The following is a 57,671-nucleotide window of genomic DNA, read 5'->3' as shown; positions in this document are numbered from 1 at the left end:
CTGATCGTTTCAGCACGGCAATATCAAAGGCAGGCATATCGGCATAACATTGATCATTGATTGTTTGATACTTATGAGTGCCATGCTCAGTTAGTTCTCGTGCATCGACCACGTTAAAATCTTTTTTTTCTTTTAAACGAGTTACCGCTTGTGGGAAGTTTTCTAAAGAAAAATATTCTGAATATTTTTTATAAATTAAAAAATCGACTTGTGGCCGTCAATGTATATTGGAATTTAATATAGCGGTATTTTTTAAGGATAAAACAAAATCATGAAAAGAAAGATTATCTAAATCGACTTTACGACTTAGTACATCGCGATATTGCCAAGCGTCGGGCTCTTTTGCAACAAATTTATCTAAAAACACCGAAGCTAAGCGCCGAAAGGGGCAACGTAATACAACGAAGGTATAATCAGCCTTAATTGCCTCACCTAAAGTCGCCTGGGTCCCTCAGGGTCAGAGTCTGAGGGATCCCCACGAATATTCAATCATTAGAATTGCCTGCAATCATAGTTCTGAGATTTAATACCGCTGTTTCAAATTGCTCGCAGAGCAATTTGAAACGCTTATCTACGAAGCCCCGCAATCCTAAATAGTGAAACGATAATACTCGTCTAACCTTAACTGTGTTTGCTTGATAACGACGGTGCAAACCGCCCATGAACATGGCCAAACCTATAATGTTAGCTAGAATACTGGCAAGTGTGGCGATGAGGATAAGTACTGCAATGCGGTGTACACATCGGCTTTTATGATGTTCAAACCCCAACCCAAATAAGCTACTTTTGATATCTCTAAACTCTTCTTCAATTTGCATGCGCAGCCGATAAATAGCGACTATCTTTTTACCTAAACTCTTGGTTCGAGGAAGTGAAGTAGCAATCAACCAAGGGTCTGTAGCGCCTCTTGCATGGACCTTTGAACACTTAGATTGTCGGGTAAGGTTGTGTCGCGTTAAACTATGTCGCCCTTTGTTTTTGCCTTTAAATAATACCAAGGTGCATGCTAAAGGTTGGCTGCGGCAAATATGGCTAGTAAACCCTATAGGTTGACTGGTAGCTCGTTTATATAGCTCAGAGGTATGCTCCCAGTCTTCTTTCTGATTAACATACATCATTGGCTTTCGGACTCTTCCTGCAAAGTCCCACCCCAGAGCAATGACGTCTCTAAACCAGGTCGTTTTATAGCCTGCATCTGTCACAATTATCGGTTTAACATCGTCATCGATAATCGTCTTTAATTTTGCTAAGAACGCCTTATGTGTACACCGTTTCTCTTTCGTGTTCATACCATGAACTTCTTGATAAATAGCTACTCCTCGACCATTAAAAGCCACTGAAGCCCTTAGCAAAAAGCAGCCTTTATGCGTATCTAAATCCGACCAGTCAATCAGAATAATAGGACGTAACGAAGCATTCGCATATTGCGTGTAGATTGCTTGATAGATAGGTAATTGTTCGTTAATAATATGTTTATTAGACAACAATCGGTCGGCTTGTTTGATGCGATGCTTTTCATATGCTGAAGATGATATGCCGCGTCCTATACCAGTTACAGTGGCTTTGGCTCCATTTAGCAAACTGCTCACACAGCTGGTTAATGACGCACGTCTAACTTTATGCATTTTAGGCGTGACAGTTGTAAGGAACTTCTTCAAAATAACAATTGCATTCATGGTATTTACCGGTTAGAGATGTTTGGCGATTGATCTGATCACCAAATACCGTGAATGTTCCAAACTCTTTTAAAATTACTTACCGTTTATTTCGTGGGGATACCTCAGGGTCAGAGTCAACTTAAAACTTATACGTCAGCTAACTAAAGCTTTTACACGAATTGCGCAGACATTCATTGTAAAAATCTTTTAGCTGAATAGGCTAGCTGATAACCTTAACAATGCCAGGGACCACTTTTTAGGTCTTTCCCCCACCTGAATTAATTCTACAATGAAGATCTATAATTGGCACGAACCACTTTTTACCTGATCCATGAGTCTATGAAAGCTTTGGGCGGCTGAGTTTCTTCTATTTCTTAGGCTATATTCAAGCTAATGTTTTGACTGGGAAAACCGAACGAGACAGTGATATATTAGCTTTAGGAGCTGCTTTAGAGCCAAATTATTGCAGGATTAATTGCTAATAGTAGTCACAGGCTCACGACTAACGTCTTTCCCACCTTGTTCCAACATTATCCCCATTTACAGACGGTACATTTTTAGAGGTCATAACAAGATAATGTCGGCGGCTAGTATTATCCCTCATTGATTTTACTGTATGGCCGGCACCTAAAATAGTAAATAACAACGCATATTTTGATTGCTTTTCATTCGATACCTCATTTGAAAAATATATCTCAAGTTAGGGAAAACACCAGCTCAAAAAACAATTTAAATTGCCTTTGAGCACTGTCCCTCATATTAATCGACTATGTTAACAAGTTATGAGTGAGAACTACCTAACGTAAAATCATTCCAGACTTTGTTGAACATAGGCATTTGTAGCTTAGCGCTTTGAGTTATGAACTTCCTGGTTAATCCAGCGATAAGTTTGCTCTAGGCCAGCTCGTAATGGTTGCGATACAGCCCAGCCTATTTTTTCTTTATACAGCCTATTGTCAGAGTTTCGCCCTCTGACTCCCTCGGGACAACTGAATCCATATTTATCAACGAATGTTTGACCTTGAACATTCTGAACACTTATGTTCTTTCCAGAGATATCAATCACCATTTGGGCTAGCTCATTAATGGATATCATTTCTTGGGATCCAATATTAACCGGCCCCATAAAATCGGATTCCATTAATCGAATAACAGCTTCAACACATTCGTCAATGTATAAGAACGAGCGCGTTTGTAACCCATCGCCCCATACTTCTACAGTATTGCTAGATTCTGCGGTTTTTCTACATATTGCAGCAGGTACCTTTTCTTTACCTCCCGACCATGTGCCCATAGGTCCAAAAATGTTATGGAACCGGCCAATCCTCACATCTATGTCATAATTCTTGTTAAAAGCCAAGAATAACCTTTCAGAATATAATTTTTCCCAACCATACTCGGAGTCAGGACTTGCAGGGTAGACAGTTGATTCTTCACAGATGGGGTTATTTGGATCTAATTGATTATGTTCCGGATAAACGCAGGCTGAGGATGCGTAAAATACCTTCTTCACCTGTTTTTTTGTGCATTCATGTATAACATTTAAGTTGATCAACGAAGAATTGTGCATGACGTTGGCGTCATTGTCACCAGTGAAGAGATAACCCGCTCCCCCCATATCTGCAGCCAGTTGATATACTTCATCTGTGTCTGCGCTGATTACGCTAGATACTATGTTGGGATCTCTTAAGTCGCCAACAATAAATTTGTCGCAAATTGTGCTTGATTCCGAATACTCATGGTTCTTGATATCACAGACTGTCACTTGATTTCCATCATCTTTTAGTCTTTTGGCCAGATGGCCACCGATGAATCCACCGCCACCTAACACCACTACTTTTTTCATAAGATTTCGTTATCCTTTGTTTAAAATGCTACCAACACATTTACCTCTAACTGTCGTAGAGCAATCTAACTGTTATTTAAAATTCCATCATTCATTGAATATAAGAAGTTGAAAACCCAGACTTCTCGTATATCACTCAACGGTTTTCTCATCATTCAGAACAAGCGCTTCCCACTGTTGTGCAAGCCAGCTCTGAATATTGCTTTTGTTTATGGTAATGAACAGAATTCATATTAACAGACTTACCTGAGGTTGAATGTCTTAAATTTTCTAAAATCCGAAATAACGAGTGTAAAATTAAACGTCGGTTAGCGCCTGAAAATGCTGGTAAATGCCCCAAAAACCAGACCTCCATGTTTATGTTTTATCCCTATAAAAGTTCTCAAAGATACGCTGGGGCAAGTCCTACAATTAGGTTTTAACAAAGGCTCTAATATCAAAATCAACGGTAAATTATTACAAGTTACCCATCAACTTCTGCTTTTTCTCTGCGGTAGCCTCCCAATAATAAGGTGTCATCATCAACAGTTTTTTCCCTTTACTCGGGTTCGATTAGCCTCAGGTGCAAGGTTGTTCAATTAAAGTTACATTTTTGGCCCTATTGGCCCTGAAATTGATAATGGGCGTAAATCTAGCGGTTATTTAATTGGGTATAAGAATAAGTCCTAAGCCCTGAGCACTTATAAATTCTGGCGTAAGTTCGAGTCTTGAATATGATAAAAGCGGGGGCAAAATCTGAAGACCACAATGTATTTTGCTTACCCACTTACCTCATTTACATCTGCCTTTCATTGAAATTCCTATTGATTATTATAATTATTTTACTGCAACGCAACATGTGACAAATTTTCTATACTTATTTCAACTATTGACATGACCCTTCGTTCATTGTGTGACGTCAAGTGCATTGGCCGTTTGTCAAAATAGATGTTGCCTAATAGTTTTTGATTACCCTTGAATTCCCGAAAATTTAGGCAGTCGTTTTAGAAAGGTTTTTCCTATAAAAGTCTGATAATATTTAAGCCAAGTGGTTACCTATCTCGTTAAAATCGAGATATCCCATTAACCACACAATTACTGCATCTGGTTATCTTCGCCTATAGGGATACGAATATAAATCAATTGTTTTTATGTCAAATCGACATTATTTTTTTTTACCCTAGTTAAGCGTAGATATCCATGGCATATGAACACCTATTGGTGTCAGGTATTCATTGTTTAGCACGCATTTCATGCATCAATGACATCATCCCTATTTATATTTTTTAGAGCATGCCAAATACATTAAACCTTGACATGACATAAAGAGTTGATAATTAATCAACTCTTTAAATAGAATTTTGTTAATAATATAGTGATTTAAATGAAAACAAATTTTGATACAAGCTGGAAAAACTGGATCTCAACCAACATAAATGCTGGTCGCGATAAAGACGGTATTTTTAAAATTCTACTGGATGAAGGCTACCAGTACTCATCTATTGTAGAAGAAATGAAATATACCCCTGACGTTGATTTAAATTTAATTGTAAATCCATTGAAAAACAAAAATAAGTCAATCAATGAGCATGCAAATATTCATTGTAAAAAAATTAAAGTGAGTCAATTATTTTTGCCTAATGCAAAGAAACATATTAATGGTAATTTTGAATTTTATAGCATAGAAAATTTTTTAAGCACTTCAGAGTGCAAAGAAATGCTTGCATATAGCCAGCTCAGTAACACTCAAAATTTAAGTCTAAATCATAAATCAAATAAAAATATGACTCCAAGTGGAATCGATAATTTCAGTCTTATACATACCGATATTATAGAAAATATTGATAGCAGAATTTGTAAGATCATGGGAATAGATGTTTCTTATTCAGAACAGATCCAATGGGATGATTTTGAAGAATCGGAAAAAGAGACGCCTGAATCATTACAAAAGCAGAGTGTGTATATTTTCATGATTTACTTGAATGATAGTGAAGAAAAAAAATTCAAATCAACAAAAGGTACCGCCGTTATTTGGAACAGTTTGCAATCAGATAAAGCGTATCATTTACATTATATAAATAATGAGAAGCGCTTAACTAGTCGTAAACATGTTGTAATTAGTAAACGTTTTTATTCAAAAAGTGAGCTTACCCCTGCGCCTCCAATGTATTCTAAAAGCATAAACGAATTTATCCCAAACTATACTATTGATGGTTACTTTAAAGGCCGTTTTCCAGAAGATGCATTTAAGCAAATCGATAATTATTTTCATGAAAACAAAAAACAAAACCATGACGAATACGTGCCTGGAGGATATATTTTTAATGAAGATAAGGGTGCACAATCGAGTACAATGGTTCACCTACCATCGGAATTAAAAAATCAGATACAAGCAATCATGAAACCACATTTGGAGGCTTGGAGTGGAACAGAACTTGAGCCAACATCAGTTTATGGTGTCCGAGTATATAACAATCGAACAGCCCTAAAAATGCATAGGGACCGTCCACATACACATATAATAAGCGTCATAATTAATGTGGATCAAGAAGTAAATCAACCATGGCCGTTAGTCTTAGAAGATAATTTTTATCGGCAACATCACGTACTATTAAAACCAGGCGATATGTTATTTTATGAAGGGGCAAGGCTTATTCATGGCAGACCAATCCCGCTGGATGGCAAAAGTTACGCTAATATATTTTGTCATTTTAAACCTAAAATTTATATTCCAGTGGAATTTGATAATTGATATGAGTAATAGGCTCGCTATCAATTGCCTTCAAGACTATCTCATAGACATCAGCGTAATTAAGTCAAACTGACCGAAAGTGGGAAAAATAATAATCAAATATTAGTTCAATCTAACATTCCGCACCTTTTTCGGGATTCAAATTATTTTCTCCTAGAACCAGTCCGAGCAATTAGCTAAAAAGATAGTGTGTAGGTAACATGCTCAAGTTGTGATTGAGTCAGTGAGCCAATACTTTATTTACAAGTTATTCGAAAATATCCCTAATGGCTTCTTTAACTGCTTATGAAACTGCCCTAATGGCTTCTTTAACTGCTTATGAAACTGCTTGTATGCAATGTCCATTAGGGTATTGCTGCAAAATGCCCACAGTATATCAGCCGAGATTACTTAACCATAACACCTAACAATATCCTACCTATAGTTTAAAGCAGGCGAATGATAATACGATAGACTCAAGGATAAATCCTGTTGTGTGCTTAATTCAAATGTTAGAAAATATACAACATTATGAGGAATTTGGGATACAATCCAATACAAGTTCTGGGCTTTTTGGTTTTAAATTACCCTAAGTCAGGTAATGCTTATTAATAGTCTTTATTTACTCGAATAACATAAATTATAATAAATGTTGATAACTCATGAAATTTGATTCTCCCCCACTATTTGCCTTGGCTGATAACGTAATCAGTCCTTCGCAGAAAAGTAAATTACTCTCTGAGCTTGAAATCCTTGAATCCGAACCAGCCGGGCTCGCTAATTGGGACGGCACTAGAAGCACTGATAGTCATATTCGTCGTTCCCAAAACACTTCCCTTGAATCAGGTCATTGGTTGCAAGAGCATATGTTTGAGCAGGTTAAGCAACTAAACGAACAGCTGTGGGAAATGCGATTGCTCAAGCCTGAGCGGGTGCAGATATTAAACTACTCTCCGGGAGGTCATTACATATGGCATTTTGATGTGCTATCAAAAGAACATGCGGATACATTTGATAAAGGGAGCAATCGAATACTGTCAGCAGTTCTCAATCTGAGTGATGAATCTGAATATACTATGGGAGATTTAATGTTCCATGATCCTTTATCTGGAACACGATCGCCAGGACTGCATGGCTGCGGTAATATGGTAGTAGCACCTTCCAATCATTGGCACCGGGCCACCACAATAACCTCAGGCTCACGTCGTGTTGCGGTGATGTGGGTTAGGGGCCGGCTAGATCAAAAAGAAAATAATTATATTGCAGATTTTACTAAAACAATGTCGACAGCCACGCCAACGGTAAAAGATATCCCAAATTCACCTAAGAGTGTCGTCGGGGTTTCCAGCAATCAAGGGTTAATTGTTTATCGTCCCTATTCGAATAGTGTTTATGTGTTAAGTGGCATAGCGGGTTGGATTTGGGAGGCCCAAGCAAGCAAAAAAATACCTTCAGCGGACTTAGTAGAAGAACTATCCTCTCATTTTGGTATAGACAGTCAACAAATTCAATCTGATGTTGAGCAGATTAGGCAGAGCTGGAATAACGCTGAAATCCTACCTGATGAGAACTCTGCACTATACAAACTTAGTGATGAAAAAATTGGCACCTCAGTGCAATATTACAATATTACCAGTACTCTTATACAAATAGATTATGACGATAGTGAAGTAGAAAAGATGTTGCGCCCCTTGCTGCAGCCACTTGAAATCAATACTAAGGCAATCCCCAAAAGAAAAATTTCAGTAAACAAAGTTGACCAAGGACATGCCGTTCGCATTGACCTTGGTCAAGCTGGAGTGACCACTAATGCTCCACTGGCTGTTAAAAATATACTGAGCGAACTTCATTCGATGATACCAGTATCAAGTGGGGTGTCTTTATGCCTAGGTGCTGGAGGGCTTGGGCAGGGGAATCAAGCAATCATTATGCCTGGGCTCTTGAATCCTGGGCGGGTTGGTTTGCTATACGCAATGAGTAAGCATTATGGCTATGATTTTTTAGCCAGCTGTAACCTTCCTTTTCATGCAGGTAATAGTACGGTGGAGGCAATGCCAATGCCGCTAAAGCTTCGTAAGCATGACCTAGACTTAATCAGTGAGCAATTAACTGAAGACGAACCTAATGTCCAATCTGGAACTGTTTCAGATGTTATTAAGTTAGTCCCCGCTCCCCGTATAACAAAAGATGGCAGGCGTTACCGGCCGGCTATCATGATCTTTGCTCACGTTGATACTTCTCAACAAACAGTCTTAACAGAAATAGACTCAATAACAGGTTTATCAAAATTAATGAACTCTGGTAGCTATTTTGTTGAAAACTCTAGTTATGAAGGTGTCATGCAGATTTTCGCAGTAGTAGAAAAAATGCCTGTATATGAACTGAGATTTAAAGACCTAAATTCCGCATTCGAAATTTTGGACCCCGTTCTCAAGGCTACTTTTTCGTAGACTGAAAGTTTGACTTTTATAAGCTTATAGACCCCAAGGTATTATTAGACCTGCTACCCACGAAAAGAATCTCGTAATTGACGAAAGGTCGCCTTAATCGTGCCAGGTTTCAATAACCTGAAAGGTAGAGTTGTAATCGCCATTAAATAAGCTATTACAAATGAAATTGGTCCATACTTTTCTTTAACTCTGATGGGAGAAAGTTCTCGGCAAATACTAAAAACGAACAACATAGTTGGCCCATGAATAATTCTAAGCACCTTATATTTCTCAAGTAGCTGTTGCCGCTTTATTATTCTTCTCGAACGTCTGGAAATTGAAATATTCTCTGGTATTGGACAGTAAAAATAATCCTCGACATATAATAGATAAACTTGAAAGTGAATCTCTAAACCACATTCTTTGACTCTTCTTTGTAACTGATCCCATTGAACAGCTCCTTGATGCCGATAGACTAATTGTACAAATTCATAAGCCTGCATCAGATCAATTTTACCCAGTAAACCGTTTCTATCTTGAATTTGAGCGTGGAAAAAATTATGCAACAACCTGTGCTCTATACTGAGCATCTTTAAATTCTTGCATTGCACTGCGTTAGAAAAAGCTTCGCCGCTAGATAATAATTCTCTTTCACCTAATTGCAACAGTGGCTGTCTATGTAATTCAACACTGGCATTATGCTTAGGGTGTACAAGGGGGTATATATGGTGCATATACCCTAATCCCCTGGCATTAAGCGCTTCAATCGGATCTTCCTGTTCATCTAATGGGGGCGCGGGTAAAGAGTCTAGTTCACAGTAGCGGTAGCCAATTGAGAAAAGCTGTTTCACAGTGGAATGCATAGATTCAATCTTTACGAGGATATCCAAGTCCCGCATTACGCGCTCACCCACTTGAGAATAAAGCTCAGAAGTTAAACTGGCCCCCCCTTTTAGAAGGATTGCACCAGGAGGTAAATAGTGTAGAAGCTCTTCGATCTGTCCATTTAGGCCTACATTACGCTGAGTATTATAAGAATACATGGTATGGAAGTAGTGTTGTAGTTCTTCAGACAATAATTTCAGAAAGTCTTTTCGTAACAACGATGCGTAAAGTGCAGGAGCGACCAAATGGCCAGTGGCTATGGAGATTATTCGTTCCCAGTCAAGTTCTCTATGCATAATCTGTTGCGCACAAACAATGTTACTATCCATATTGCTGTATGGACTTAGGGTACGGCCAATAAATTGATAAACTTCTAACTGATTCATTATTCAACTTGTATTTCAGTAACGATCTTTTTGAGCAGGTAAACTATGCTTTTATTGTTAACGCTTAATGGTCTGTGGGTTAGGAGGCACACCAGCTATAGCATCTGGATGCGCTTCAAAATTTTCACAATCCAATCCTGAAAAATTGTAAAAGTCTTCTAAGTTTCTGGTTGTCCCTAAACCAAAACGACCTAGCTCTCCTGCAGGGTCGCCCTTCATAAGCAAGTTCAAACGCTTCATCGCCTTATTATGGTGCTTTTGACTGATTTCGTTCTCAAAATCAGAAAAATGTTTACGATTTGCTTCTGGATGACAACGATGCCAGACAACAATTTCATCAGGAGTAAATAGATCGTACCCATGAGTATAAGAGCGCAGGGTAAGGGCAAACTCTTCGCCAGAGTAATAATGCTCCGGATCTTGCATTATAGTCTTATTCCATTCACCACTTGTAAAAACAAAAGCACCCGATAAAAATCGGGTATAGCGCGGCGATTTAAAATTTTCTTTAATATCATGTGTCGGATGATGGATCCAACCATCAGGTGACCACTGTTCCATCACTGTAGTATTTGTATAACCTCGCCAATCTAAACAAGTATAACTATCTACTTCATCATGGCGAAAATAAAGAGGTGGGAAACCAGTTATCAAAGGTTTCTCACTTGGAAAGCGTTGTACCATGTTGATTAAGGTTTGGTCCCAACCTTCAACAAATCGAGTGTGAGCGTCAACCTGAATAGTATAATCTTCTTCTGCATACATGGTTTGCACTAAATTTCTAGCCCAGCAGCCTCCCTTACTCTCTCTATGATCAAATTTGATTACTCTAATTCGCTTATCTGTTATAAGGTGATCGATACAGTCTGCTTGTATCTCTTTTTCACCACCGGCGTCATATTGCAAACAAATTCCAAACCTCAAATTATCTGGCTTACTAGATTTTGCGATGCAATCTTTAATGGTGAGCTCTAACTCAGGCTCACAATATGCCGCCAATGCGACAAATATAGTACATTCTTTCATCTAACCTATTAACTCTTAATTGACTTGCTACTTAGTTAGGTAGTGATTTAGCAAAGTTGAAATATCAATTTATAAAAATCTCTACACACTGTACTTTCACCATTTTATGCCCAAGGGGAGGGTTTTATAGTTTTATTTGACAGGTCAACCTCAATCTCATATTCAATGCGACTTGCGAATGTTTTTTCCTCTGTCATTGGCCAGATAAGGGCAGTTTTTAGTGTACTTGGATCAATAGCCCTATCAATGCTAATAAGCAAAGAGTCGGTACGTTTTTCAATTATCTCCTTGTCGTCAATATCTTTTCGATAAACCTCTTTACCTTCATGATCGAAAAAACACAAAATCCACAACGCATAAGAGTCGTCAATCGTCTTAGTATTTAAGGTTGCATCATACATTTGTAACGCAGAACGTAATCTTGCTATTGGCGCAACAATTACATGATTATCCTCTAATACATTTTGAACAGTAACTGCTTTATCAGACCTTACAATAGTTTTAGAAGCTCTATCAATCTTAACTGGATACTCATGACGACTTGCAAATTTATTATCTTCCATGACTGGCCAAATAAGCGCTTTTACAATAGGGTAAATCATGCTGTTTAAATCCAAACTCACCTTTACCCAATTTTCTTTTTTATTCAGAACTAGTTCGTCTATTATATCTTTTCGATATATCTCTGTTCCCTGAGAGTCGAACAAACAAAATATCCAAATTTTATACTTGCGAATAGAGATTTCGTCAGTTTCTAAATACACATCGTACTGATTATGATGCCGCCCTGGAGTGATCTCTTCCATAGCTAGCTCTTTTGGCAATCCTTCTTTCGCCCATGGCCGAACCTCTTTAGTTTCAAAATTTACGCCATGCCTTTCTTGAAAATCGACGATACTTCGAACCGTTCCCACACCCTTGCCCAAGTGTAATCCATGTAAAATATCAAAATTGTTTTTTATATTCTGATGGTCTTCCCAGTGCAGTGGCCTTACCTTTGTTTTACTTTGCATTCGATTATCATTGTAATCGTGAAATACAACATTCTTTGGAGGGACAAAGGTGTCCCAGCCATTTGTATAAGAGCGAATTAATAACGAATCTTCCTCACCATTAAAGTATTGCTGAGCATTATAAGGCACATCTTTTACCCAATTGCCAAATGTAAACACAAAGCCTGCTGCTAACCATATGCTAGGGGCGGGAACCGCACCTGAAACCGTCTGCTTACCCCTAACTTTCAAAAATCCCGCTTCATTAAAATGCTCAATAGCGATCAGACTTGATTTATTGTTCTTCAGGAAAGACCTATTTTTGTCATCGGCAGAAAACCCATTTGGATAGGTAGTCAATATTGGCCGCGGTGACTTACAACTTAATAAGTTTGCTTTAAGATAGGTATCCCAACCCTTTGCAAAACGAGAATGTGAATCAACCTGCAAATAATATTTCTCCCCGTCATACAATTTTTCTTGAATAAGACTTCTTGCATAACATGCTCCTCTAGCATCTTCGAAAGGTATGGATAGAACTTTTATTCGTTTATGATTTTTATACGAAAAACTTTCAATTTTTTTCGTATTATCCTGCAAGCAAACCCCAACTACTAACAAACTCTGATTATCCGCATTTTCCAAAAGATCGGTTATGGTATTTTCGATATCAGGATCCCGATAACTTGCGATAGAGATAAAAATAACTTCCTCTTTAAAATTCCATGCTTCAGGGAATTCTCGACCCCACGTCATTTGCCAAGCATCCGTCCATGTGGGAAATTTGGTAACAGGAGTTTGATGACAAGCAAGTTTGCATTCTAGTGTATTATCATAAAAATTTGTGTCATATATATCATCCATATACCCTCGCATGCGATATATATACGAAGAAAAAGTCGACAAGCGTGTGCCGATAAAAACTCTCGCTCTGGTACACACCAACTGTTCAATAGAGCCAATTAATTTACTATCAATATATTGGTTAATTCTATTCTGTACATCTGAGAAATAAACCACTTTATAAACGTCTTCAAGAGGCTTTAGAAAACTATGGTCTTGAGCGTCTGTTGCGATGTATAAAGTTTCCCCTGCTTTTAAAATAGGGGATATATTCCTGAGTATTTGTTCTCCATCAATGAACAGGTCTTTGTACTGGAAATCATTTCGTCTTATATGAATGGCCGCATAATTTTGGTCACCTAACACCTTAATAATATTATAAGCTTCTAGGAGAATATCGTCTTTGTAATGGATATGACTTGCTACAAATTGCGTCATTTCCTTGAGCCTGTTTTCGGCAAATATGGTTAGATAAAAATTCCCCAGCAAATTCTTAGGGAATAGAATGTGATCAGACGTCAAGGTTTCAGTGTCGAAGAAAAGTGATTCCCTACCCATCTTGTAATTTTCAAAATACTCACAAGCTTTAATATTCTCTGGAATTTTAACAAGATCTTTGATCACGTCCCAGTCAGCAACATACGAAATCGCAGCGACATCTTTCCATGCTTGATCTAAGCTATTTATCTCAATATTATTCCGCTCGCAGTAATCCTCAAATTCAATGACCTCTATCCCAAGTGCACTTATATCAAAAAAATCTTCGAATCCACATTCTCCTTCAAGCAAATAATAGTTTGTTCTCGGCGGAAGAACCAAAACTCTGTTTAGCAATAAAGCAAATACTGCAGCTAACTCCAAAGACATACGAATATTATTAAAACCGCCTGGGTACTGATCAAAAACAATATATTTAGTGTTATTGGGCTGGTATTTCAACAACGACTTCGGCATGTTTTGCCAATATAAGTAATCGCTACCTGAAGCTTCAATTTCTTGTTTATTGATTAAGTTTTGAATCAAAGCCAGTACAGAGTACTCTGCCCGACTTTTCGCCTCTGACGGTGCAGGAAGGTTAGTCCAAGGCTTTTTAATTGCCTGCTGAGTGAAATCTTGCTTAAACCAAATTTTTTGCCCTTCTGCATTTAGAAATGGCACTGGGAAATGAACAATAGGTGTGTCTAGATTATTATGTTCTTCCCAATTATTACATACACCCATATCGTCTACCGTCTCTACATCGAGGGCAAATTCTGCGGCAACTATTACTAGCGCGTACATGTCCGATTCCCATTTTTTCTCAACGTCTCGAATCTCATGACTTAACTCGTAATACCTCTCCATAGTTTTACGTATATCCGCCGTATGCATAAGATAGGGATACATAAAAATTGTTTCTTTGGTAATTCTATGACGATTTTTTCTACAATATTTATCAAAAATCGGATGACCGGCAATACCACTATCTACCCAACGTTGTGCAATGACTTTTCCTTCTTTGACATGCAAATCAATTGGCTTAATAAAAACCATATCTGGATCGAGAAATAAAACACTTCCTTCAACCTCCTGGTTGTCAATCCAGCTTTTAAGGGAACCTAACTTATTGGCTATACCCCAGAAATCACCTGTATGTTGATTTTTCATATAACTAGGTAAAGGAATCACCTTTGCTATATTAGACTCTCTAGGGGATAGGTCACCATTTTCACCTTCGGAACACAAGGCAATAAGTTCGCCCTTTTGATGGGCATTTACGTAACTGTACTCCAGCAAATCACACTGCCAACTTTGATAATAGGTATTACTGGTACTATATATGACAAAATCTGGCATTGGCTTTCCTAACTCAGGGTTTCGTAGTTCAAGTGGAACGTAAATTCATAACTAATTTATTGTTAAATAATAACTTAATGCCATTGCGTAGCAAAAATTTGATTATTTAAAAACATTTAATATCCCATAAATACAACATTTTTTCCATTGGTCACGACAGATTTTCTGTGCCAATCTACTTTAAAAATATTCATTATACCTTTGGCTCAATTCAGAAGCGCCTTGATTTTAAAACGACGTCACTAAAAACCATGTTTATAAACACTCTGGCTCTGCAACTCATGCGAGAAAGCTTATTATCACTTGCGCAGATTGTGGCTTATTCAATAATGACGTTCACTCGGGATGAATTATTAAGCTGTAGTAAAGCAAAAAAGTATGCATTCTATGACTGGCTAAGCCGAGAAGATGTCAACTTGCGAAAGCTACAATTATTGACAGCAAAGAAAGTCTTCAAAACCAACACCTGCGATAGTGTGTTTGTGGTTGATGATTTAAGTAAAATCATACGTGTGACCGAGATTGAAGGGTCTTACGAGCCAATTTGTCCAGTTAACCAGCCGCTGGGTTATAGAGCAACAAGTCGTTAGCTTGTGTGTCGCTTATGATGCCTAGTTCCTCCCAGTTGATAGTGATATTTTCGTCAATAAAGAGAGGGAGAAAACAGCCAATACCACCTTTAAGAATCTTCACAATATTAAGAGCCGTTCTCACAATCATGGATGGTGCACTTTATAGCTAATTCGTGATTTTCAGTGAACATATTTTAAAAACTACAAAGACCCACTCGCTAATAGCGATTATTCGAATCAAAAAAAAAAGACTATATGTCACGCCGACACCAACATTAATGTCCATTATTTGTGTGCCACGCAGCTATAACAACAGTAGATATTTGCCTAAGTGATCCCGATGAGTCAATTCAGATTATATTTCCCATATCGACTCCCCTTTTAAATTGCTCATGTGAGGGGTCTACATCAGCCAACATGTTACCGCCGACGGTTTGATATCATTGGCCTGTCAGTAATTGGCTAATGATCACCGTGGGTGAATTAACGATTCTGTCGCACATGATATTCATCAGTTCTTAGTTTATGCCGACTGAATTGGCTCCAAGTCTCAGTTATACATAATAAACATGTCGAGTCTGCAAATTGTTGCAGGGCTTAACTTTCGTGGCGACGACTTAAGTTGTATTATTTTCAACATCAGTCTGGATATTCTATATTATTTTGCACTAGCCAATGATGCAGGCACTTCACGCCCGTGAAAAGGCCTGATATTTTTTACCGCGCCACAAGTGCAGTAAGATGACTAGCTCTGATGCTTGGGTATATTGCAACAAGGAGACTTTCATCGATTGTTTTAACCCTCTGGACTGGGCGTTAAGCTGATTATTTACATAGTGAACGCTTCCGCTTAGAAGATCATTTCAGTCCTCAAAGTTAAGGCCTACTTTGTTTGCGAAACAAGTGCCGAAGCCATGCCGTTGAGAATAGTGCCGCAGCCATGCCGTTGAGAATAGTGCCGCAGCCATGCCGTTGAGAATAAAGTGTCTAAATTGGATGATGAGTTATTTATCATGTCTTTAATCTGTTAGTTGAATCTTCTGGGGTCATAGATACTATTTTGAGGCTGGGGTAGTCGAAATTTCTGCCTCAATGGTAAAATTTATGATTTAGTACTGACAAATATTATTTTTTTACATCATTGGCCGAAATCAGAAATGTTTAACATCGGCTATCGAGTTTTTAATCTGTAGAGTAATAAATTTTGGATTGAATGTGCTACCAACAATCCAATCACACAAGAAGGGGAGGCTTTGTCGGTGCCGGAGTCGGTGCAGGAGTCGGTGCCGGAGTCGGTCCCGATGACGGTACCGGAGTCGGTGCCGGAGTCGGTGCCGAGTCGGTGCCGGTGACGGTGCCGGAGTCGGTCCCGATGACGGTACCGGTGCCGGAGTCGGTGCCGGAGTCGGTCCCGATGACGGTACCGGAGTCGGAGTCGGTGCCGGAGTCGGAGTCGGAGTCGGTGCCGGAGTCGGTTGTGTTGTAGGCGGTCCTACTCCGCCGCCGCTTTGTGCCGCCGCCTTGTCTGCCACCATTAAAGCGACCATAGTGGGAGCTGTGTAAAGTCCAAACTTACCTAATTTTGTTACAAAATCACGACGAGTTACATCTGATTGGTTTTTTTCAGTAGTTGGTTTAGTGACAGAAACATTTTTATGGGAATCTTTATTTTCTAAATCTTTATCAATCATTTTTCACTTCCAACTTTTAAATTATTGCAAACTCTTTTATCCCAAAAAAATAGTACCCTATGGAGGAGTCGGTGCCGGTGACGCTGCCGGAGTCGGTGCCGGAGTCGGAGTCGGAGTCGGTGCCGGAGTCGGTGCCGGTGACGCTGCCGGAGTCGGTGCCGGAGTCGGTGCCGGTGACGCTGCCGGAGTCGGTGCCGGAGTCGGTCCCGATGACGGTACCGGTGTCGGTGCCGGAGTCGGTTGTGTTGTAGGCGGTCCTACTCCGCCGCCGCTTTGTGCCGCCGCCTTGTCTGCCACCATTAAAGCGACCATAGTGGGAGCTGTGTAAAGTCCAAACTTACCTAATTTTGTTACAAAATCACGACGGTTTACATCTGTTTGGTTTTTTTCAGTAGTTGGTTTAATGACAGAAACATTTTTATGGGAATCTTTATTTCCTAAATCTTTATCACTCATCTACACTTCCAATTTTTAAGTTATTGCAATAATTTTTAACTCCCGCACACAGCAAGGATTTAAGCATTAAAATTATACTGATAATTAAATTACTACAATAATAATTCATTGTAAACAGTTAGATAAGAAGTTTATGCTTGCAAAAGCAAAGAGCGAATAATAGTTGCTAAGAACCCAATTGCAGTAAATAATCGTTAGACATAGACTAAACGTTTAAAATTGCAAACCTAACAAGCTGAGAAAAATATGCGCCCATTACATAAAGGATTTCCGATTGGAGAATCACTCGCAATTGCGGTGTCAGGCACTAGTGAAATTATTTTGCTCGACCCAATGGCAAAATTAATATGGGAAGCCCTTTATCAGGGTTTTACCGCTGAAGAAATAGCTAACTTACTTTCTGATGGGACCAACATTTCCGCTGTAGATGCCCTTCTTGATGTGTCTGGTATCATCGGCGAATGGCAAAGGTCCAAGTTGTTGGTCGAACCCAAAGCGTCTACCACCCAAATATTGAAAGTTGGTCAGCGAATAATTGCACTAGAAAATCAGTGCAGTGATGTAGAGGAATTAATCGCCAATGCTGTCAATCACCTCGAGGTATCAACCGAGCATAAAACCCATTGCTTATTTCAATTATTAGACAAAGGCGAAACAATTGATTTGATTAAAAATGGTAAATGCCTTTATTCCGCTCCTTACGCAGATGCAATCGCACAACGTCTAATTTATGAAATAGTAGAAGAAGGATATCGACATCTTGATTTCATAACGGTATTGCACGCTGCAGCTCTCAAGTGGAAAGGGCACTGTTTTGTAATGCCCGCTAAAGGTGGCTCGGGTAAAACCACACTAGCAGCAGCTCTGATGCACCAGGGAGCCGAGTATCTGGCTGATGATGTAGTGCCATTGCTTTCTAAAGAAGGTGATATTTGCCCCCTCAGAACCAGTCTCTGCCTGAAAGAGCATAGCTGGAAGTTACTACAGCCAAGCTTTCCATTTATTGCGAACTCCCCTGTATTAATGCGTGACGGAAACCCTGTTCGCTTTCTGCCCCCCTCGAGTGGGATTAGTGATGAGGGTGAAAAATTAACTACCCAGCTTATTATTTTCCCAAATTATAAAACTACTAATCAGCCCAAATTACAACCGTTAAACTCGGTGGATACATTGAAGAAACTTATTTCAAATTCCACTTGGTTTGGTGAGTCAGTCACCAATAACCGATTAGAAGAATTGGTTATTTGGTGTAATAGCGCTGACGCGTATGAAATGAGTTTCGATAATCTAGAAAATGGTATTTATTTACTCAACGGTTTATTAGATAAAAAAAACCAACACACCTAAAAGTTTTGTATTGTTTGACACTTTATGTCAGTTAGATATAAATTCCTGACAAATATTTTATAAATTCATTTTCTTTTTCTGTCTAGACACAAGTAATGGTGATATTTCTCATGGCTTTAACTATCTCTCGATGGGTATAGTTCTGGCGAAGCACGAGCTTTGCTGGTTCCAATCTAAATTATGGAATTCTGGAATAGATTTTGGGCGCGTCTTTTTTGTCACCATTGCGCTTAAAAAGAGCTGTTATAAAAACGATCGTAACAGCTATTAGATGTCAAAAATTAACTATGTCACTATAAAGCTAGCTAATCTAAAAGGATGCACGTAGTAGATAAAGATGTATTTTGACTAGATAAATATCCTAAAAATGTTCAAGTAATGGAAAATTACGTTAGAAAAATTAACGTTTTCTATAATCTGGATAAAATGTTTCCTTCTGATTTACGGTGTTATCGAACTAATTATAGCGATCAACTTGTTCGCACTTTTAACTTTAGTGGTATTTCGTTTAGGGTTTAAGTGCAATACTTCGGGTAAATCCCAGTTGCGGATTTCACCAAGCAAACGCTATGTGGTTCGCTCTTTGGCACCTTGTTATACTCTTTTTTTTTCGCCAATATCTTATCAGCTAGCCCAGCATGCCGTTGATGTGTAGTCACGAATTTGATACCGCTGTGCTTATGAATAAAGTTGTACCAGTGGTTATATTTCAACACCCATTCGCGCGTTTCATCCATACTCGAAAATTTTTTGTAGTGATAGTCATGCCTGTATTTACACGTTTTAAAAATAGACTCTGCATACGCGTTATCATTGCTAACTCGTGGACGGCTAAAAGATGTGGCGAAGCCTAATTGATATACCGTTTCAACAATAGACGAACCTTTCATCGGGCTACCATTATCTGAATGAAGCACAGGCGGCTGGCCGTTAATTTCCTTTCTTAGATGTATTCTGCGGATCAGTTTAGCCGCGTTTTCCGCCGATTCTCCGTAATGTATTTCCCAACCAACACTTTTTCGACTATTGATGTCCTCAATTGTTTATAGGTAATAATATTCTTCTTTAATGCGCGACCCCAGGTAAGTGTTGTCCCAAAACTATACTTCATTGGCTTGGTAGCAGTATAAGAGGTGGGTCGAAACACGCTGCGTAGTACCCGACTGCGTCCTCGGTGATGCAATTGGTTGACCTGCTTCAGCAAACAGTAAAAACTTGATACACAAACAATGTAAAGTCACCCTTCTAACAGCGTTGGCACTACCTGAGAAGTCGCTAAACTAGCATATTCATGCTGATTGCACACGTATATGTACTCCTCACGCTCTGTGCTTCTATTAGTTTATTCTTAGGCGCTTACCTGATCGCAGTTGGGCGCTTATCCACCCGGATACCTCAGGGTCAGAGTCAACTTAAAACTTATACGTCAGCTAACTAAAGCTTTTACACGAATTGCGCAGACATTCATTGTAAAAATCTTTTAGCTGAATAGGCTAGCTGATAACTTTGACAATGCCAGAGACCACTTTTTAGGTCTTTCCCCCACCTGAGTTAATTCTACAATGAAGATCTATAATTGGCACGAACCACTTTTACCTGATCCATGAGTCTATGAAAGCTTTGGGCGGCTGAGTTTCTTCTATCTCTTAGGCTATATTCAAGCTAATGTTTTGACTGGGAAAACCGAACGAGACAGTGATATATTAGCTTTAGGAGCTGCTTTAGAGCCAAATTGTTGCAGGATTCATTGCTAATAGTAGTCACAGGCTCACGACTAACGTCGTTCCCGCCTTTTTCCAACATTATTCCCATTTACAGACGGTACATTTTTAGAGACCATAACAGGGTAATGTCGGCGGCTAGTATTATCCCTCTTTGATTTTACTGTATTGTCGATACCTATAGTGACAAAGGTGGCTTTTTTCCTATTAAATTAGGTCGTATCTTAGGGTACTCAACAACAAAAATAACGACTAGTAGATAGATGCAGAAACCTTGAAAGTTTATCGTTTGGCACCCCCTGTGTGAGCATCAAAATTTGACGACATAAGCAAGACCTTAGTTTTACCTCCCCTTAGCCTACCACTAATATACTGCGTAATTGATCACCCAATAATCCGGGTAAAATACCTAATAGTAGTAAGCCTACTGCAATGATACCGATCCAGATTTTGGTGAAATAAGCACCAGGTGTTAGGTGTATTTCGCTTTGTGTGGGTGCAAACAAGGTAAAAATCACCCGTAAGTAATAATATAAACCTACTGCACTGCCAACCAACATAGCGGCGATTAACCACCAGGCGGATAGTTTGACCGCCAAAGTCAGCACGTAAAATTTGCCAATAAAACCTATGGTGATAGGCATACCCGCCAAAGACAATAATCCTAAGGTCATGATGCTCGCAAGCCACGGATGTTGCCAGAATAAGCCCTGTAATTGTGATAGTTGGTCTACGTCATGTGGGTCGTCTAATTTGGATAACAAACTTAATACCGCAAAAATCAAGATAGAAGCCACTAAATAAGCCAACAAGTAATAACTGGCGCCTTCTAATGCTAAACTGTGGTCGATCCCCATGGCAATAATGCCCGCCACTAACACATATCCCATATGTGCGATGGCTGAGTACGCCATTAAACGTTTTATACTTTGTTGTTGCAATGCCAACCAATTGCCGAGCAGCATACTGGCGATGGCCATCCAACTGAGCATACGTAACATGTCGGCTTCAAAATCCGCAGGTACCAATAGTATCAGTTTGATAAATAAAGCGAACACCGCCGCTTTGGATAAGGTAGTTAGTAATAAGGTGGAGTTGACTGGCGCGCCTTGATAGACATCTGGGGTCCAAAAATGTAAGGGCACCAATGATAATTTAAACGCTAGTCCGGCGAGTAACAGCACAAAACCACTTTTAGCTAACAAACCCATGGGGGATGGCAGCATATCCACTAACAATAATTGCCCGCTGGTAGCATAAAGTAAGGCAAAACCCATTAACAACACACTGGTTGCTGCACCTGATAGCAGCAGGTATTTCATCGCGCCTTCTAAGGATGCTTTACGCTCCCGGTTATAAGCGAGCATGGCTAACATGGCCAAACTCATTAATTCAATGCTGAGGATCACACTGCCCACATGTCGCGACATCACTAACAACATGCCGCCCAAACAAGACAGCAGCAATAGCATATAAAACTCTTCGGCAACTTCTTTGCTTGCGTTTCCCTGATAAGAGCTACCCATATAAGGACCTTGTAATAGGGCAACAGAAATACACACCATCAAAATCAGTAAGCTGAAAAATCCGCCTATGGGTTCGTACTCAAACAGAAGTGTGATGGTTTTGAAATCGTTCGGGTATTGCCAAATCAACGCAGCTAATGCCAAGACAAGGGTGAGCACCGTTAAGCCTTGAGCAATAACACTATTACGCTGCCAAGACGTTTGCAGCATGACTAACAAAATCCCAGCGCTGACGATTAACACCGGCAGTAGTAACCATAACTCTTGCATGTTCATGGTTTTACCTCCTTGACGATACTTAACAAACTGCTCAGGGTGTCGGCACTGAGATCAAGTATGATGTGGGGTTGTAAACCAAAATAGAATAAGGCCACGACCAATAAACTGCTGTAAACCAGCTCGCGCACATGTAAGTCGGTGATATCGATATTGGCTGGCCCTTGAAACGCTCGCTGGAAAAGATGCAAGCCATATACAGCTGAGCCGATTATGCCCAGTGCGGCAATAATAGTGTGGGTAGGGAAAACGTGGTAACTACCCAACAGAGTAAACAATTCACCATTAAAGTTGGCCATGCCCGGCATACCAATGCCTGCCATCACAAATATTAAAGTGATGGTGGCCATTTTGGGGGCGCTAGCCCACATCCCCCCCATGCTAAGGAGCTCGCGGCTATGGATCCTATGTTGGATCATGCCTGCCATGCTAAACAAGGCCGCACTACTGATACCATGGGCGACTATGGTTAATATTGCACCTTGCAGCGCCACTTCATGCCAGCTAAAGAGGGCAAGCAACACAAAACCCATATGACTGATACTGGAATAAGCCACCAAACGTTTAAAGTCAGTTTGGCTATAGGCCATTAAAGCCCCATAAATAATACTTAACACACCTAATGTCACTGCAATAGGCGCAAATTCCATGGTTGCGTTAGGAAATAGGGGCAGCACTATTCTGATTAGCCCATAAGCGCCGGTTTTTAATAAAATACCCGCCAACAAAACACTGCCCGCTGTGGGCGCCTGGGTATGGGCATCAGGTAGCCAGCTATGTAAGGGCACCATAGGCAATTTCACCGCAAAAGCGACAAAGAAACCCAGCATTAACCAGTATTCAGTTTTAGGGGCAAATGCCAAAATTTGTAACTCGGCCAAGCTGAAACTTAAAAAGCCGGTTTGTGTTTGGTGCTCTAAAGCCAGTGCGATGATCGCCACTAACATTAATACACTACTGGCTTGGGTGAAAATGAAAAATTTAATGGCAGCGTAGCGGCGCTTTTCATGACCCCAGATTAAAATAAGTGCGGTCATGGGTATTAGCATCACTTCCCAAAACACAAAAAACAGGAAGAGATCAGCGGCTAGAAATACACCCATAATGCCCGCTACGCTGAACAGTAAATTGAAATGAAATAAGCCTCTGTGTTGTTCGATTTCGTGCCAGGAAACCACTACCGCTAATATGGCTAGAGCGAGAGTCAATACCACCATTAATAAGGCTAAACCGTCGAATAACAGGGTAAAATGAATGTTAAAACGCGCAAACCAATGCCAGCTTAAACTGCTATCGCCTAAGCTGCCTAAGTAAAGACTCAATAGTAGCAAACCCGTTAAACTGAACAAACTGACCCAATTACCAGATCCCCTCCATTTATTCTCGGTAAACCAGGCTACAGCACCACATATAAGAGGTAAGAAAATCAGTAAACTTAAAAGTTGCATATTTACGACCACCATACCAGCCCTCCCAACATTAAGGCGCAGCCAGCGAGGGTAACGTATAAGTACCATCGTACTTTACCGTTTTGGCTAATCACCAACACCTCATTTAAACTGAAATTAAACCAGCCAACAAAATGATAAAATTGGTCGACGACATCGCTTTTATTGACCCGCGCAAACAGTTGTAGAGGTTTGGTAAACACCCAATCATATAGCCAATCAAAACCCAGTCCGTCTCGGCAAAAATTCTGCAACGCACCTTGATTGTGCTGTGAATCGGATGTATTGCGAGGAAAGTAGAGCACCCATGCCACAGCAAAGCCGGCAAACGCCACTGCCACGGGCATCCATTCAATCCATAGGGGCAAATGTGGATGGGTAGCTGGACCAAATACCTGGCTGAAATCTAAACTAATAAAGCCACCTATCACCGCTAATACGACTAAAGGCAATAAGGGCACAACGAGATGGCTAGATGGCGCATAATCACCTTCTTCAAGATGGTGGTTCGCTGGGCCAAAACAGACAATAAACCATAAACGGAAGCTGTATAAACTGGTCAAGAAGGCGCCTAAAACCCCCATCCACCAAAGAATAGGACCGGCGGTATGGGCCTCATAAGTTGCCGCTAAAATAGCTTCTTTACTGAAAAATCCTGAACTACCAGGAAAAGCGACTAAAGCTAATAAACCAATTAATAAAAAGGTCGAGGTCATAGGCAAGCTACGAAACAGTCCGCCCATCTTAAAGATGTCTTGTTGATGGTGCATTTTTAAGATAATGCTGCCTGCAGTTAAAAACAGTAGTGCCTTAAAAAAAGCATGGGTCATTAAATGAAAAATCGCGCCGTCAAAGACTAAAGCACCCAAGCCCAGAAACATATAACCAATTTGGCTCATGGTGGAGTAGGCCAGTATGCGTTTTATATCGGATTGCGCTAACGCCGCTAAACCCGCTAGTACCAAAGTTAAGGCGCCTATCCAAGCCACTATGGTTAATATGCCTTCAACCTGCAAAAACAATGGATGCATCCTAGCAATTAAATACACACCAGCGGTAACCATAGTGGCAGCATGGATCAAAGCACTCACAGGTGTGGGGCCCGCCATCGCGTCTGGTAACCAAGTTTGCAATGGCAACTGAGCCGACTTACCCACGGCGCCACCCACCAATAAAATACAGGCTAGCCACAAGTTGGTTGGGTCAACAACCAAACTCGACGTCACAATGGTATCGATATGAAGGCTGCCAAATTCGCTAAATAAGATCAGCAAACCGAGCATCAGTGCAGTGTCACCCACACGCGTGACAATGAAAGCCTTTTTTGCAGCAGCTACGTTATTGGGCTCATGTTGCCAAAAGCCAATCAATAAGAAACTGCATAAACCCACGCCTTCCCAGCCTAGATACAAGAGTATTAGGTTGTCACCTAACACCAGCATCAACATAGCAAAAACAAATAAATTCATGTATACAAAAAAGCGCTGCACGTTTTTGTCGCCAAACATGTAAGCAGCAGCGTACCAATGGATCATCCAGCCTACGCCAGTTATAACACTCACCATGACAATTGAAAGTTGATCTAAATGCAGACCCGCGTCTAGACTTGCGCCAGCAATAGGTAGCCAGTTAAACAACACTTGTTGATAAGCCACAGCATTACTGACAAAAAACTCTATACCAATGAACAACGTTAACAGGGCAGCTAGGCCCATTGAACCAACACCCACCAAAGACACCACAATAGGTGACAATCGACCGGCCAATAACAACAATATTATTGCCGAAGTCAGTGGCAGTAACGGGACAACAAACAGCCAATCTTGCATGTTTAGCCTCTCAAATCGTCTAGTTTGTCGATATCTAAATCGCCAATATGTTCACGCAAACGGATCAGCAAGGCCAGTCCAAGTCCGACTTCGGCTGCGGCAACACTGAGGATTAGAATATAAATCACTTGTCCATCGGCTTGTTGCCATAAGCTGCCAGCCAGAATAAAGGCCAGGGCACCTGCATTGAGCATGATTTCCATGGACATCAGCATAAATAAGGTGTTCTTGCGACTTAACAAACCGATAAGGCCAATGGCCCAAAGGATAGCAACCAGCACAAAACCATGTTCAATAGGTACTGTCATAACTTATGGGCCTGTTTTTTAATAGCTCTTTGGGGAAGCTCTTTGGCTAAGTGATAACCACCCACTAACCCTGCCAGTAATAAGAAAGACGCAATCTCAACAGCCAATAAATACGGGCCAAACAATAAACTACCTACCGCTCTAGCATCCACTAATTGCACATCACTAGTAGACCATGCCTGATGGGATTGCAGCACCCATATCACTTCAGCCAGTAATACCATCACTAACGCTGAAGGACCCACCCAATTCTGCCACTTCAGCCACTGACTTTCTCGGTCGATGTCTGACTGGTTGATGTTAAATATCATCACCGCAAACACAAATAACACCATAATGGCCCCGGCATAAACGATGATCTGTAAGGCCGCAGCAAAAGGCGCACCAAGTAAATAGAAACACATCGCCAAAGCCAACAAACTCACCACCAAATATAACAGAGCATGCACCGCATTTTTATTGGTCACTACAAACAGGCTGGCGACTATTGCAATGCTGCCACTCACATAAAATAATAATTCAGCATTCATGGCATTAAACTCCTGATATCCACAGGGGGTGTCTCATTGTCGGCTTCGCCTTTGTCTTTACCTTTAATCGTTATTCCGGCTTTATGGTAGAAGTTGTAATCGGGATATTTACCTGAGCCGCCTATCAGTAAATGTTCTTTTTCATACACCATGTTTTGCCGATCATATTCAGCCATTTCCACATCAGGGGTAAGTTGGATCGCATAGGTAGGGCAAGCTTCTTCACACAAACCACACATAATACAGCGCGAGAAATTAATTCGAAAAAAATCGGCACGCCACCGTCCCTGATCATCTTCGGTTTTCTGTAGGGATATACAGTCAACCGGGCAGGCCACGGCACATAAATTACAAGCCACGCAACGCTCTTCCCCATCGGGATCGCGGGTAAGCACGATGCGGCCTCGATATCGAGGCGCTAAATAAGGTTTTTGTTCTGGATATTGCACCGTATCGGTTCTATCAAACAAATGTTTGAATACAGTCCACATGGTTCTAATTTGAGAATACATGGTTAAAATTCTCCCCATAGTTGAACGACGGCGGTGCCCACTAAATTCAGCAAGGCAAGGGGTAACATCCACTTCCAACCAAATTCCAGTAATTGATCAAAGCGTGGACGAGGCAGGGATGCACGCAGCAGAATAAAGAAACAGATTAACCCCATGGTTTTTAATACAAACCACACAAAAGGGGGTAACCAAGGGCCCAGCCACCCACCTAAAAACAAGGTGGTGATCATCATTGAAATTAACATCATACCCAGATATTCACCGAGGAAAAAAAGGGCAAATTTGATCCCGGAATATTCGGTGTGAAAACCTGCTGCCAGTTCGGTTTCTGCTTCTGGTAAGTCGAAAGGCAGGCGATGGCTTTCTGCCACACCGGCAATGATAAAAATCACAAAACCAAGAAATTGCGGGATGAAGTACCACATGCCCTCTTGTGCTAAAACGATGTCACTGAGTTTAAAGCTACCACTTAAGATCACCACGCCAAGCAAAGACACCCCCATAAACACTTCATAACTAATGGTTTGTGCGGCTGCCCGCATGCCGCCCAATACCGCATATTTATTGTTAGACGCCCAACCAGCCAACACCACCGAGTAGACTGCCATTGAGGTCATGGCGAGAAAAAAAAGCAAACCAATATTGCTGTCTGATACCACTAAACCTGGCGCCATGGGGATAACTGCAAAACTCATTAATATGGCCATTGCACCAATCAGTGGTGCCAATACAAACACTGGGCGGTCGGCAAAAGGTGGGATCCAGTCATGTTTGAATAGGATTTTTATTAAGTCAGCCAAGGATTGTAAAATGCCAAAATAGCCAACCCGATTGGGGCCATAACGTTGTTGAAAGAAGCCTAATAAACGCCTTTCAAACCAAACCAACATAGCGGCAGTAGGCACCAGAATAGCCACCATAGCGGCGATCAATATGATCAAATCTAACTCTGGCATCAGACAACTCCCTCAATGAAGTGAATGGGAATAGTGTGGTCTTGGGCCAGCATATTTTGAAGCTGAGTCTGCTTTTGGCTAGCCTGATGAGCGAGGGCACTTTGTAATTTATCAGTATATTCTTGGCTTTGTTTGGCAGTCGCAAGTGTTAACTGTTCGCAATGCCGAAGCGGGAAATATTGGTCTGCCGGAACATATATCAACAGGCTATTAGTAGGGACTTGAGGGTCAAAAACGACGTGAAAAAGTGTTGCGTTATTATCGCAATATACCAGCTGCCCTGCCGCTATGTTAAGTTTTTGTGCTTGTGCCTGGCGCATGACTATTTGTGCTTGCACCTTAAGTTGGGCAACTGGGAAGGCATGTAAACTTAGATTGTCGCTGCCAAACACTTTTTGTAGAGGCAATAGTTGCCATTTTGCCTTATTAGCTTTAGACCATTGTGGTGACCATTTAAACCATTGATTCTTTTGCACGGCAATTACGCAGCGCACTCCGCCTTGGGCAGCCAGCGTGTCACCGCGATATTCATCTCGAAATTTATGGTTTGATTGATTTGAATTCCAGCCTGGCGACCAGCTATATGCCAGTGGTTGCTCACTATCTTGCCCTGCTTGTGCCCCCTCCATACTGTGTTTATAGGGAGCCCCCACTTCTTCGAAGGGTTTTGGCTCGTGCACCGTTTGGTTTGCCAACATAGCTGTGCGGCCACTGACTCTTTGAGTTTGTAAAGCCAACTGTCCATGATGTTTTTGCCAATGAGCGGCTAAGTGTAAATACAGATTGCTGATCTTGTCTCTTAACTGCCCTAAATCGCTAATACTACCCAGCGTATGCTTGCGCAACTTGGCAATATTAACTAACCACTGCCAGGCCGGTAAACATTGGCCTGAGGGTTTAGTGGCCGGTAAGTATGATTGCAGCAGTCCCTGATAATTAATTTGTGAACCACTACACTCGCTAAAACTGGATATGGGCAAGATCACTTCATCTATAACATGACTGTCTTGAGAAGGTCGTTGTGAAGCTCTGCCTAACTGGCTTAATCGCACTATGTGCGCTGCATTAGATCTAAGTTCATCGAATTGCTTGTCAAACTGAGGATCACTGTGATCAAGCACCAAAAGATTGGTTTTTGCGACGGTTAATTTTGTCTTTAGTTGCTCAGCAGATAAATAACCTTGTTGCATAAGAAGTCCTAGAGCCAGTGTATTGGCTTCAGGTGACACAATGCATAACATACTGTGATCTTGGTCTGGTTTTATGCTTCTCAGCGCCTGGCGAATATTGGCGGCAGCAGCTAACAATGCCGGATTGTTTGCAGACCAACCGGTCACTATCAATGGGCGTTTAGCTGTTTTTAGAATGTCCACCAGCAATAGGGTTTGTTCATCAACTTTTCTGGATTTAGGTTTAGGGGCTTTTTCGTTTAACAAATTGGCTAATATAAAGCCTTGTTCTGCAGCACGTTTATCGTCACATAGCAGATGTATTGTGGCTTGTTGACTCAGATCACTTTGCCCATAACCTAAGTAGGCCAATGGCACGGGATGATGTGGTGCAATGGCGCGAACTGCTGCATCTTGCCAGCCAGGCACACGTAATTTTACGGCTTGTTCACGGGCATTATTTAATAACGCCTGACGAATGGATAATGCGATACGCGGTGCGCTGTTGTTGACATCCTCACCGAGAATAATGATAGCATCAGCTTGCTCCATTTCAGCCAAACTGGCACTCGGCCATTGCGCTAAAATGTTCATGTGGGTGGCCAGTAGAGTTTCCTGATTTGAGTCCAGGCCCAGGCTGAAATTTTCTGCACCCACAAATTGTTGCAAGGCAAAATTATCTTCCAGACTAGCTTGGCTGCTGCCTATACCCAGCCAAGGTGCTGAGTCTGTTAGTATGGCGCTAATCCCTGAGTCGGCCCAGTTTGCTGTTTCGCCCTTAAGTAAAATGTGTTTTCGACGCAGATCACTGTCTACAAAACCAAAACCAAAGCGGCCACGATCACACAGAAAATAACCATTGAGGTGTTCGTTAAATCGGTTGGTAACCCGTCTAACCGAGCCATAACGTTCAGACAGACTGGTGTTACAACCCACTGAGCAATGTTGACAAACTGAAAGGGCAGTTTGTAAGTCCCATTTGCGGGCATAGTGATCACCAAAAGGTTTGTCAGTAAATACCCCTGTCGGACAAACTTCAACCAAGTTTCCTGCAAACTCACTTTGCAATACCCCGTCTCGCTGTCGACCAAAATAGACATGATTTTTTGACGCTTGTGCGGCTAAATCAGTGCCTCCAGCATAATCTTTATAGAAACGTTCACAGCGATAACAGGTAATGCAGCGATTCATCTCATGTTTGATTAAAGGTCCTAAATTTTGATTTTTAAAGGTCGTTTTTTTACCTTTGTAACTTCGCTCGTGATGCCCAGCCATGACGGTCATATCTTGTAAATGACATTCTCCACCCTCAGCACAAACAGGACAATCATGGGGATGATGGGTCATCAGTGCAGCGATAACCTGATCGCGAAATTCTTTTTCAGCCGGTTGTTGCATACTCACCCGCATACCCTCTGATACCGGTGTCATGCAGGCTACAATTAATCGACCACGGGTGTCGTTTTCATCTTGATATTGGGTCATGGCACATTGTCGACACGCACCCACTGAGCCCATTGCCGGGTGCCAGCAAAAATAGGGTAAGTCTAGTTTCAGAGAAAGACTGGCCTGCAACAGATTTTGTCCGTCGTGAACCGTATATTGCTGATTATCGATAAAAATTTTAGCCATAAATTAATGTCTGTGAGGACACCCCTTGTGATCAATATGCTGCTGAAAATCATCGGCAAAGTATTTTATACCACTGCGCAACGGTTCGACTGCACCAGGTGCTAGAGCGCAGAATGTCTTACCTATCCACATAAAGCCGCATAGCTGCAGTAAGGCGTCGATATCATCTTGGGTACCATGACCATTTTCTATGCGGGTTAAAATTTCAACGGCCCAGGGCAATCCGTCTCGACAAGGTGTGCACCAGCCACAGGATTCTTGGGCAAAAAATTGCAATAAATTAAGCACCATACCCACCGGACAATGCTTATCATCTAGGGCGATAATAACACCTGTCCCCATTCGACTACCGGCTTTGGCAATGGCGTCATATTCCATCGGAATATCCAAATGTTCAGGCAGTAAAAAGTCGGTAGAAGCGCCACCAGGTAACCAGCCGCGTAAGGTTAATCCGTCTTGCATACCGCCGCCTAATTTTAGGATCTCACCTGCTGTAGTACCCATGGGTAGTTCCCATAAACCAGCGTTTTTGACTCGGCCGCTGATCCCATAAATTTTGGTGCCGGTGTCGGCTCCGCTTGATAATTGCTGGTACCAGTCGACACCATTTTTTAAGATGCAAGGCAGGTTACATAGGGTTTCGCAGTTATTGACTATGGTTGGACGGCCAAACAACCCCACAACTTGTGGGAATGGCGGTTTAGCACGGGGGTTGGCGCGCTTGCCCTCTAATGCATTGATTAGTGCGGTTTCTTCACCGCATATATAACGCCCTGCGCTGGTGTGAAGATGTAATGTGAGCGAGTAGTGGCTGCCATTAATATTCGCGCCAAGTAATCCTGCTGATCTTGCTTCATCTATGGCTTGTTGCAAGCGAGTGGCGCACAAGCGGTATTCACCGCGCAAAAAAATGTAGGCTACATCGGCACCTATGGCGTAGGCCGCAATCATCATGCCTTCAATCAGTAAATGCGGCGAACCTTCCATCAGCCAGCGGTCTTTGAATGTGCCGGGCTCCATTTCATCTGCATTACACACCAGGTATTTATGTTGTGGTGCGCCATCGCCCATCGGTACAAAACTCCACTTCATACCAGTCATAAAACCTGCACCACCACGCCCTTTGAGCTTGGAGTCTGAAACTTGTTGTTGCACGTTCTGAGGCGGCATCTTTAAAGCATTGTAGAATCCTTGATAACCTCCCGTTTTTTGGTAAGCCGTTAGACTTTGTGGGCTGTTGATGTCCAGATTTTGGCTCAATGGCTTATGCATTTCCGCCTCCTTTGAGCCCTTGTAGCAGCTTGTCAATAACGCAGCTATCCAGACTTTCAACCAATTCTCCGTCTAACATCAATGCAGGCGCTTTATCACAGCAACCTAAACACACATTGGGAAGCAAGGTAATGTTGCCATCTGCCGTGGTTTGACCAAATTCAATATTAAGGGTCTTACGTAAATGATCAGCAATGCTTTGATAATCATGTAACCAGCAACTAATACTATTGCACAGGTGAATAACGTGTTGTCCCACAGGCTGGCGATAAATAAGATTGTAAAAAGTAGCGATACCTTCCAATTCGGCTGCAGACATACCTAAGATATCGGCAATGGCGTATAGGCTTTCGTCACTTATCCAGCCGCGTTCTCGCTGCACTATTTGCAGGGCATCTATGGCGGCAGCGGGGCGACTTTCGTACAAAGCACATTCATGTTCAATAGCAGAAATTTCAACTTTATTGAGCCACTTGCGATAGTCAACTTTTACTTCTGCCTGTGGATCTATCAAGGTGATAGGAATAGTTTTGTTCATCGGTCTACATCCGCCATAACAAAATCAATGCTACCAATCGTCGCTATCAAATCCGCGATCATTTGCCCTTTAGCCATCACGGGGATCATTTGCAAGTGAGGGAAAGAAGGGGTTCGAATTCGGGTACGATAACTCATCGTGCTGGCATCACTGGTGAGATAATAAGCATTGCTGCCCTTGGTCGCTTCCACTTCTACCATTGCTTCGCCTGCGGGAATAATAGGCCCCCAACTGACACTTAAAAAGTGTGGAATGAGGCTATCTATGTCTTGCATGGTGCGATCTTTAGGCGGTGGGGTGGTCAGTGCATGGTCAGCTTTGTATGGCCCTTCGGGCATATTGTTCACACATTGACGAATGATACGCATGCTTTGGCGAATTTCTTCGACCCGCACGGCACATCTGTCATAAGCATCACCACGTGAGCCAAGTGGGACTTCAAAATCAAAATTTTCATATCCACTATAAGGGCGTTTTTTGCGAAGATCCCAGTCAAAGCCGGTGGCGCGTAAACCTGGTCCGGTGACTCCCCAGTTAATAGCAGTAGCGGTATCGTAAGCTCCTATTCCTACCGCTCTTTTTTTGATTAAACTATTTTGCATCACCATCTGATCGTAGTCAGCCATTCTGGCCGGCATATAATCAAGCCATTCGGTAACCATCTTGTCCCAACCCTTGGGTAAGTCGGCAGCTAGGCCGCCAATTCGGAACCACGCCGGATGCATGCGTGCGCCGGTAATAGCTTCAACAATGCCAAACAGTTTTTCCCTGTCCACAAACATATAAAATATCGGTGATAGCGAACCAATGTCTTGGGCGAAAGTACCATAGAATAGCAAATGGCTAAGAATGCGGAACATTTCTGACATCATCACGCGGATAACTTTGACCCGTTCTGGCACCTCAATACCCGCAAGTTTTTCTATCGCCATCACGTATGGCAGGTTATTCATAACCCCGCCCAGGTAATCGATGCGGTCAGTGTAGGGAATGTAAGAATGCCAGCTTTGGCGTTCTCCCATCTTTTCTGCACCCCGGTGGTGGTAGCCGATATCAGGAATAGCCTCGACAATTTCTTCACCATCGAGCTGTAACATGATCCTAAACACACCGTGTACACTGGGGTGGTTGGGCCCAAGATTAAGCCACATAAATTCTTCAGGATGGCCTTTTGGCTCAAGCCCCCAATCAGCGGGGCTAAATTTTAATGCTTCTTGCTCTAAGTCACGCATATCATCTGGCAAACTGTATTCACCCATCTCAGTGGCACGGGCTGGGTGAGTTTTACAAAGAGGATGGCCTTGCCATGTGGTCGGCATCATTATTCGGCGCAAACAAGGATGACCGGTAAATGTAATCCCAAATAAGTCCCAGACCTCACGTTCGTACCAATTGGCGTTCGGCCAAATGGAAGTGATACTGGCCAGAGATTTTGCTTCTTGTGGTAGCGCCACTTTAATCCGTAAGTCCTGATTGCGCGAGTATGAGCGTAATAGGTAGACCACGGTAAAATCTCGTCGCTGAGACAATACATTATGTTGGCGTGTGGTTTCGTCGATGGCAGTCAAATCGAACAAAAAATTAAAGGGTGCGGAGAGTTTAGAACGCAAGGCATCACACACAACCACAATATCATTTGCCTCTACCCATAGGGTTGGGATTTCATCGGCGGTGGTTTCTTCTTGCAAGTGAGAGCCTGCCAACAATAGCTGAATTTCGTTGAATAAACTTTTCTTCGAAGGTTGCCCCATGCTTACACCCTGTCCGGTGGCGTGAGATCTCGAGCACGCATACGCTCGCTATTATGAATATCTCTTTGACTAGGCTTTTCAATTTGACTGACTTGGCTGTCTTCACCAATGACCCAACTAAGCGGTCGTTGCTCACGACCAATTGCATCTTGTAACAACATCAAACCTTGCATCAAGGCTTCAGGGCGGGGTGGACAGCCGGGTACATACACATCAACGGGTAAGATTTTGTCTACGCCCTGAACCACAGAATAGATGTCATACATACCACCCGAATTGGCACAACTGCCCATGGATATGACCCACTTAGGTTCGAGCAATTGGTCATACAGATGCTTCACTACGGGCGCCATTTTGCGAAATACGGTACCTGAAATGACAATTAAGTCAGCTTCTCTTGGCGTAGCACGGATCACTTCTGCCCCAAAACGGGCGATGTCGTGTCGTGCGGTAAAACTGGTGGCCATTTCTACATAACAGCATGACAAACCAAAGTTAAAAGGCCAAATTGAGTTTTTTCGTCCCCAATTGACCATATTGTTCAAGGTGGTAAAGATCACGTTCTTTTTTATATCTTCCCTTACCGATTCATCTATTACTGGCAGCTGTTTTGGCACCATATTTGGGTCGCTGAGATTCCAATCCATTAGTGTTGCTCCGGTATGTGTCTTTTAAGAATGTTTAATGCGCCAATTCGCCACAAATACACCAAAGCGACGAGTAGAATAAGCATGAAAATTAATGCTTCGATAAAGCCAGTGACTCCAACCTGTTCAAAGGAAATAGCCCAAGCAAATAGAAACAAGGTTTCTAAATCAAAAATGACAAAAAATATGGCGTATAAAAAGTAGTGATTAGCAAACTTTACTCGGGCATTGCCCAAAGACAGAATGCCAGACTCGTAGGGTAAATGTGTAGAATGCCCGCGGGTTCGGGGACCCAACAAAGACGATGCAAACATGACAGCGCCTAATAAAACCAATGTAAAAGTGAAATACAGCAGAATTGGCCACAGTTCAACCAGTGCTTGTGTCATAAACAACATTACTCCAAAAATTAATTAGTTCTTTCGATCATTATTGTCGAAATTACCTTTTTGGACTTATCACTTAAAACGTCCGTAAAGGCGCGACTAAAATTAACTATAAAATATTTTGTTCTTCAAAGTGACTTACCAATGGGTTGACTATAAAAAGTTGATAGATCACAGGTCACGTTTCAACATAATGTTTACATGTCCATCATTGAATATATGTCGATGGATAATCGTTTTTTCTCTTCCACCATATTTAGGTGTAAATTTTCAAATAATTCTTGAACCACTGCGCAGTCCACCGTCACCAACATTCCTTCATAAAGCTCACAGAAATATTCGTCAAAACGATTAGCCAACACTTCCACATCATCAGAACTAATTTGGTTGCGATCAAATTCGATGGTAAATAAATTCTCTGTACTGCGTTCGTGATCAAATTGAAAAAAAGTATTAAGTATTTTAGCTGGCGCCTTTTGTACATAACTTTTCATGGAATTTGATAGTTGGGTTTCATGTTTGACTAACGTATTAAGGAACATTTTGACCCTCTCACCATCAGCTTCACCCGACAACTCATCATAAAATGATGCGGTGCGGGCGTGTAATTGTTGATTATGTAGTAATAAATCTTGCACCTGAGAGAAGTGACTCATTGATGTATTTCCTATTTCATAACTAGCAATATTGATATTAGTAGACGATTAAAAAAGGCTTAGAAAATTAACATTTTTTTAACATAGCTCATATTTCATACAGAAGATACTGAAAAATATGTTGATTTTTTATACTAGCTGGCTTTTTGTTGAGAAAATTAGCAAAGATAGCTTGGTAAACATGCTGACTTATTGAGGGTTACTTTTTTCGGGCAGAGTCAGTTAGTAAGCAAAATGAAGACCCTGTAGGTATTATAATTTTATTTGCTTACACGAAATCTCTTGGTTGAAGGAATTAGTTTTGTGGGATACCCAAGTCCTGGTTGTTTAAGTGTTATGACGGACCAATACTGATAAAAACCAACCAACATTTGAGCTTTTTATCGCGTTTTTACATTCGTTCAAATAACATCCTGTTAATGTGCAAACAACTAAAAATAACCTAGGAGGTGAGAGGAAGAAGTGACAAATACACTTGGGCACAATTCAGACGATTTCCATCACTTTAGAACGTGATTTTATCTTTAACGCAGTCACCACGACGCACAGGGTTAAGCGACAAACGCAGCAGGAAACACAATAATAAATTTTTAGGCAATAGATGTAAAAGTACAAACATTGGTTGCAAACATTACATCAGTTTGACTTTTAATGTATGACGCGCCATGTAAATTAAAATCTGTGGCTATTTCAACTTCCCTTCAAGTTTTGTTGATACAACTGTTCGCACATGAAATTATAGAGTGGGACATTTTGCTGGATAACTTTATCGATACGTGAAGGTAATGGTCTTGCCTTTACATCTCTTTTTGTATCCATAAATCCACTACTATTAATAGCGTCGATGTGCCAAGACTCCCTTCCTTTCCAGTCATCTCTGGAGCCTGGTTGCCAATCTAAAACACCTCTAGGCATAACATGGTTAATAGAATCAAAGAAGCGACTCACAGTTTTGATTGGGGACGTTATGAGGCGTTCAGCATCTACAATGAAAGGCTTCTTCCCTGTTAATTTAGATATTCTTTTAAATAACGTGATTTGCCCCTCAAATCCTGTCTCATTTTCATGGAAGTTCTCTCGCATTTTGTAAAGCGAAGGGATGGATAAATTGGGGTGTCTTATTAAAAAAGTATGTTTGGCTGATAATATCTGATGATCTAGAATAAAGGGAGTGACATGGTAAGCCATATCTTTGACAAAAACCGGCTGTTGCAGACTATTATGAGAGAGTGACTCAAAAACATGATTGAAATTGCTCTGGGTTATTTGAACATCATTTGATGAGAGCATTCCTTGTTTATAAATATCGATAAATGGCTCCCCAATGACATTAAATTGATCAGTATTCACCATCATTTTTTCGAATGCGGTACTTCTTGACCGAGGTACACACCAAAGAAAATGAAGTGGATGATTAACTGATTTTGTCAAAGAGAATTTCCAACCGAGTTTTATTGTTGCTGCTCTTAACCAATAGCCTAATAATGCACAAACCTAATAGCAATAAAAATCGGTTCAGTCACAATATTGTGAGCTGATTCGAATAATTAATTTTTAGCATCCGATATGATAAAATTTATAATTAATACTCAATATTTCCAATGACCGCCTTCTCAGTTGCACTAAGTTTGGGCCCCTACTCATTGGGGAGATTCAGATAAACCAGTACATTAACAGTTGATTTACCTGACAGGTGAGTAGATGTTTTACGCCTCATCATTTGTTGCTACGCAGCTCATATTGTTTTGATATTTCTACACCCGAGTCCCACCATCTAATTCTAAAGTCCGCCCCGTAAAATAATCATTCTCAAAAATAAACTTAGCCGCATGCGCCAGCTCTTCCACTTCAGCTAAACGTTGTGCAGGGATGCTTTTGATAAACATTTCGCGCATTTCAGGGCGCATTTGTGCGGCCATGGCGGTTTCGACTAAGCCAGGCGCAATACAACCAGTACGAATACCAAAACGGGCGAGTTCTTTGCTCCATGTTACTGTCATAGTCGCCACTGCCGCTTTAGATGCAGAGTAGTTGGTTTGTCCCGCATTTCCAGCGCGAGAGACAGAGGAGATATTCACTATGACACCTTTGCTTTTGGTCTCAACCATTTGTGCAGCCGCTTCGCGACTACACAAAAATGTACCTGTGACATTCACATCTAACACTGATTGGAATTGTTGTAGCGGCATTTTATCGACGACTTTGCCTTCTTTCACTTTAAGCAACATACCATCACGCATGATGCCCGCACTGTTGATCAAACCATTGATTTGGCCAAAATCTGCAGCCACTTTTGCAAAGGTTTCTTCTACTTGTTTTTCGTCAGTGACATTCACCACGTAACCATAGGCTTTGACTCCAAGCTTTTCAATATCGGCAGCCGCTGCTGCAACAGCCTCTGCTTGCAAATCTAACAGGGCAATATGCGCTCCTTTTTTAGCCAATTCTTCAGCCATGGCTTTACCCAAGCCTTGGGCTGCACCTGTGATAACAATCACTTGATCTTGTAAATTCATTACGACTTCTCTTGCTTAGAATATAAATTAAAAATACTGGAAAAATCCAGTTGTCCGTTACCTTGCATACTATGCATATTATACAAACTTTGCGCCAGCGCTCCCATAGGTGTAGTCGATTGGCTTTTAATACCCGTGTCCATAGCAAGGCCTAAATCTTTTTTCATCAAATCTACTATAAAACCGCCTTGATAATCATTGGATGAAGGCACATTTGGCATCACATCAGGACATGGATTATACAATTCTAAGGTCCAGTTTCTGCCAGAGCTTTGTAACATAATATCTGACATCACCTTAGGATCTAGTCCATTATCAATCGCCATTTGTAACGATTCACAGGTGCCTAACATCAAAACTGACAACAACATATTGTTGCATATTTTGGCTATTTGCCCAGCCCCGTGATCACCAGCATGGAAGATATTTTTGCCCATAGCCTGTAAAATAGGTAAGGCAGTAGCATAATCTTGCTCTTTCCCACCCACAATAAAAGTCAGAGTTCCCGCCGTTGCGCCGCTTACTCCTCCCGATACCGGTGCATCAATACAATGGATACCCTTTTCTGCCAACTTAGTGGCAACCAATTGTGAAGTTGAAGCATCAATGGTGCTCGAATCAATCACCAAAGTGCCTGATTTTAACTGGCTAATAAGTCCATTTTCAGCAATGTAAAGTGACTCAACATGTTTACCTGCCGGCAGCATGGATATCACTACATCAACATCCTGAATAACCTCTAAAGCAGAATTTGCAGGGTTGGCACCCGCTTGTTCGAGGTTGTCCATAGCGGCTTGCACTAGGTCAAATACACATACAGCATAACCCGCTTTTAATAAATTGAGCGCCATAGGAGATCCCATATTGCCCAAACCAATAAACGCTATTTTTGGTAGTTGTTTTTGCATTTTTATTACCTGCTTTTTATTAATCTGTGCCTAAATGCGCTAGAGGATGGGCGTCTTGTATCCAAACATTTTCAAAAAAATACACAATCACCTCTTGGGGAACTTGATCAACAGATTTAAAACGCCAGTTGGGTTGATGATCTTTCTCAATCAACAGCGCCCTAACGCCTTCTTGAAACTCACCAAACTCACCACATTTACAAGACAAAGATAATTCCATTTGAAAACATGCTGCTAAGGTCATGTCTTTGCCTCTTCGCAGCTGTTCGAAGACCAAATGTGCAGTGATAGGTGACCCAGCACTTAAGGATTTTTGTGCTTTGCTTAGCCATTTATTATCGTCAGCATTAACTGACATTATGAATTCAACGGCTTGCGATACATCAGTTTGAGACGCCAAATTTGTTAACCAATTCTGATTATCGATAAGGTTACCTTGGGGCAATTGCCCACTATGCAAAGTGTGAAAACCTTCGCAAATGCTCGACAGAATTTGGTGTAATACATCCTCTTGCCAATTTGCAGCTAACAAGCGGGTAAAAAAATTCACTTTTGCATCGTGGGGCACAAAGTAGTCGGCCAAACGGCAATATATCGCATCGGCTGCATTAATGAATGCTCCTGTCAGGCCTAAAAACAGACCACAGCCTGCTGGCATTTTATTTAAAAAGTAGCTACCACCTACGTCTGGATATAAACCGATACTGATTTCAGGCATAGCAATGCGCGAGGTTTCTGTGACAACTCGGTGACTGCCGCCACTCATCAAGCCCACTCCCCCTCCCATAATAATACCATTTCCCCACACTAAAATAGGTTTAGAAAACGTGTGAATGAGGTAATCGAGTTGGTATTCCTGGGTGAAAAAAGCTTGTAACGCGAAATTATATTTAGCATCAGGATTTTCTTTAATAGATCCCCAATCCTGCATCGACTTGTACATCGACACAATATCGCCACCGGCACAAAAAGCCCGTTCTTCACTTCCATCTAAAAACACCATAGCAACCTTGGGATCTTGTTGCCATTTCTCTAATTGCGGTGTGAGCAAATTGATCATGGGCAAATCTAGGGCGTTAAGCGAAGCGGGTTTAGTTAACGTGGCATAACCAATTTTAAAACCATTTTCGGTGGTTAATTCCTCAAAAATCACCGGTGCATTATCACTATACATAATATTCCTAATTTAACAGTGGTACTGAATCGAAAAAAGACTTAAAGAATGTCGCCAGCATGTTCTGTCAATAGACGTCGACCAATGATCATTCGCATAATTTCATTAGTTCCTTCCAAAATTTGGTGTACTCGCACATCTCTTACGTATCTCTCTAAGGGATACTCTTTGATATATCCGTATCCACCGTGTATTTGTAATGCTTCATTACACACATTAAAACCGACATCGGTGGCAAAGCGTTTTGCCATGGCGCAATAAGCACTGCATTCTGGGTCATGGTTGTCCAGTTTGAACGCAGCCAATCTAATCATTTGCCTTGCTGCTACTAGCTCGGTAGCCATATCAGCCAGCTTAAATTGTAAGGCTTGAAACGCCGCCAGGGGTTTACCAAATTGAGTACGCGCTTGCATGTAAGATTTAGCGGTATCCAATGCCATTTGCGCGGTGCCAATTGAACAGGTCGCAATGTTGATACGCCCGCCATCTAGTCCTTTCATGGCAAAAGTAAATCCCTGCCCTTCTTCACCTAACAAACAATCTGCTGATACACGGACATGATCAAATGTAATCAAGCGTGTTGGCTGGGCATTCCAGCCCATCTTTTCTTCGGCCTTACCGTAAATCACACCTTCGGCATCGGCAGCAATTACAAAAGCAGAAATGCCTTTAGGACCCGCTTCACCGGTGCGCGCCATAACCACCAACACATCGGTTTCACCTGCACCAGAAATAAACATTTTGGAACCATTTAACCGGTAATTTCCACCGTCTTTTTTGGCTGTGGTGCTCAGTGCGGCTGCATCTGAACCTGAACCAGGCTCAGTTAAACAATAAGACGCTAATTTTTCACCCGTGACTAAACTAGGGCACCACTTATCTTTAGCTGCTCTGGTGCCCCACGTTGCCACCATCCATGTGGCCATATTATGAATGGTCATCATGGCAGTGGTCGTGGTACATCCCATAGCAAGTTGTTCAAAAATAATGGAAGAGTCCAAGCGACTTAAGCCAAGGCCGCCTTCACTTTCTGGTGAATACAAACTACAGAAACCTAACTCTCCAGCTTTTTGAATCACCGTTTTTGGAAAAACATGCTCTCTATCCCACTTTGCAGCATGAGGGGCCAATGCCTGTTCAGCAAATTGTTTGGCGGTGTCTGCAAAAGCAAGTTGGTCATCGGTTAAGTCAAAATTCATAATATCGTCCTATTTAAACGAGATAGTCATATTAGGGCCAGAGGAAATATCATCTTCAAGTGTTTTACCCATTTCGCTGCTTACAATAGTAGCAATTTCATCATGGTGCGATTTAAGTCATTGCTGATAACCCATCATCATTCTGACTTTTTTTAAAGCAATCTCCTCTGCCCATTCGTCGAACGCAGCTTTTGCACTCGCCATCGCCACTGTGAGTTCCGCTTCAGAAGTACACGCCAGTTCTGAAATAACCTCATTATTGGCGGGATCAGTTACTGGTATGTTTGGCAGTGAAGACGATATGCCCCATATCTCCATTAATCAAAGATTGAACAATCTGCATAACTTATCCTAAATAGTTTATATTTTATTAGGCTAACAAATTTTTTACCTTTACGTTAACGTAAAGTAAACAATTTAATTTATAAAAACTGTTTCGTTAGCTGTACAAGCTCCAACTATCTATTTAATTAGGTTCGAGGGTATAACTCAAAAAATTTATTATTTTTATCTCTTTTGCCTGCAATGGTGTTTAAACGTGTAAAAAACAGTCCATTTATATGTTACTTACCAAAGTTAAAGTCGCCGTTGTGGAATACAATAAAATGGCCTATGATAATATCCATAATCATATGATAAATATGAGGTTTAGTCGATTTAGCTGTTTTAGTAATGGCCGAGAGCTGAAGGCCAACTTGAATAATCAAAAGTTATATTTCTGCTTAAATATTTTTAACTGAGTCAAAATAAAAACTGCGTAAAAGTATTTTAAGACTGACAAAAGCAGAAAAATACATGCATCAGACTTAGGAAGGCGAGTCATCTATTCCTGCCGCTCGTTTGAAAACCTGTATATCAGGCGCAAATAAAAGTGATAGATGCCATAACGTGGATAAAAAAGTATGACTGTAACCGTTCTATTCGCAAGCGCTCTTCAGATTTTCACGTTGCCAAATATTTAATGGATGCTGCAAGCAGTAAATCATCTGATCAGAGTTTAACCATCAGAAAAGGTTATATGTTTACCGTGATTGCTTTTTTGGAAGGCAATGTAATCAAAACGAATGGAATTTCATCTCGGCTTGGAAAGAGTGAACTAGAGGAAGCTCAAATATCGACTATTACCGATGCCGTTCAAGCTTGGCGCAACACCGGCGATAATGAAAAAGCCAAAGCGTTTTTAAAACTGAGTCAAGAAAAGCTGAAAAATATTGATAACGGTAATGAAAAAAAAGTCTTAGGAATGTTAGTTGCGAAAAGCGAAGATGCCATTGGCGAAAAAAGACCACAGGCCCTTTAATTTAATAGAGTTGGATTGCAAAAATACATTACCCAAAATATGCCGCAGCAACAGACGACTTCTATCAAGCCTCTTTATTATGGCCTCGGGAGCTGGCTTTCAATCTTAATTTATTGCAGGGCTTAGTGGACGCAGATTTGATTTTCTACAAAAAAAGTGAACACCTTAGAATTTTTAACAGAGTTACAAAACCCTGAACTCAATGAAGGAAATAGAAAACATTTAGAGGAAATAGTCAGTCTTACCATCAAGAAAAAAGATGTGTATTCTATTGTCAATACCAGTAAAGGTGAGACGAATGATAATAAAAGTGCAGATTAAGTGGATAAGAGCTCACTGTTAACAATAAACCACACAATTTAGAAACGAAGTAACGCTTTAATCAAAAATAAAATTAATTTAATATAGTGCGAATTGTTTATTTGTGTAGTCATTCATAAATGTTGAGTCAACACTTATAAGATTAAGACTGCTCCTCAAAGAGCAGTCTTAATCTTATACTCAAACGTTTATTTTGCTTTTTTCGGGATAAACACCTGAAAACCACATAACGCGGCAATAACAATAATGCCCACTAGCAAACCTAACCATGGTTCAAATACGCTGAATGCCATCGCGGTAATAACCATCGCTCCACGCTCTGTAGCATCATTAACAAGTGACAAGGCTAAGGTAGCACAAGCAAATGCTGTCAACACAAGAGTCACTGCTAATGCCAGTGGTAATAGAGGCTCTAACAAAGTCACTAACGGCAGAAATATAAACAAAAAGGGCAAGCCAAATGCATAAAAACTGCCTAAACTGTCGAAAATCGAATCTATTTTGTTACGACCTTGTGTCCAACGTTTAAGAAGGACAACTTGAATACCAGTCCACAATACCCCTTGAGTGGCAAAGAAAGGCGCAACTATAGCCATTATAATATTTCTAATACCCGTGGCCATATGGGCTCTGCTGGCGTTTAATTCAAGCTTTTCATCGGTGCGAATGGTTTGTGCTTGTTCTATCATTTCATTGCCCGTCACCACATCACCAAAAAACAAAATATAGGTTATTAGTGCCAATGGGAACGAAGCAAGAAAAGTTTCAATGGGTGGCCAACCGATGGCGAAAGGCGACGCTTTTGCCCATAAAGAAGCAGTCGAAGCGCCTACATCAAGAATTTCCCAACGAATATTGTATTGAAACTCACCAGTAAAATATCCAATACTCCCCGCGATAACAAATCCAGGTAGTAAACCAAACCCGAGAATAGACGCTAACCATTTTTTATTTATCGCAATCGCTTGTAGAGGCTTAGAAAAGGCAAAGACTAAACAAATGATTACCCCCAACGTCCCTGCTATAGGTGCAGATTGAAAAACATTAGCCGCATCGCCGTCTTTGGTAACACGTAAAAAAGCGGCAATCGCAGCACCCAAAATAATGCCACCCTTGAACACATTGGGCACAATTTTAATTATCTTAGCGCCAAGTCCAGTTACCCCCAGTACAATCAAAATAAACGCAAAGTTCAATGACAGAGCTGTCATGGCCTGAAACTGAGAAATATGGTCGCCTATATAAGCTGGAGCGGTAATAAACGCGACGACAAAAGGTATTGCAGGTGTCAGCCAGCCTGGTGCATAGGGGTCACCAAAAAACATCCAGGAAAAAGAAATAAGCATGCTATGAAACATCGCCATAGTCACCGCTTCTTCAAAGTCCAATCCCAATAAAGCCATGAAATACGGCACTAAGGCCAGTCCTGTTGCCCCAGCGACAGCAAATCCTTGAAGCATATCAGACAATGAAAAACGTAAATGAATTAAGGGGATCCGCATAGTAAAAGGACCCCATTTAATACCAGGCTGAACTTCTCCGTCAGGTCTTGTTTTTAGCATATGATTATCTCGGTATTGAACTAAAATTAAAAACATGCGCACTTATTAGCATGTCGCTACTTCACTGCTTAATTATCAAATCAGGCATACACAACCACATTATTTTTAACATAAAAACCAAATAATTTACATCCCAAACAACTTCTATCAGAAATAATGATGAACAGATTTACAATTTTATCTGGTGATAAGCTTTAAATAATGAAAACACTGATGTATTTGTCTCGGGTGATAGCTCTTAAGTGGAAGTGGAGGGAATAAAATTGAGGGCTTATTTTTAATTCTGTTTTTCCTATTCACAGCATCCACCATAATAATGCTTCATATATCCTCTTAGAAGTTGGACATATGCTGCAAATATGCAATGTCTTTATGTTGGTATGAAGTGGCATAGTTAATTTGGCCACCTAACTAGAGATGTTATGCTATTTGCATAGCAAGATTAGGTGCCAAAGATGAGCAAAAGAACAAGACGGACTTTTAGTCCTGAATTTAGATTGGAAACAGCACAACTGGTTGTTGATCAAAGTTACACTCACGACGAAGCCGCTAAGGCAATGGGGGTTGGTTTTTCAACGATAGGAAAGTGGGTAAAACAACTTCAACAAGAACGTAAAGGCGTGAGAGTTGAGCAAACCCCAATGACGCCTGACCAGCTAGAAATAAAGGATTTAAAGAAGAAGCTTGCGCGAGCTGAGCTTGAGAAGGAAATATTAAAAAAGGCTACCGCTCTGTTGATGTCGGACTCCATGAACAACTCTCTCTAGTAGAGAAACTGAGTCAGAGTGATGAACGCCGTTATTCGATAAAAGTGCTATGTGAGGTATTTGGAGTCCACCGCAGCACCTACAAATATTGGCTTGGGCGAGATAGACGCTTATCACCAGAGGTCGCTAAATTGTACGGCCAGGTGAAAGAAGTGCATCGGCAAAGCAACGGCTCAGCGGGCGCAAGAACGATAGCGATTATGGCAACCGACAATGGTTTCCCTTTATCTCGTTATCGTGCCAGTAATATCATGAAGAAGTTGAATTTAGTCAGTTGCCAACTACCGCAACATGCCTACAAGAAGGCGACTAAAGAGCATGTGGCTATCCCGAACATATTGGATAGGCAATTTGCCGTCATTGAGCCTAATCAATTGTGGTGCGGCGATGTGACGTATATTTGGACAGGCAACCGATGGGCTTACTTAGCGGTCGTCATGGATTTATTTGCAAGAAAACCCGTTGGTTGGGCGATGAGTCATTCGCCTGATAGTAATTTAACCTGTCAGGCGTTGACCATGGCATTTGAAAGTCGTGGAAGACCTAAAGAGGTGATGTACCATAGCGATCAAGGAAGTCACTACACAAGTCGCCAATTTAGGCAGCTAGTATGGCGATATCGATTAACGCAAAGTATGAGCCGACGAGGAAACTGCTGGGATAATAGTCCAATGGAACGCTTTTTTAGAAGCTTAAAAACAGAATGGATACCAACAACTGGCTATTGTAGTTTTAGTGAAGCTAAGCACGGTATCAATGATTATATTATTGGCTATTACAGTGAGTTTAGGCCGCATTCATATAATGGTGGATTGACACCAAATGAATCGGAATATCGGTATCGAAAATACTACAAACCCGTGGCCAAAATGACTTGACCACTTCAGTATCAGTAGCTGTCGACATATATATATAAACAGCCGCCTGTATTCTGGTTCGAATGTAACGTCGATAAAATCATGGGTGTGCTACAGCTCTGATGGATGAAGGATGAAGGATGAAATGTTATAGTGTTAGCGCTTCATTTTTTCCAAATAAAAATTTAAGCGCTTGCCTCAGCACGCATTGCTTTGGAGTACATTATGGTTACTAAACACTCAAAGCAAATTGACAAGACCTTAGCGAGACTAAAATATGCCTAGATTTGGCATTTATTCACTTCAATAAAACTTTATAAAAGTATGTTTTTCACCGCTTTGTCACAAGATCAGTGTTCATAAAAGCATTTAGCTTTCAGCGGCGCAAGCCTCAGCATTTGCCTTCAAGCTGAGCTCTAGGAGTTCTTTGTGCGCATCTTTCATATGCTGCGCCAGTTCATGTATGTCGGGCATCAGTTTTTGACATGAGATTAGACCAAAGTCGAGCCAGCCGTTGTAACTCTGCAATGTAATATTCAGTCCCATACCATGATAGGGGATCGAAACTGGAAAGGTACTGATCTGTTTGGCGCCAGCAAAGTACAGTGTAATGTTAGGTCCAGGAACGTTGGAAATCAGGACGTTGGCAAACGGCGGCACGGAATTTGCCACTCTAGTTCGAGTCAATGTCGAGGCAATACTACTCATCAACCAGGGGGCACCGAGTGAGGGGAAGTCAGTGGGCATTATAGCTTTTACATCAGACATCAGTGTTTTGGTATGGGAGGAAGAAACATTGATTGCCTTAAGCCGCTCCAGTGGATCGTTAATGTTAGTCGCAAGGCTCATTCGGGCTATGGACACTTGGTTACTCAATTCTGTGTTGCCTTCAGGGCGCACACTGACTGGAATCGCAGCCAACAAGGGGTCTTCAGTACTAAATCCCTCATCCTTAAAATAGCGATTCATACCTTCACCGGAGATTGCCATGACAACATCATTAAGACTGACATTATTGAGTGTAGATATGTGTTTACTATCCGCATATGGAATAGAAAAACGTGCGAAGCTTCTTTGATTGGTGATGGTTGCATTGAGCGGTGTCTTAGGAGCAAGCCAGTTCATCCGCTGGGGATTGCTTCCTTCCTGAGTGTCTGTCGGTTTGAGCATATCAAAGGCTTTGCGTGTTAGCTTTGGCAGGTTTTTGGCCAATTTAATAGATTGGCTAACGTTGTGCATCACACCTGATGTCGTAAGTTCGGCAATACCATAATTGTCACCTCTAGCTGCTTCTCTGTGCCTCTTACGCTTGTTTGCTTCACGTGGCACTGCAGACACATCCATAATAGCTTCCATTAATACTTGCCCGCCCATACCGTCGAGAGCGGCATGATGCATTTTAGAGTACAGTCCCACATAGCGAGTACCTTTAGGTAAGTCTGAGGGCACGGGTAAACCATCGAGTATATGCATCTCCCACAGAGGGCGGCTTCTATCGAGCAAAACTAGAATGCAATCGAGCGACCAGTTTAATCCACAGTAGCTCGAGTCACAGGAGGCGGAACAATCACGTGGCGAATGTGATAGTCAATATCGAGAGCCTCGTCCATAACCCAAATGGGGTTGGCGATATCGAATGGCATGTTGATAAGTTTACGTTGAAAAATTGGCGCCATATTGCATTCGATTTTGAATGTGGGTTCGCACATCCTGCATAAAATCACCTGAATAATCTGCAGGCAGCTCTAATATGCTTAGACCACCAACATGCATCGGAGTTTCAGGTGATTCTAAGTGTAAAAAGGCCGCATCTAAGCCGCTAAGGTGATCCATTGAATTTCCTTTCAGGTTAATGAAAAACGTTTTGATGAGGTCCCGTTCATATGAACTACATCGCTTGCTTTAATACCAATAACAAACAAGTGTGTATTAATTAAATATAAACACACACTTGTTTACCTCATATCAGCATAAAGTGAGGGGGAATATTCACACTGAATTTAAAGTACCGCTAATCTTCGTTTAAAGCAACGGCCGAAGGTTTAGGGTTTGTAACTGAAGAATATAAGCACAACGTCCCTCACAAGAATGGTCAAGTGATTGGGTTGAGCCAGCTATTATTTGAACAATCAGTTTTAACCCATTTTATAATGTAGGGCTAAGGGTAATGATGAATGCCCTTATAAAACTTTACTGCGCCCAAATAATACTCTAGGTCTTAACTTTAAAATTTCAGCTAACAATAGCTTCTCGTTAGATAAGGTAATTCTGTCCACTATACCTAATACCCTTTGTTCTATCGGCAGAAGTGTTGATAGCCGAGCCATATAAAACTGGTAAACCGCTTCTTTACCTGCAGCCAAAAGTGGACTGGTTAAAACCAACTTGCCCTGAATAAGATAAGTGTTTATATCACCCAGCGAGAGCAGCACCGGTTTCACACTAACTTTAAAAGGTTTTAGGGACTTTTTAGCACAAAAACGATTAATATTAATCGCTGCATGAACTCCCATATCTAGGGCAATACTCGCTTGTTTAGGCAGTGCGTTTGGCAACGTAGCAGAATCTCCCGCAACAAAAATACTGCTAAATTCTTTAGTTTGCAAAAACGTATTCACCGCTAGCCCATTAGGAGTAGCTTGCGTATTGATGCCATCAAGATACTCAGGCAGTTTGGTGCCCGCGGACCAGATTGTTACGTCTGAATCGATAGATTTGTTGTCATCGAAATGGATACTAGATTTTTTAACTTCAGTAATTTTTTTGTTGAAGTGAAAGCTAACTTGGAAGTTTTTGCATTGACTTATAACGTCATCAGATAGTCTTTCTGGAAGGGCTTGCACCAGTCTTGAGGCATTATCGATGACGTTAAAGTGTAGTTGCTTGGTTGATGCGTATTTGCGAAGTAGTTCGCCCAGCACTTCTACACCGGTAAAACCTCCACCAACAATATTGATATTAATGAGGTGTTTGTTGCTGTTAAGAACGGCCTCAATATCATGATGTATTTGTATTACATTGTCAGCAGAACGAAACCCGTGTGCATATTTGCTAGCGCCTTTAATGCCATAGTTTGATCTTGAATGGCCAGATGCAATCAACAATACATCATAATTGAGTATTTGCTTGTCATCTAGTGTGACGGTTTGAAGAGCGCCGTCGATACTAGAAACAGTTTGGTTAATAAAGCGATGTCCAAGCCTTGTGATGATAGTTGCTAGGTTTAAGTTCAGGCTAGTTTCTTTTTTAACATCTGACAAAATCTCATGGATATTAGGTGTCCACTGAAAATCCTGCTTGGCATCAATAATAGTTACGTCGTGGCATTTACTTAACTTGCTTGCGGCGGAAAGACCGGCGAAGTTAGCACCAATAACTATAATGCGAGACTTTTTTCGATTGAGTGTCAAAATGAAATTCCTGAATAGTAAAAGGAAATAAATAAACAATGATTAGAATAATATTTCTGTAAAATAACTACCTAGACAGCAATGTTAATTCAATAAGATTGTTTAGTTACTTTATGATTAATTTCAAATGATTATAATCGCTATCTGCGAATCCGTTAAAGAGATTTACCTAATCTGGATCAGCATTTCATTACGGCGCCACATTGGCAACGTTAACGGTCCATTGTAGCCAGCTTTTACCGGCTCACTGATAGCCTCGTAGCCATTTTCAGTCATCCAGGTTGCAAGAATGTTGGTGTATTTCTCTACGTTACTGTCACTCAATGTTCCGCTAAACTGAATGCTAGCCACTTTATAATCTTTGAGCTCACTCACATATACTTCCGGGTTGGAAGGTTTAGGCGTAGTTGCTAATGTAAAGTCTTTTGGCATAACAAATGACATCATCGAATTGTCGGCACTGTCATTCATAAACACTGGCGCCGTCATCGATATCTCCGACCCTTTATTCGCGTCTTCTTTATCTTTATCGTTCATAATCACCGGAGCCGTCATAGCAATTTCTGTTGCCCCTTCATTATTGCCGGTAATATAGCTGAACAATTTTCTAAAAGCACTGTTACCACTTTCACTGGACATACTAGTAGACACCAATACCATTGAATCATAGTTACGCACTTCTATTTTCTGAGCCTCGTCAGCTTTAAGAAGAGTATAGGGAGCTGTTTCCACATCACTTTGGCCCACAACAGAGCACGCAGTAGCAAATAATGATGTCAATATTAATAATATAAATTTCACTTCAAATCCTTAATCAATTTCTAATAAAACGACCTGGGCCAATTCGAATCGACGGGTATCATTAGTACCCCACATAAATAAAAATCGCGACCATTTATACTATCTAAACTATCATCATCATCGCTATATAGTTAATTAGCGATCAAATTAAAACGCCGCTCACAAATCACTTTATACGTTCAAACCTTGTGAGTTTTTGGCCAAAGAATGTTTAGATTAATCTAACCTTTTCAATCGCAAGTCACAATTACCACAAATCTTTTAACAAACAATAACATGAACATTACCTTTTAAACAAAGATCAAGACCACTTAAACCCATCACCCCCGCTTTGTTATTGCAATTTATTCTTTGTATTTGGAAGTGGCTTTTATCCCCGATAATTTTATGACCGAATTTAGTTCAATCTCGTGATAAACCAGCATGATGAAGTTTTTTATGAGCTAAGGTTAAAGCTTGAGTGTGCTCATATACAAAATCGGCATCAGTTAGCAGGTTTAAAAAACCTAAGAGCACGATGCTCGCCCTTAAAAATTTTCAAATAACACCCTGTTGATACACTAAATTTAATCCTAGCTAACGCTGCTTATTACACAGCGCAAAGACCCTATGAATGCATTATTAAATTGCTTGAATATTGGTGGTGGGTGCAGGCCACTGATATCTGCTTTTTATTTCCAGACTTCGTGTTTCACCCAATCTACTTCCATCGTCCAGTTTTGGGTCATAGGCGAGTCATTGATTTTAGCAAAGTTTAAGATAGCGAAGAATGGCTCAGAAAGTTTAGCGGCCTCATTAGGCAGTCGATAAACTTCCATTTCATTGAGACGAAAAATCACATCATCACCCACCCATTCTACTGAGTACTCTTGGAATTCGTTAAGTTGGGCTGCTTGAACCAGCATCAATGATTGCCAATCACCGCCGTCACATTCACCATTACTTTTAATCGCACGTGCCGCATAATGATCGGGTCCACCATCCCCATGATGCTCAAAGATATCAATTTCACCTGAACCCACCATTGGCCAGCAGATGTTTTCATCCGGCTCTTGGACCGGTGGCTCATTATTTCGAGCACCGAGGAGCCACCACGCTGGGAACATGCCTGATTGACCACTGTTTTCAACCTTTAACCGAGCGGTCCATTTACCCTTTACAAATTCTTTGAGATTTTTCGATGCGATGCGGCCAGCAACATACTGGGTATCGGGGTGCTGCTCACCATATTTGTTGAAATTATCACAACTGCGTTTCTCACCAATGTCTATAACTTTTAGCTTAATGCTGCCATTGCTCACTTCACGGGTACCAAATTCATTGTCCCGAACATAACAATGGTGTTCATTATTAACCCAAATTGGTTGATCTTGCCAATTTTCTGGATTGAAAGTGTCGAACTCATCAATAAAGTTCGCATGCCATCCACTTACGTCTGCAACCTGATCTGGTACAACCGATTTTTCTGAGGTGGGTTGGGAGCAGCCAGATGCTAAAAAGGCGAGTATGGTAATGAACAAAATATTTTTCATATGATCTCCAAAGATTGAGTGGATAAAAAATTAATGGGTGGAATGCAGTCAAAACATAGCGTGTTGTACCTGCACAACTGCAGCTTAAAACCAGTGATCATTGACACCATCACGTATTAAAAATGCCATAATGAAAGCATGCATCACCAATAAATCTATATATCACATATAGATTTTTCTACCTTACACATTAAGTTAGCTTGAACTAGATTTGCGACAGGATGGAATCTGTTTAAAAAAGTAACCGTGAAGAGTAATAATCAATCAATACAGAGGTATTTCACCTTTACTTGAGTATCGATAAATAAATTTAAAAAAAAGGCTTCCGAACATTTAACTAACCATACGGACAAGATGACGAAGGTATTCAAGATGATTACGTCACCTTGCATCGCATTGTGGGTTAGGAAAAACGTTGGTTGAGAGATGAAACAGTTTATTTCACCGCCCAGAATTCGCGCCTGGCACTCATCTTGGTATCTTGTTAAATTGTCATATGTGATAAGATGAAATCACCAATTAACTCGTAAAACCATTGTTACGAGTTCCAATGGTGAATCAACAAATTAACTTAAGTGAAGTGGTCAAAGTACGTTGCCCACCTCACTTAAAATCAGATTAACGATTAGTGCACTCTTATCAAACAAGGTTATATTTTTTCAAACAAAGCTTAATGTTTATCAAGCCAAGTGCCATAACCCAATATTATTCAGAATGTGCCAATCGATTAAATTTTTGTTGCTGATAATCGGCATCACCAAATGTGGTGTTAATCATCATCAGTCGCTTGACGTAATGACCTACATCAAGCTCATCGGTTATACCCATACCACCATGCAATTGAATAGCTTCATCACCAATCAGCTTTCCGTTACGACCAATCATCACTTTCAATGCAGCAATGTTTTTAGCCAAATCGTCTGCGCCACTTTCTGCTGCGCATACTGCACGATACAACATTGACTTAGCTTGCTCACCAGCCATAAACATATCAACCATACGGTGTTGCAAAGCTTGGAAACTGCTAATAGCCACACCAAATTGTTGTCGTGTTTTGGTATATTCAATAGTAGTGGTATTGAGCTTTTGCATAATGCCCATGGCTTCTGCACACAAAGCGATAATGACATCACCAACGACAGATTCAATCAGTGTGTAACCTTGGTCGACGTTACCTAGAATATGATCGGCGGCAACGCGCACATCGGTAAGCTTGATATTAGCGACCAATTGTCCGTCCATCAGGCGATAAGAGGTGCGTTCTACGCCTGGTGCGTCGGTATCAATCAGAAACAGTGTAATACCTGCTTCGTCACACTGGTCACCTGACGTTCTAGCAGATACAACCACTTTATTTGCAGCCATACCGTTGGATACCACTGTCTTTTCACCGTTAAGGACAAAATTATCGCCATCACGTTTGGCTTGTGTCTTCACGTCAGCCAACTCAAAACGACTTTGACGCTCTAAGTAGCCAAATGCACCTTGTAGTGAGCCATCGATAATTTTTTCAATATTGGCGTTTTGTAGGTCTGCGTTACCACTTTTATTCAACAAGCCACCAAACATTAATACTGTTGCCACAAAGGGCTCAACCACGAGACCTTTACCCATCTCTTCCATCACAGCCATTACGTCGGTCGCACCACCACCAAAACCACCATGAGCTTCGTCGAAGGGAATGGAAAGCCAACCAAGTTCAGCAAACATTTGCCAGTTTTTAGGGTTAAAACCTAAGTCACTGGCAGCATTAGCACGACGGCTATCAAAGTCATATTCGTCTCGCACAAAGCGCTCGACACTGTCTTTGAGCATGTTTTGTTCTTCAGATAAATTAAAATTCATAATTAAAGGCCCAGTACGTATTTGGCAGTAATGTTTTTCTGTACTTCGTTTGAACCACCGTAAATTGTGGCGGCTCGTCCGTACATATAAGCTTGTCTTGCAGAGTGTCCAAAGGCATGGCCGATAGATTCTTCAGTATCTTCGCCGTGGATCACACCACTGTAATAACCGGCTAAATCCATATACATCTGCTGAATGGCTTGTTGAATTTCAGTACCCTTGATTTTTAACAGTGAAGACTCCACACCCGGCCCTTTGCCGTCTGCTGTTGAAGCCAACACACGTAGCTCTGTATATTCTAGGGCCATCAATTCAATTTCAGTATTCGAGAGACGATTCTGGAACTGGGTGTCTTCACTTAGAGGACGTCCGCCGCTCACTTCTTGAGCGAGTAATTCGCGCAGCTCGCGCAACTTACGTTTAGAATCGGCAACGGCTGCAATTGAAGTACGTTCGTGAGCCAGCAAAGCCTTAGCATAAGTCCAGCCTTTTCCTTCCTCACCAATACGATTAGCAGTAGGAACACGGACATTATCAAAAACAACTTCATTAAGACTGTGGTGATCATCAATAGAAGAAATTTTATTAACTGAAACACCAGGACTGCTCATATCAATCAACAAAAAGGTAATGCCGTCTTGACGCTTGCCTGAAGAGTCGGTGCGAACTAAGCAGAAAATCCAGTCAGAATATTGCGCGTAAGTTGTCCAAATTTTAGCACCCGTGACGATGTAATCATCGCCATCTAATTCAGCTTTAGTTTTTAAAGCGGCTAGGTCTGAGCCTGCACCAGGTTCTGAATACCCCTGGCACCACCAATCTTCATTTTTAAGAATGCGTGGTAAAAAATGTTTTTTCTGTTCGTCGTTACCAAAATCGTAGATAACCGGAGCGACCATTTTCAAGCCGAATGGCACCACATCAGGGATACCAGCTAAAGAACGTTCCGTTTCAAAGATGAAGTTTTCTGTCACAGACCAGTCGACGCCACCATGCTCAACAGGCCAGCCAGGAGCGAGCCAACCTTTATCATTCAGTTTATTCTGCCACTCAATTTGTGCTGCTTTGTAATCGCCATCCCGACTATTGATGCGCGATGCTAAATTTTCCGTCCAATTCTCAGACAAAAATGCACGCACTTGGTCACGAAAAGCTAATTCTTCAGCCGAAAATGTAATATCCACTTAGTGTTTCCTCTGTCAATTGTTCATCTCGGGACTGCCCCCAAGCAAGCCATTACTTTACGCCCCTTCCTTTCTGTTGTACTTAGGATAAAATGCCACTTAATATGGTATATGTGCCAAATAGTGCCAATGGAGGTAATGCAGTGTCCGAACCTAAATGGCGAGTTGCCTTACTTATTTATAATGGCGCCTGGGCTTCGACCATTTATGGCTCGTTGGAGTTATTTCACAGTGCTAACTTACGCCAGTCGCAAGATCAGCAATTTCAATGTGACCTGCTCAGTGCAGATAATCAACCGGTGCAACTCTATGGTGGCCATTCGATCCATGGCGATGCTGTAATAGGAGAGCAAACTTATGATCTAATTATGCTCGCGCACTACTGGGGAGATTTCGAACAGGTCACCCAGCAATATCCTGACATTCCGCCTTGGCTGGCGAAACAATACGCAAAGGGCACACGCATCGCTGGAATTAATAGCGGTATATTTTGGGCGGCAGAAGCGGGGATATTAAACGGAGGGCGAGCAACGACCTACTGGCGTCACCTGCGAGAGTTCGAACAGCGCTACCCCGATATTCAATGGCAAGCCAACCAAGCGAGTGTCGAACATGAGGGCATTTACAGCTCTAATGGTCAAAATGCCTCCATGGATCTTAGCTTGCACCTTCTGGAAATGTTTTGTGGTCCCTCCCTCGCCGCTGGCTTAGGCAGAGATATCAGCTCTGATACCCGTCGAATATACGATTTAAACCTCATCAATATCGCCGGTTTTCGACAACACCGGGATCTGGGTATTCACAGGGCACAGGATTGGCTCGATGAGTATTACACTGAAAGCTTGGAGCTTCAGGATCTCGCCAAACAAATTGGTATGAGTAAACGCACATTTATTCGCAGGTTTCAAAAAGCGACAGGTGAATTACCTTCTCGCTATTTGCAGCGACTTCGGGTTGAAGCGGCTAAACATCGCTTGGGTAATACCCAAGACAGCATTAAAACGATTGGAATGGGTGTGGGTTATCGAGATATTAGCTCGTTTTCAAAAGTGTTTAAGTCGCTGACCGATATCACGCCGCGAGAGTTTCGCGACAGATTACGACCAGTTTATGCTAGGAATACTTCAAAAGCCGACTAAAAATACGTTCGATATCTTTCAAATTTCGGCAAGGCTCAACACTGCCACACCAAGGCGCATATTCTGACATAATGGAATCGCCAGTATCCCAACTGTTGCGATGCTCCGGATTCAACCACAATACGCGTTTGCTCTGACGATACACCTTTTCCCAAATGTCAGTTCGGCCATCGCCTTCATTATTGCGTGCATCACCGAGCATGATAACCGTGGTTTTTTTATCGATGCTCGCCAAAGCTTGTGACTGAAAACCTGCGAAAGCTTTGCCATAGTCGGTAGACAAACCTCCCCAGCGTTTCATTATTTCTTCGAGCGCCAACTCAATACCTTGTTGCTTAAAAAGTTCTGTAACCTCGATCATCTCAGAGGCAAAAACAAAAGAACGCACTTTCGGCATAACGTCTTGCATAGAGTAAAGAAACAACAAAAGAAAACGCGCAACCCGACTAACCGAACCGCTGACATCACAGATCGCCACAATTTTAGGGCGTTCGATGCGCGTCGCTTTCCAGCGGGTGTGAAATAATGCTCCATCAAAAGCGGCATTAGCGGCAATGGTTTTACGTACATCCAACTGCCCCCGTTTGCGCGTTAAACGTTTGCGACTATGTTGCGAAGCTAATTTCCGTGCGGCTCGCTGTACCAAACGTTGCATTAATTTATAATCGAGACGATCAAGCTGGCTTAACTTTGCCTGCTGTAAATATTCCTCACGGTACTTCAGGCCTTTATGTTGAGCAAAAATTCCATACTGCTGCTCTACATAATCTTTCACTTGATCAAGCAGACGTGCTCGGGATTTTATCAATTCCCGTTGCTTTCTTTTGTGCTCAGGGCTGTTGGCGTCGGTACGAATTTCAGTGCTTAACAGATCATCCCCAAGGCGCTGCATTATTTTATAAGCAAAGTAATTTTTTTGAGTAAACAAAACAATAGAAGACAGTTTCTCATCTATAGCGGCCTGCGTGATTGCCAAACTCATATCTTTATTTTTACTTAGAGCCTTACCCAATGATGAACTTGGGCTAGTTTGCATCCCCTGCCCATCTGACATATCAGCTTGGCTTGAGTGCGGGTTGTTCTTTGCTTCTTGCGCATTCTCAGAGGACTCGATCTCGCTTTTATCCGCTTCTTTATTCGACGCTTTATTTGACTCTTTAACCGACGTTTTGGCTTTTCCAACACCCGCAAAATATAAGTCAAACAACTCCTCATAAATCACCTGATCAGCCTGTCGCTTAACCAAGGTCAATGCTAAGACTGTTTTAGATGTTTCGCGACTTTCAAGCCCTAACAGCTTAATTGCTTTTAATGCATCTAAG

General features: G+C 41.4%; 46 protein-coding genes (1 of these 46 cut by a window edge). 9 read left to right on the top strand and 37 right to left on the bottom strand.

Annotated elements, in window-relative coordinates; all coding sequences use genetic code 11:
- Positions 1-217 precede the first annotated feature (217 nt).
- From Q0Y52_RS19450 to Q0Y52_RS08435, 3 genes are all read right to left on the bottom strand, one after another.
- Positions 218-424, bottom strand: a complete 207-nt coding sequence (locus Q0Y52_RS19450) for a sulfotransferase family 2 domain-containing protein (RefSeq protein ID WP_366939281.1) — start codon at positions 422-424, stop codon at positions 218-220.
- A 61-nt stretch (positions 425-485) separates the two neighbouring features.
- Positions 486-1,676, bottom strand: coding sequence for an IS4 family transposase (locus Q0Y52_RS08440; protein ID WP_297820596.1), 1,191 nt, complete (start codon positions 1,674-1,676; stop codon positions 486-488).
- 826 nt (positions 1,677-2,502) lie between these two features.
- Positions 2,503-3,504 carry an NAD-dependent epimerase/dehydratase family protein gene (locus Q0Y52_RS08435; RefSeq protein ID WP_297820594.1) on the bottom strand — a complete coding sequence of 334 codons (1,002 nt, stop codon included), beginning with the start codon at positions 3,502-3,504 and terminating at the stop codon, positions 2,503-2,505.
- Between the two features lie 1,363 nt (positions 3,505-4,867).
- On the opposite strand from Q0Y52_RS08435, the gene Q0Y52_RS08430 reads away from it, so the two are divergent.
- On the top strand, positions 4,868-6,235 hold the full coding sequence (locus Q0Y52_RS08430; RefSeq protein ID WP_297820592.1) for a proline hydroxylase: 1,368 nt from the start codon (positions 4,868-4,870) through the stop codon (positions 6,233-6,235).
- 641 nt (positions 6,236-6,876) lie between these two features.
- Positions 6,877-8,664: a PqqD family peptide modification chaperone gene (locus Q0Y52_RS08425; RefSeq protein WP_297820590.1), complete on the top strand. Its 1,788-nt coding sequence runs from the start codon at positions 6,877-6,879 to the stop codon at positions 8,662-8,664.
- A 53-nt stretch (positions 8,665-8,717) separates the two neighbouring features.
- On the opposite strand, the gene Q0Y52_RS08420 is transcribed toward Q0Y52_RS08425, so the two are convergent.
- From Q0Y52_RS08420 to Q0Y52_RS08410, 3 genes are all read right to left on the bottom strand, one after another.
- Positions 8,718-9,914, bottom strand: coding sequence for a nucleotidyltransferase family protein (locus Q0Y52_RS08420; RefSeq protein WP_297820588.1), 1,197 nt, complete (start codon positions 9,912-9,914; stop codon positions 8,718-8,720).
- A gap of 57 nt (positions 9,915-9,971) precedes the next feature.
- Complete coding sequence (locus Q0Y52_RS08415) at positions 9,972-10,940, bottom strand: GlcNAc-transferase family protein (RefSeq protein ID WP_297820586.1); 969 nt, start codon at positions 10,938-10,940, stop codon at positions 9,972-9,974.
- A gap of 104 nt (positions 10,941-11,044) precedes the next feature.
- Positions 11,045-14,611 carry a GlcNAc-transferase family protein gene (locus tag Q0Y52_RS08410; protein ID WP_297820584.1) on the bottom strand — a complete coding sequence of 1,189 codons (3,567 nt, stop codon included), beginning with the start codon at positions 14,609-14,611 and terminating at the stop codon, positions 11,045-11,047.
- A 167-nt stretch (positions 14,612-14,778) separates the two neighbouring features.
- Between Q0Y52_RS08410 and Q0Y52_RS08405 the strand changes: the two genes are divergently transcribed.
- From Q0Y52_RS08405 to Q0Y52_RS08395, 3 genes are all read left to right on the top strand, one after another.
- Complete coding sequence (locus Q0Y52_RS08405; RefSeq protein ID WP_297820582.1) at positions 14,779-15,201, top strand: hypothetical protein; 423 nt, start codon at positions 14,779-14,781, stop codon at positions 15,199-15,201.
- 1,744 nt (positions 15,202-16,945) lie between these two features.
- Complete coding sequence (locus Q0Y52_RS08400; protein WP_297820580.1) at positions 16,946-17,125, top strand: hypothetical protein; 180 nt, start codon at positions 16,946-16,948, stop codon at positions 17,123-17,125.
- Positions 17,126-17,576: 451 nt separating this feature from the next.
- The gene (locus tag Q0Y52_RS08395; protein WP_297820578.1) at positions 17,577-18,677 is read left to right on the top strand and encodes a PqqD family peptide modification chaperone; all 1,101 of its coding nucleotides are present in this window, start codon (positions 17,577-17,579) and stop codon (positions 18,675-18,677) included.
- Positions 18,678-19,192: 515 nt separating this feature from the next.
- On the opposite strand, the gene Q0Y52_RS19445 is transcribed toward Q0Y52_RS08395, so the two are convergent.
- The 21 genes from Q0Y52_RS19445 to Q0Y52_RS08295 form a co-directional block, all read right to left on the bottom strand.
- Positions 19,193-19,567 carry an integrase core domain-containing protein gene (locus tag Q0Y52_RS19445; protein ID WP_366939264.1) on the bottom strand — a complete coding sequence of 125 codons (375 nt, stop codon included), beginning with the start codon at positions 19,565-19,567 and terminating at the stop codon, positions 19,193-19,195.
- Positions 19,568-20,751: 1,184 nt separating this feature from the next.
- The gene (locus tag Q0Y52_RS08390; protein WP_297820576.1) at positions 20,752-22,200 is read right to left on the bottom strand and encodes an NADH-quinone oxidoreductase subunit N; all 1,449 of its coding nucleotides are present in this window, start codon (positions 22,198-22,200) and stop codon (positions 20,752-20,754) included.
- A complete protein-coding gene (locus Q0Y52_RS08385) occupies positions 22,197-23,648 on the bottom strand; it encodes a NuoM family protein (protein ID WP_297820574.1) in 1,452 nt (483 codons plus the stop codon). The genes Q0Y52_RS08390 and Q0Y52_RS08385 overlap by 4 nt, the downstream gene beginning before the upstream one ends.
- A gap of 2 nt (positions 23,649-23,650) precedes the next feature.
- Positions 23,651-25,477 carry an NADH-quinone oxidoreductase subunit L gene (nuoL, locus tag Q0Y52_RS08380; RefSeq protein ID WP_297820572.1) on the bottom strand — a complete coding sequence of 609 codons (1,827 nt, stop codon included), beginning with the start codon at positions 25,475-25,477 and terminating at the stop codon, positions 23,651-23,653.
- Between the two features lie 2 nt (positions 25,478-25,479).
- Entirely contained in the window at positions 25,480-25,785 is a 306-nt protein-coding gene (gene nuoK / locus Q0Y52_RS08375; protein WP_297820570.1) for an NADH-quinone oxidoreductase subunit NuoK, read from the bottom strand.
- Entirely contained in the window at positions 25,782-26,315 is a 534-nt protein-coding gene (nuoJ, locus tag Q0Y52_RS08370) for an NADH-quinone oxidoreductase subunit J (RefSeq protein WP_297820568.1), read from the bottom strand. The genes nuoK and nuoJ overlap by 4 nt, the downstream gene beginning before the upstream one ends.
- Entirely contained in the window at positions 26,312-26,845 is a 534-nt protein-coding gene (gene nuoI, locus Q0Y52_RS08365; protein ID WP_297820566.1) for an NADH-quinone oxidoreductase subunit NuoI, read from the bottom strand. Before nuoI ends, nuoJ begins: the two co-directional genes overlap by 4 nt.
- Positions 26,830-27,783, bottom strand: coding sequence for an NADH-quinone oxidoreductase subunit NuoH (gene nuoH, locus Q0Y52_RS08360; protein ID WP_297820564.1), 954 nt, complete (start codon positions 27,781-27,783; stop codon positions 26,830-26,832). Before nuoH ends, nuoI begins: the two co-directional genes overlap by 16 nt.
- Positions 27,783-30,584 carry an NADH-quinone oxidoreductase subunit NuoG gene (nuoG, locus tag Q0Y52_RS08355; RefSeq protein WP_297820561.1) on the bottom strand — a complete coding sequence of 934 codons (2,802 nt, stop codon included), beginning with the start codon at positions 30,582-30,584 and terminating at the stop codon, positions 27,783-27,785. The genes nuoH and nuoG overlap by 1 nt, the downstream gene beginning before the upstream one ends.
- A gap of 3 nt (positions 30,585-30,587) precedes the next feature.
- The gene (gene nuoF / locus Q0Y52_RS08350) at positions 30,588-31,856 is read right to left on the bottom strand and encodes an NADH-quinone oxidoreductase subunit NuoF (RefSeq protein WP_297820559.1); all 1,269 of its coding nucleotides are present in this window, start codon (positions 31,854-31,856) and stop codon (positions 30,588-30,590) included.
- Positions 31,849-32,394 (bottom strand): NADH-quinone oxidoreductase subunit NuoE, encoded by a 546-nt coding sequence (nuoE, locus tag Q0Y52_RS08345; protein ID WP_297820556.1) that lies wholly within the window; start codon positions 32,392-32,394, stop codon positions 31,849-31,851. Before nuoE ends, nuoF begins: the two co-directional genes overlap by 8 nt.
- The gene (gene nuoC, locus Q0Y52_RS08340) at positions 32,391-34,145 is read right to left on the bottom strand and encodes an NADH-quinone oxidoreductase subunit C/D (RefSeq protein WP_297820553.1); all 1,755 of its coding nucleotides are present in this window, start codon (positions 34,143-34,145) and stop codon (positions 32,391-32,393) included. The genes nuoE and nuoC overlap by 4 nt, the downstream gene beginning before the upstream one ends.
- Before the next feature lie 2 nt (positions 34,146-34,147).
- The gene (locus Q0Y52_RS08335) at positions 34,148-34,792 is read right to left on the bottom strand and encodes an NADH-quinone oxidoreductase subunit B family protein (protein ID WP_271863547.1); all 645 of its coding nucleotides are present in this window, start codon (positions 34,790-34,792) and stop codon (positions 34,148-34,150) included.
- Positions 34,792-35,181 (bottom strand): NADH-quinone oxidoreductase subunit A, encoded by a 390-nt coding sequence (gene ndhC, locus Q0Y52_RS08330; RefSeq protein ID WP_297820547.1) that lies wholly within the window; start codon positions 35,179-35,181, stop codon positions 34,792-34,794. The genes Q0Y52_RS08335 and ndhC overlap by 1 nt, the downstream gene beginning before the upstream one ends.
- A 194-nt stretch (positions 35,182-35,375) precedes the next feature.
- A complete protein-coding gene (locus Q0Y52_RS08325; protein WP_297820545.1) occupies positions 35,376-35,834 on the bottom strand; it encodes a hypothetical protein in 459 nt (152 codons plus the stop codon).
- 690 nt (positions 35,835-36,524) lie between these two features.
- Positions 36,525-37,265: a hypothetical protein gene (locus Q0Y52_RS08320; protein ID WP_297820542.1), complete on the bottom strand. Its 741-nt coding sequence runs from the start codon at positions 37,263-37,265 to the stop codon at positions 36,525-36,527.
- Between the two features lie 323 nt (positions 37,266-37,588).
- A complete protein-coding gene (locus Q0Y52_RS08315; RefSeq protein ID WP_297820539.1) occupies positions 37,589-38,350 on the bottom strand; it encodes an SDR family oxidoreductase in 762 nt (253 codons plus the stop codon).
- Positions 38,350-39,258: a 3-hydroxyisobutyrate dehydrogenase gene (gene mmsB, locus Q0Y52_RS08310; protein WP_297820536.1), complete on the bottom strand. Its 909-nt coding sequence runs from the start codon at positions 39,256-39,258 to the stop codon at positions 38,350-38,352. Before mmsB ends, Q0Y52_RS08315 begins: the two co-directional genes overlap by 1 nt.
- A gap of 19 nt (positions 39,259-39,277) precedes the next feature.
- On the bottom strand, positions 39,278-40,432 hold the full coding sequence (locus Q0Y52_RS08305; RefSeq protein WP_297820533.1) for an enoyl-CoA hydratase/isomerase family protein: 1,155 nt from the start codon (positions 40,430-40,432) through the stop codon (positions 39,278-39,280).
- A 41-nt stretch (positions 40,433-40,473) separates the two neighbouring features.
- On the bottom strand, positions 40,474-41,631 hold the full coding sequence (locus Q0Y52_RS08300; RefSeq protein ID WP_297820530.1) for an acyl-CoA dehydrogenase family protein: 1,158 nt from the start codon (positions 41,629-41,631) through the stop codon (positions 40,474-40,476).
- 117 nt (positions 41,632-41,748) lie between these two features.
- Positions 41,749-41,949 (bottom strand): aldehyde dehydrogenase family protein, encoded by a 201-nt coding sequence (locus tag Q0Y52_RS08295; protein ID WP_297820527.1) that lies wholly within the window; start codon positions 41,947-41,949, stop codon positions 41,749-41,751.
- 553 nt (positions 41,950-42,502) lie between these two features.
- Between Q0Y52_RS08295 and Q0Y52_RS08290 the strand changes: the two genes are divergently transcribed.
- Positions 42,503-42,931, top strand: a complete 429-nt coding sequence (locus Q0Y52_RS08290; protein ID WP_297820524.1) for a hypothetical protein — start codon at positions 42,503-42,505, stop codon at positions 42,929-42,931.
- A gap of 156 nt (positions 42,932-43,087) precedes the next feature.
- Entirely contained in the window at positions 43,088-43,252 is a 165-nt protein-coding gene (locus tag Q0Y52_RS08285; RefSeq protein ID WP_297820521.1) for a hypothetical protein, read from the top strand.
- A 188-nt stretch (positions 43,253-43,440) separates the two neighbouring features.
- Here the strand turns inward: Q0Y52_RS08285 and Q0Y52_RS08280 are convergent, their stop codons facing one another.
- Positions 43,441-44,814 carry a xanthine permease gene (locus Q0Y52_RS08280; RefSeq protein ID WP_297820519.1) on the bottom strand — a complete coding sequence of 458 codons (1,374 nt, stop codon included), beginning with the start codon at positions 44,812-44,814 and terminating at the stop codon, positions 43,441-43,443.
- Positions 44,815-45,269: 455 nt separating this feature from the next.
- Here Q0Y52_RS08280 and Q0Y52_RS08275 point away from each other — a divergent pair.
- Positions 45,270-46,459, top strand: a protein-coding gene (locus Q0Y52_RS08275; protein WP_297817896.1) for an IS3 family transposase whose coding sequence is annotated in 2 segments (ribosomal slippage) — positions 45,270-45,528 and positions 45,528-46,459 — 1,191 coding nt in all. Because the reading frame shifts where the segments join, the coding sequence is not laid out codon by codon here.
- Positions 46,460-46,807: 348 nt separating this feature from the next.
- On the opposite strand, the gene Q0Y52_RS08270 is transcribed toward Q0Y52_RS08275, so the two are convergent.
- From Q0Y52_RS08270 to Q0Y52_RS08235, 8 genes are all read right to left on the bottom strand, one after another.
- A complete protein-coding gene (locus Q0Y52_RS08270) occupies positions 46,808-47,941 on the bottom strand; it encodes a WS/DGAT domain-containing protein (RefSeq protein ID WP_297820515.1) in 1,134 nt (377 codons plus the stop codon).
- Positions 47,942-47,967: 26 nt separating this feature from the next.
- Complete coding sequence (locus Q0Y52_RS08265) at positions 47,968-48,114, bottom strand: wax ester/triacylglycerol synthase domain-containing protein (RefSeq protein ID WP_297820513.1); 147 nt, start codon at positions 48,112-48,114, stop codon at positions 47,968-47,970.
- The gene (locus Q0Y52_RS08260; RefSeq protein ID WP_297820510.1) at positions 48,092-48,271 is read right to left on the bottom strand and encodes a wax ester/triacylglycerol synthase domain-containing protein; all 180 of its coding nucleotides are present in this window, start codon (positions 48,269-48,271) and stop codon (positions 48,092-48,094) included. The genes Q0Y52_RS08265 and Q0Y52_RS08260 overlap by 23 nt, the downstream gene beginning before the upstream one ends.
- Positions 48,272-48,618: 347 nt before the next feature.
- Positions 48,619-49,848: an FAD-dependent oxidoreductase gene (locus tag Q0Y52_RS08255; RefSeq protein WP_297820508.1), complete on the bottom strand. Its 1,230-nt coding sequence runs from the start codon at positions 49,846-49,848 to the stop codon at positions 48,619-48,621.
- 165 nt (positions 49,849-50,013) lie between these two features.
- Complete coding sequence (locus tag Q0Y52_RS08250; protein WP_297820504.1) at positions 50,014-50,649, bottom strand: heme-binding protein; 636 nt, start codon at positions 50,647-50,649, stop codon at positions 50,014-50,016.
- Between the two features lie 671 nt (positions 50,650-51,320).
- The gene (locus Q0Y52_RS08245) at positions 51,321-52,181 is read right to left on the bottom strand and encodes a family 16 glycosylhydrolase (protein WP_297820501.1); all 861 of its coding nucleotides are present in this window, start codon (positions 52,179-52,181) and stop codon (positions 51,321-51,323) included.
- A 705-nt stretch (positions 52,182-52,886) separates the two neighbouring features.
- The gene (locus Q0Y52_RS08240) at positions 52,887-54,026 is read right to left on the bottom strand and encodes an acyl-CoA dehydrogenase family protein (RefSeq protein WP_297820498.1); all 1,140 of its coding nucleotides are present in this window, start codon (positions 54,024-54,026) and stop codon (positions 52,887-52,889) included.
- A 2-nt stretch (positions 54,027-54,028) separates the two neighbouring features.
- On the bottom strand, positions 54,029-55,210 hold the full coding sequence (locus Q0Y52_RS08235) for an acyl-CoA dehydrogenase family protein (RefSeq protein ID WP_297820495.1): 1,182 nt from the start codon (positions 55,208-55,210) through the stop codon (positions 54,029-54,031).
- 143 nt (positions 55,211-55,353) lie between these two features.
- Between Q0Y52_RS08235 and Q0Y52_RS08230 the strand changes: the two genes are divergently transcribed.
- Positions 55,354-56,349 (top strand): helix-turn-helix domain-containing protein, encoded by a 996-nt coding sequence (locus Q0Y52_RS08230; protein ID WP_297821485.1) that lies wholly within the window; start codon positions 55,354-55,356, stop codon positions 56,347-56,349.
- On the opposite strand, the gene Q0Y52_RS08225 is transcribed toward Q0Y52_RS08230, so the two are convergent.
- A protein-coding gene (locus tag Q0Y52_RS08225; protein WP_297820492.1) for a VWA domain-containing protein crosses the window boundary here: on the bottom strand, positions 56,324-57,671 show its 3' portion. 68 nt of this gene lie beyond the right edge of the window; 1,348 of the gene's 1,416 nt are visible here — the last part of the coding sequence; its start codon lies off the right edge, out of view; it ends in the stop codon at positions 56,324-56,326. The genes Q0Y52_RS08230 and Q0Y52_RS08225 overlap by 26 nt on opposite strands.

Source organism: uncultured Paraglaciecola sp. (assembly GCF_943787955.1).
Taxonomy (GTDB): domain Bacteria; phylum Pseudomonadota; class Gammaproteobacteria; order Enterobacterales; family Alteromonadaceae; genus Paraglaciecola.
The sequence above is the reverse complement of the archived record's forward strand: the minus strand, read 5'-3'. Positions and strand labels throughout refer to the sequence as shown.

What these genes read in the sequence shown, in the direction of transcription:
- Q0Y52_RS08440 (WP_297820596.1), bottom strand. Translation starts at nt 1,676, where the DNA reads ATGAATGCAATTGTTATTTTGAAGAAGTTCCTTACAACTGTCACGCCT.
- Q0Y52_RS08435 (WP_297820594.1), bottom strand. Translation starts at nt 3,504, where the DNA reads ATGAAAAAAGTAGTGGTGTTAGGTGGCGGTGGATTCATCGGTGGCCAT.
- Q0Y52_RS08430 (WP_297820592.1), top strand. Translation starts at nt 4,868, where the DNA reads ATGAAAACAAATTTTGATACAAGCTGGAAAAACTGGATCTCAACCAAC.
- Q0Y52_RS08425 (WP_297820590.1), top strand. Translation starts at nt 6,877, where the DNA reads ATGAAATTTGATTCTCCCCCACTATTTGCCTTGGCTGATAACGTAATC.
- Q0Y52_RS08420 (WP_297820588.1), bottom strand. Translation starts at nt 9,914, where the DNA reads ATGAATCAGTTAGAAGTTTATCAATTTATTGGCCGTACCCTAAGTCCA.
- Q0Y52_RS08415 (WP_297820586.1), bottom strand. Translation starts at nt 10,940, where the DNA reads ATGAAAGAATGTACTATATTTGTCGCATTGGCGGCATATTGTGAGCCT.
- Q0Y52_RS08410 (WP_297820584.1), bottom strand. Translation starts at nt 14,611, where the DNA reads ATGCCAGATTTTGTCATATATAGTACCAGTAATACCTATTATCAAAGT.
- Q0Y52_RS08395 (WP_297820578.1), top strand. Translation starts at nt 17,577, where the DNA reads ATGCGCCCATTACATAAAGGATTTCCGATTGGAGAATCACTCGCAATT.
- Q0Y52_RS19445 (WP_366939264.1), bottom strand. Translation starts at nt 19,567, where the DNA reads ATGAAAGGTTCGTCTATTGTTGAAACGGTATATCAATTAGGCTTCGCC.
- Q0Y52_RS08390 (WP_297820576.1), bottom strand. Translation starts at nt 22,200, where the DNA reads ATGAACATGCAAGAGTTATGGTTACTACTGCCGGTGTTAATCGTCAGC.
- Q0Y52_RS08385 (WP_297820574.1), bottom strand. Translation starts at nt 23,648, where the DNA reads ATGCAACTTTTAAGTTTACTGATTTTCTTACCTCTTATATGTGGTGCT.
- nuoL (WP_297820572.1), bottom strand. Translation starts at nt 25,477, where the DNA reads ATGCAAGATTGGCTGTTTGTTGTCCCGTTACTGCCACTGACTTCGGCA.
- nuoK (WP_297820570.1), bottom strand. Translation starts at nt 25,785, where the DNA reads ATGACAGTACCTATTGAACATGGTTTTGTGCTGGTTGCTATCCTTTGG.
- nuoJ (WP_297820568.1), bottom strand. Translation starts at nt 26,315, where the DNA reads ATGAATGCTGAATTATTATTTTATGTGAGTGGCAGCATTGCAATAGTC.
- nuoI (WP_297820566.1), bottom strand. Translation starts at nt 26,845, where the DNA reads ATGGGGAGAATTTTAACCATGTATTCTCAAATTAGAACCATGTGGACT.
- nuoH (WP_297820564.1), bottom strand. Translation starts at nt 27,783, where the DNA reads ATGCCAGAGTTAGATTTGATCATATTGATCGCCGCTATGGTGGCTATT.
- nuoG (WP_297820561.1), bottom strand. Translation starts at nt 30,584, where the DNA reads ATGGCTAAAATTTTTATCGATAATCAGCAATATACGGTTCACGACGGA.
- nuoF (WP_297820559.1), bottom strand. Translation starts at nt 31,856, where the DNA reads ATGCATAAGCCATTGAGCCAAAATCTGGACATCAACAGCCCACAAAGT.
- nuoE (WP_297820556.1), bottom strand. Translation starts at nt 32,394, where the DNA reads ATGAACAAAACTATTCCTATCACCTTGATAGATCCACAGGCAGAAGTA.
- nuoC (WP_297820553.1), bottom strand. Translation starts at nt 34,145, where the DNA reads ATGGGGCAACCTTCGAAGAAAAGTTTATTCAACGAAATTCAGCTATTG.
- Q0Y52_RS08335 (WP_271863547.1), bottom strand. Translation starts at nt 34,792, where the DNA reads ATGGATTGGAATCTCAGCGACCCAAATATGGTGCCAAAACAGCTGCCA.
- ndhC (WP_297820547.1), bottom strand. Translation starts at nt 35,181, where the DNA reads ATGACACAAGCACTGGTTGAACTGTGGCCAATTCTGCTGTATTTCACT.
- Q0Y52_RS08325 (WP_297820545.1), bottom strand. Translation starts at nt 35,834, where the DNA reads ATGAGTCACTTCTCTCAGGTGCAAGATTTATTACTACATAATCAACAA.
- Q0Y52_RS08315 (WP_297820539.1), bottom strand. Translation starts at nt 38,350, where the DNA reads ATGAATTTACAAGATCAAGTGATTGTTATCACAGGTGCAGCCCAAGGC.
- mmsB (WP_297820536.1), bottom strand. Translation starts at nt 39,258, where the DNA reads ATGCAAAAACAACTACCAAAAATAGCGTTTATTGGTTTGGGCAATATG.
- Q0Y52_RS08305 (WP_297820533.1), bottom strand. Translation starts at nt 40,432, where the DNA reads ATGTATAGTGATAATGCACCGGTGATTTTTGAGGAATTAACCACCGAA.
- Q0Y52_RS08300 (WP_297820530.1), bottom strand. Translation starts at nt 41,631, where the DNA reads ATGAATTTTGACTTAACCGATGACCAACTTGCTTTTGCAGACACCGCC.
- Q0Y52_RS08295 (WP_297820527.1), bottom strand. Translation starts at nt 41,949, where the DNA reads ATGGAGATATGGGGCATATCGTCTTCACTGCCAAACATACCAGTAACT.
- Q0Y52_RS08280 (WP_297820519.1), bottom strand. Translation starts at nt 44,814, where the DNA reads ATGCTAAAAACAAGACCTGACGGAGAAGTTCAGCCTGGTATTAAATGG.
- Q0Y52_RS08265 (WP_297820513.1), bottom strand. Translation starts at nt 48,114, where the DNA reads ATGGCGCCAATTTTTCAACGTAAACTTATCAACATGCCATTCGATATC.
- Q0Y52_RS08260 (WP_297820510.1), bottom strand. Translation starts at nt 48,271, where the DNA reads ATGGATCACCTTAGCGGCTTAGATGCGGCCTTTTTACACTTAGAATCA.
- Q0Y52_RS08245 (WP_297820501.1), bottom strand. Translation starts at nt 52,181, where the DNA reads ATGAAAAATATTTTGTTCATTACCATACTCGCCTTTTTAGCATCTGGC.
- Q0Y52_RS08240 (WP_297820498.1), bottom strand. Translation starts at nt 54,026, where the DNA reads ATGAATTTTAATTTATCTGAAGAACAAAACATGCTCAAAGACAGTGTC.